The sequence below is a fragment of the Streptomyces sp. NPDC057010 genome, from assembly GCF_042673805.1.
GTDB lineage: Bacteria > Actinomycetota > Actinomycetes > Streptomycetales > Streptomycetaceae > Streptomyces.
Genome location: NZ_JBHUSC010000001.1, coordinates 344154 through 398653, shown reverse-complemented (window position 1 = coordinate 398653; position 54500 = coordinate 344154). Strand labels below are relative to the sequence as shown.

Genomic DNA, 54500 nt, shown 5'->3' with positions numbered 1-54500 from the left:
TCTGCCGGTTGGCGGTCACTTCGAGGCCTGGCACCGCGACCCAGGCCATCAGGAAGGGGTGGGGTTCGGTCCCGGGCTGCCGGTGCAGTCCGTGGCGCAGTACGGGCATCGTGTTCGTCAGGGGGCACAGGCCCAGGTCGCAGTCGAGGGCACCGTCGAGATCGGGGCGGTGCTCTCCGTCCACCGTCCAGCGGCCGGCTTCGTTGCGCAGGTCGAGGGTTCTGGTGGACGCCGCGGTCTCGATGGTGACGTGCAGGCGGGACGTCACGTACGCGTCCCCGGTCTCGAGCGCGTAGGCGACCCAGTACGGCTCGGGGACCAGGCCCACGGCCCGGCCCCGCGCCGTCAGCCGGCCCTCGGCGAGGCCGATCCAGGCGGTCGAGTAGCCCCGGCTCGGCAGGATGTCCCAGGTGCGGACGAGGGTGCGGCTGCTCATGCGGCGAGCCTACCGGGCGGGCCCCCACGGGCCGGGGAGGCCGCCGGGGGCACGCGGGCCGAACCGGCGGGCGGGGGCGGTCACTCGGAGTCGTCGCGGGCGAGGCCGAGGGCCACGTCCTGGAGGATCTCCTCGGTCGACGGTTCCGCGTCGGTCTCGTCGTAGGCGTTGGCGACCGCCTCGAAGGCGAGGATGAAGCCGCTGATCAGGGCGCTCAAGGGGTCGGAGAGCTGGTTCAGGAGCGACAGGCCGACCTCCTCGGGGCCCGCCCAGGCCGGAACGACGAACTCCGAGGGGATCACTTCGCCGAGCAGTTCGGAGACGAAACCGGTCTCCTCTCCACCGCGCAGGGCGGTCAGCGCGGCGATGGCCTTCAGCTTGATCTCGTTCTCGGTCATCCTGCGAGCCTAGGAGCGCGGCGCGCGGACCGCGCTCAGCCCGGCTGCCGTGTCGTCGTGGCGGCCAGCTCGTCCACCACCGCGTCCAGGCATCCCGTACGGCGGTACAGCGCGCGCTGGTGCGCCGCCCCGTCCCCGTGCGCGATGAGCCCGGCGAGCAGCCGCCGGACCTCGTCGAGGTCGCCCGCCGCCTCCAGGCCGGGGGCCGCCCGGCGCAGCAGTGCGGAGGTCAGGGTGCGGGCGGGTACGGTCCGGCCGGTGAGGGGGTCGAGTGCCTCGCCGCGGTGCCCGTAGTGGGCGGCGTAACGGTGTGCCGACCACAGCCGGCCGGCCGGTACCTCGGGCGGTGCGCTGCCGCGGGGGCCCGATTCGGCCAGCACGGTGGCGCAGAGGCCGCGGACCAGCAGGGCCACGAGGACGGTGGTGTCCACGTCCGCGTTGACGTCGGCGATCCGGACCTCGAGGGTCGGGACGTGTTCGGACGGGCGGGCGAACCAGTAGATCATCCGCCGGTCGAGCAGGATCCCGGACCGGACCAGGGCGTCGGCGGTCCGCTCGTAGCCCGCCGGATCCAGCGGCGGTGCGGGGCCCGCGGTCGGCCAGCGTCCGAACTCCACCGACCGCCAGCTGGCGCAGCCGCTGTCCATGCCTCCGGCGAAGGGGGAGTTCGCCGCGAGCGCCTGGACGGCGGGGAGGTAGGGGCGTACCCGGTTGGCGAGTTCGAGGGCGCCGGGCCGGTCCAGGGTGCCGATGTGCACGTGGCAGCCGCACACCATCCCGAGCCTGCCGTCCACCAGGGCCCCGTAGTAGCGGGCCATCCGCTGGTAGCGCGGCCCGTCGGTCACGGGGATCGGCTCCGCGGGCGGGACCACGGCGGTGCCCGCGCCGACCAGCAGGCATCCGGCCTCCCGCGCCGCACGGGAGGCGATGGAGCGCAGGGCGACCAGCTGGGCGCGCAGGTCCGCGGCCGAGCGGGTGGGCGTCGTACAGACCTCCAGCTGGCAGGTGTAGAACTCGGCCTGCGCCTGCGGGCCGAGCCGTTCCGAGATCGCGTCGAGGACCTGCGGTGCGCGCGGTACCGGCGCGCGCGTGGAACGGTCGACGAGGAAGAACTCCTCCTCGACGCCCATGGTGAGGTCCGCGGCGACCGCCGTCATGACGGCCCGCTGCCCTGACCCTGGTGCGCGCCCTCGCCGACCAACACCTGGGCGGGACGCAGGAGCTGGCGCCCGACCCGGTAGCCGCGCCGCAGTACGGCGGTGCAGACGGGCCGGTCCGGCGTGCCGGGGACCACCCGGCCGACGGCTTCGTGGCAGGCGGGGTCGAAGGGGTCGCCGGCCACCGCGAAGCCCTCCAGGCCGAGGGCGCCGAGCTGGGCGTCCAGCGACTCGGCCACGGCCCGCAGTCCGCCGTGGAGCGGTTCCTCCTCGCGCATCCGGTCCACGGCGTCCAGTACGGGGAGCAGCCCGCGCAGGACGTTGGCGACGGCGATCTCGCGGACGGCGAGGCGGTCCCGCCGCACGCGCTTGCGGTAGTTGTCGTACTCCGCCTTGAGGCGCTGGAGGTCGTCGGTGCGCTCGGCGAGCAGCTCCAGGGGCCCGGCGGCCCCGCCTGCGGGTGCGCGGGCGGGGCGGCCGGACTCGGCGCCCGGGCCGGGGCGCTCCGGGCCGGGGTCCCGGGTCGGCTGCCCCGGCTGGAGGGTCAGCGGGGCGTCGGCCCGGCGGCCCCGGACCACGGCCAGGGGCGGCTGTCCGTGCCGCGCGGAGCGGTGCGGCCGGTTCACGACCGCCCTCCCTTCTCGCTGTCGTCGTCGACGATCTCGGCGTCGACGACCTCCTCGCCCGCGCCGGCTCCCGGCCCGGCCGGGCCGCCGTCGCCGGAGGGCGCTCCCGCGCTCCCCGCCTCCGCCCCCGCCCCCGCTTCGCCGGCCCGGGCGTAGAGCGCGGACCCGATCTTCTGGGCGGCCTCGCTCGCGCGCCGGGTCGCGGTGCGGATCCCGGCGGTGTCCTCTCCCTTGAGCTTCTCCTTGAGCTCGGCGACGGCGGCCTCGACCTCCCCCCTGAGGTCGGCGGGGACCTTGTCCCCTTCGTCGCGCAGCAGCTTCTCGGTCTGGTAGACGAGCTGTTCGGCCTGGTTGCGCGTCTCGGCGGCCTCCTTGCGGCGCCGGTCCTCCTCGGCGTACTGCTCCGCCTCGCGCACCATCCGCTCGATGTCGCTCCTGCCGAGCGAGGAGCCGCCGGTGACGGTCATCTTCTGCTCCTTGCCCGTGCCGAGGTCCTTCGCGGTCACGTGCATGATGCCGTTCGCGTCGATGTCGAAGGAGACCTCGATCTGCGGGACACCGCGCGGGGCCGGCGGCAGGCCCGTCAGCTCGAACATGCCGAGCTTCTTGTTGTACGCCGCGATCTCGCGCTCACCCTGGTAGACCTGGATCTGCACCGACGGCTGGTTGTCCTCGGCCGTCGTGAAGATCTCCGACCGCTTGGTCGGGATCGTGGTGTTGCGCTCGATGAGCTTGGTCATGATGCCGCCCTTGGTCTCGATGCCGAGGGACAGCGGGGTCACGTCGAGGAGCAGGACGTCCTTGACCTCACCCTTGAGCACACCGGCCTGCAGGGTCGCGCCGATGGCGACGACCTCGTCCGGGTTGACGCCCCGGTGCGGGTCCTTGCCGGTGAGCGACTTGACCAGGCCGGCGACGGCGGGCATGCGGGTGGAGCCGCCGACGAGGATGACGTGGTCGACGTCGGCGACCTTGATCTTCGCGTCCTTGACGGCCTGGTGGAACGGGGTCTTGCAGCGCTCCAGCAGGTCCGCGGTCAGCTGCTCGAACTGGGCCCGGGTGAGCTTCTCGTCCATGTGGAGCGGGCCGTCGGGGGAGGCCGTGATGTAGGGCAGGTTGACGGTGGTCTCGGTGGCGGAGGACAGTTCGATCTTCGCCTTCTCGGCGGCTTCGCGGAGCCGTTGCCGGGCCATCTTGTCCTGGGAGAGGTCGATCCCGTAGCCGTGTAGGAACTGCCTGACGAGGTGCTCGACGACGCGCTGGTCCCAGTCGTCGCCGCCGAGGTGGGTGTCGCCGTTGGTGGCCTTGACCTCCACCACCCCGTCGCCGATCTCCAGGAGCGACACGTCGAAGGTGCCGCCGCCGAGGTCGAAGACGAGGACGGTCTGGTCCTCCTCCTTGTCGAGGCCGTAGGCCAGGGCGGCGGCCGTGGGCTCGTTGACGATGCGCAGCACCGTGAGCCCGGCGATCTCGCCGGCCTCCTTGGTGGCGGTGCGCTGGGAGTCGTTGAAGTACGCCGGGACGGTGACCACCGCGTCCGTGACGTTCTCGCCGAGGTAGGCCTCCGCGTCGCGCTTGAGCTTCTGGAGCACCCTCGCCGAGATCTCCTGCGCGGTGTACTGCTTCCCGTCGATGGTGCCGTCCTCGGGGAACCGCCAGGCCGGGTCTCCCATGTGCCGCTTGACCGAGCGGGCGGTGCGGTCCACGTTCGTGACGGCCTGCCGCTTGGCCACCTCCCCGACGAGCACGTCGCCGCCCTTGGCGAAGGCGACGACCGAGGGGGTGGTCCTGGCCCCTTCCGCGTTCGGGATGACGGTCGGCTCGCCGCCCTCCAGGACGCTGACCACGGAGTTCGTCGTTCCCAGATCGATACCGACTGACCGGGCCATTTCAGCCTCCAGTCCCGATTCTCTCTGTCTTTCGGGCTGCCCGGGCGGGCGCCGGGCATGCCGGGGCCGGGATCACGGGGGGCCATGAGGGCGGCGGTTTCGAGGGCGCATCACGTCCTCCTCGGTACCGGGTTCCGGCTGGTCAGAGCGGTCACCGTGCGTACACATCTTACAGCGGCTGCGGGTCGGCGGCCGGGCCGCGCCCGCTAGGGCATGGCCACCAGCGCCGTGGTGACCACCAGCGGCGGCCTGGTGCGCTCCGCCGTCCAGGCGCGGCCGCGCACGAGGTCCGGGTCGGCGATGGTGAGCGCCTCGTCCACGGTCGGCCGGTGCTGGTCGACGTGGCCGAAGCCGGAGCGCTCCAGCAGGGCGGGGAGGATCCCGACGGGCCAGGCGTGGTTGTGCACGTCCTGCCAGGTCCCGTCGGTGCGCCGGAGCCGTACGGTCAGCGGGTCGCCCGGCGCGTACTCCTCGCCCGGGGCGCCGATCCGCAGCGAGGCGTAGTCCATCCCGACGCAGGCGGGATCGGTGGTCAGCAGGACGACGGGGGCCCCGGGCCGCAGCAGTCGGCGGATCTCGGCGAACACCCCGAGCACGGTCTCCTCGGTCGGCAGCGAGGCGAGCACGTGGTTGCACATCACGGCGTCGGCGCTGCCGTCCTCCAGGGCCGTCACCCGGCCGTCCTCGACGAGGTGGTACTCCGCGACCGCGGTCCCCGAGGCACGGGCGAGTGCCAGCATTTCGGGGGAGGTGTCCACGCCCAGCACCCGCGCCCCGAGCCGTCGGGCCGCGGCGTCGGCGACCTTGCCGGGGCCGCAGCCGTAGTCCACCAGGACGTCGCCGTCGCCCATCCGGCGGGACAGGGCCCGGAAGACGAACGGATAGCCGAGCAGCCAGTCCGTGGCCGCTTCGACAGCGGCGAAAGCCTGGGCACCCTCACGTCCTGACCAGTCGCTCACGCCCCCACTATCGACCCGCCGCGGGCGCGCGGCGGGCTGCGACACGAGCTACCGTGACGCGCCGAGGGCCCGGTCCCGCCAGCGGACGAAGAGGCTTTCCGGGTCGCCGCTGTAGGACCACGGGATGCGGGTGGCGCGGTTGTCCAGGAGGGTGAAGACCTCCGCCGACTCCGCCTCCATGCCTCCGTGGACCAGACCGTGGGCCAGGTAGTTGAGGTCCGCGACGTCCTGGGCGTAGGGCCGGGTGCGCTTCGCGATCCAGTTCTCCAGCGCCGTCCGCAGGTCCCAGCGGGCCCGCTCGCCGCTCCAGTGGGTGGCCAGGCCTATGGTCGTGCGCCCCTGGGTCTCGCTCTCGTGCCGGTACTGCTCGGCGCGCGCCGCCTGCGGCAGCACCGCGAGCGGGGATCCGGGGGGTGCGTAGACGGCCCCGTCCCAGGCGAAGTTGTAGGCCTCCCCGTGTGATCCGTGCCAGCGGGCGGAGAAGTAGCGCAGCGCCTGGTGGTGTCCCTCGCGGTGGTGGGGGTCCCGGGCCCGCAGTTCCCGCCACCAGTGGCCCATGTTGGGGTCGCCGCCCGCGTACAGCCTGCCGAGCGTGACGAGGGAGACGTAGGGGTGCGGGTCCTCGGGAGCCAGGTCGCAGGCGCGCAGGCAGGTCCGGGCGACCTGGTCCAGGGCGTCGTTCGGGGGCATCGTGCCGCTGCGGGCGGCGGCGAACAGCCGCATGACCTCGGTCTCCGCGCGCAGGACGGCGGCGTCCGGGTTGGCCGGGTCGGCGGCGTGCCAGACGTCCACGGTGCGGCGGTCCGCTGCCGCGTCGGCGAGGAGCCGGATGCGGTGCGCGCGCCGGTCCCAGTCGCCCCGGGGGTGTTGCGCGAGGAGGTCGCGGGCCCCCTCCCAGCGGCCCATGACCATGTCCTGGCGGCATTCCTCGAGACCGCGGTCGCCGAACGCCTGATCGTAGATCGGCGCTCCGGAACGCCGGCGCAGCCAGGCCGCCATGCACACTCCTCGATTCGGTTCTCTTCGATGGGGGACGCGCGCCCCGGGGAATCGGCCGCGTCAGAAGTCGGTGAGGATCCCGTCCCGCCGTCCGTCGGCCGCGAGGCCTCCGGTGGCGGCCGCTCCCCCGTGCAACTCGTCCACGGCGTCGGCCTGTTCGGGGTCCAGCGGCCGCGGCCGGAAGTACGAGACCCCCCGGAGCCGGGAGAGGGTCATCGGGATCAGGCCGAGCGCGAGGGCCCCGAGGCCGATGGCGAGGGCGCTGCCGGTCAGTTCCGGCACCGACATGACGAAGATCCAGATCATGAACAGGGCTCCGCCGAGCGGCCACAGCCCGATGAAGAGGAAGGTGCCCGCGGACCGGAACAGCACCTTGCGGTAGGCGACGACGACCGAGAGGCCGGCGAGGGCGTAGTAGAAGGCGATGTGCAGGCCGATGCCGCTGACGGCGTCCCGTACGAACTGCGCGCCCGAGCCGGCGGTGGCCGAGAGGGTGACGAGCAGGAGGGCGACGGCCGCGACGGTGGCCGTGGCGACGGCGGGCGTCTGCCAGTCGCGGTGGATGCGGCCGAACGCGGCGGGCACGGTGCGGTCGCGGCCCATGGCGAAGAGCGTGCGGGTGGCCTGGAGGAGGCTCGTCTCCAGCGTGGCGATCATGGACAGCATGACGGCGAGGACGAGCAGCCGGCCGCCCCAGCCCGGCCACACGGCGTCGCCGAGCACGGAGAGGAAGTTGTCGGGGTTCTTCCGTACCGCGTCCGCGCCGATGAGCATGTTGGTCGCGACGGTGAAGACGACGAAGACCGCGAAGGAGAGCGCGACGCCGATCAGGCCGCCGAGGCCGAAGGAGCGTCGGCTGGTGCGGGTTTCCTCGTTGAGGTTGCTGGAGACGTCCCAGCCCCAGTAGCTGACGCCCGCGATCAGCGCGCCGGCGACGAAGCCGTGCGAGGCGTCGAAGTGGCCGAAGCCGAACCAGGAGAGCGAGAACTCCGCCGCGTGCCCCTCCTTGGCCAGCGCGGCGACGGCGAAGGCCAGGAGCAGGGCGAGCTGCACGCCGGTGAGGATGCGGCGGGCATAGGGGCCGATGCGGGCGCCCTGTGCCACCACGCCCGCCATGAGCAGGAACCAGCCGGCGCCGACGGCCGTGGCCAGGCCGGTGTCCGCGGCCAGGTCGGGGCTGATGAGCGCCAGCGTGGCGCTGCCGGCCGGGAGGGTGGCGGAGACCAGGAAGGCGGTCGCGGCGACGACGAGCGCCCAGCCGCTGAGGAAGCCGAGGAAGGGGTGCAGGGCGCGCGCCACCCAGGCGTAACTGGCTCCGGCGCTGACGTCGAGGCGGCCCAGGTGGCGGAAGGCCAGCGCGATGCCGATCATCGGCAGCGCGCAGTACAGGAGCACCGCGGGCCCGGCGACGCCGACGGTGGCGATGAGTACGGGGAGGGTCGCGGCGACGGTGTAGGCCGGTCCGCAGCCGGCGACCGCCATGACGACGGAGTCGAACGTCCCGAGGGAGCCGGCGCGCAGGCCGCCTCCGTCGTTGTTGGCCCTCTTGCCCACTGACTGCCCCTTCTGACCACCGCGTACCGGTGCATGATCATGCACACGGCAGAAGCGGGACACAAGGGTTACTCTTCGGTTTCTTTTGGTGAACCTTTCCTTCCAGGCTCAGTTCGCCAGTTTCGACAGGCTGTTGCTTCGGATTTCGTTGCGCTGGCGGATCACGTCGTCGGGGCCAGCCGGGACGGGGAGGGCGGGGAGGCGTGCGGGTGCGCGGGGGCGCCGGCGAGGGCGCTGCCCGCCAGCCAGGTCCGCCAGTCCATGTTCCAGTCACCGAATCCGTTGGCGAAGGGCGGCATCTTCTCCCCGCCGCTGTTGACCACTTCGACGACGTCGCCTTCGCGGACCGTCTCGAAGAACCAGGCGGCGTCCTCGGTGCTCATGCCCGTGCACCCGTGGCTGACGTTCTCCTCACCCTGCGCGTCGACCGACCAGGGTGCGGCGTGGATGTACTCACCGCTCCACGTCACGCGGGTCGCGTAGAGGACGGGCAGGTCGTAGAACTCGCTGGTGCCGCGCTTGATCCCGACGGTGTCCCCGCGCATCCGGACCTTGGGCTCCTTGCGCAGGACGACCTTGATGCCGGAGCGGGTGCGGAATCCGGCCTTCCCGGTGGTGACGGGGATCGTCCTGATGACCCGCCCGTTGCGGCGTACGGTCATCTCGTGGGCGGCGGAGTCGGTGACGGCCTCGATCCGGTCCCCGATGGTGAAATCGACGCCCTCGGACGGTCCTCCGTAGCCCTGCTCCCCGACCTCGACCCCGTCGAGACCGCTGCGCACGCGCACCACCGCGTGGGCGGGCCAGTACGTGCGCGGCCGGTAGTGCAGGGTCGAGTCGTCGACCCAGTGCCAGGCTCCCTCGACGTGCGGCTCCGAGGTCACCTGCAGGGCCTGTTCCACCCGGGCGCGGGCCGGGAGGTCGTCGGCGGGGACCGGCCGGCTGAGGTCGGCCGTGACGATCTCGCCCGCGCCGTACGTCCCGGGGAGGGGCCCGAACTCGGCGGTCAGCCGGCCGCCGTCCGCCGCGGGCGGGGCGGTCCGGAACGCCATGGTCACGCCGACCGGTGTCCCGGCCGCGTCCTGGGCGCCGACCTGCACGGTGTAGGTCTCGCCCGCCCGGAGCGGCTCGGTGTTCAGCCAGTTCCCGCCGTCCGGACCGAGTTCGCCGGCCAGCAGGCGGCCGTGCGCGTCGCTGACGGTCACGTCGGTGAGGCGTCCGGGGTCGGCGAGGGCGATCTCCAGCGGCGCGTCGGCGTCCGTGGGGAGCGCGGCGGCGCGGGCGGCGCGCGCCGCGTCGCCGAGGGGCGGCTCGCGTAGTACGGCCCCGCTCCCCCGGGCGGTGGCCCGCACCCGCTGCTCGTGCCAGCCGGTGCACAGCCCGGGCCGGAAGGTGTGCACGGCGCAGAGCCCCGCCGCACCGGTGTGGCCGCCCTCGTCCAGCGCCCTGCCGACCAGCAGGGTGACGGCCGCGTCCCGCGCACCGGCGGACTCCCCTGCCGCGCCGTCCGCGTCGTGCGCCCGGCCCGGCGCCGCGGCGACCACCAGCATGGCGCCCGTGACGGCGGCCACCACGCCCCACGCCTTGGTCAGTTGCTTGCGTCCTACCTGTGGCATGGCCACACAGCCCTCCCGGATCTCGCACGGCCCGTTGGCAGCATCAAAACGATCGGGAGCCAAAATGATGATCATGAACTCGGCTCTGCGGCCGAACGGGCTCCCCAAGAGAACTCGTTCGGAGCAGAGCAGACGGCCCCCGTGGGAGGCCGGTGCCCGTGAGGTGCCGGGCCGGGGGGCAGGGGGGACGATGGGAGCGTGGAGCCGTCCCTGAGCGACGTCAGCACCCCGGGGCGGGTGGCGGCCGCCGGTGAGGGGGTGAGCCGGGAGGAGCTGGCGCTCGCGGCCCGCAATCACGGGCTGCCGCTGGAGGCCCTGCGCTACGAGGTCACGCCGCCCGGGCTGCACTACGTACTGGTCCACTACGACATCCCCCTCGCGGAAGCCGAAGGCTGGACCCTCTCCGTCGGCGGCCTCGTCCGCACCCCGCTGGCCCTGGACCTGGCGGCCCTGGGCCGGTTCCCCGCCGTCACCACCCGGGTCACCATGGAGTGCGCGGGCAACGGCCGGGCCCTGCTGTCCCCCCGGCCGGTCAGCCAGCCCTGGCTGGTCGAGGCGGTGGGCACCGCCGACTGGACGGGAGTGCCGCTGCGGACCGTCCTGGCCGAGGCCGGGGTGCGGGCGGACGCCGTCGAGGCCGTCTTCACCGGCGCCGACCACGGGGTGGAGCGCGGCGTCGAGCAGGACTACCGGCGCAGCCTGCCGCTGCCGGTCGCCACCGGGGACGAGCCCGGGGTGCTGCTCGCCTACGCGATGAACGGCCGGCCCCTGCCACCGCAGCACGGGTATCCGCTGCGGCTGGTGGTCCCCGGCTGGTACGGCATGGCCCATGTGAAGTGGCTGCGCGACATCACCCTGACCGACGCCCCGTTCACCGGGTTCCAGCAGTCCGTGGCCTACCGGTACCGGCTGCCCGGCGACGATCCGGACGGGCCCGGCGAGCCCGTGACGCGGATCGCGCCACGGGCCCTGATGGTCCCGCCCGGGTTCCCCGACTTCATGTCGCGCACCCGCGTGGTGCGACCGGGTCCCGTACGGCTGGAGGGCCGCGCCTGGTCCGGGCGCGGGCCCGTCACCCGGGTCGAGGTCAGCACGGACGACGGCGCCGGCTGGACCGGGGCCGACCTGACGCCACCCGGCGCGCACCGGTGGGCCTGGCAGTCCTGGACGTGCCGCTGGACGGCAGCTCCCGGCACGCACACCCTCGTGGTGCGGGCCACGGATGCCGACGGGCGCGTCCAGCCCCTCCACCAGCCGTGGAACCGCGGCGGCTTCGGCAACAACCTCGTGCAGCGCGTCCCCGTCCTGTGCTGCCGGGCCGCCGGCCCCCCGTCTGCCGCGTCAGCGTGAACGGCGGGCGGTGAGGGCGGCGTTGGCCTTCATCAGGGCCGGGACGAGGACGTAGACGACGATCGGGATGGCGATCGCGGTCAGGACCAGTGTCTGGAGCACCAGCGGTACGTCCTTCAGGACCGGGCGCAGCAGGGCGAGCACGATCGTGATCGTCGGGTACACGGCGACCCAGGTGATCAGCGCGCGGCGGTGGATGGACGGAACGGCGTGTGCGGACATGAGTACCCCCTGGTGAGCGCGGGCTGGACGGCGAAATCTCCAACCTTCTGGTTGGAGTCTGGCACAGCCCGCGACACAATTCCAACCACACGGTTGGGAATAACGTAGGATGGCCGCATGGCCTGGGACACCGCGCGCACCAAGCAGCTCCTCCTCGACGCAGCCGTCGAGGAGTTCGCCGAACACGGCCCCGAGGGCGCGCGGGTCGCGCGGGTGGCCACCCGCGCCGGGATCAACAAGGAGCGGATCTACCAGTACTTCGGCAGCAAGGAGAAGCTGTTCGTGGCGGTGCTGGAGGCGGAGCTCGCCAAGCTCGCCACCGCCGTCCCCATGACCCCCGAACAGGCCGAGGACCTGGGCGACTACGCGGGCCGCACCTACGACTACCACCGCGAGCACCCGCACTTCCTGCGCCTGCTGGCCTGGGAGGGCCTGATGTGCCAGGACCGCGTCGTCGCCGAGTGCGAGCGCACCGACCACTACGCCGAGAAGATCGCCGCGATCGCCGAGGCCCAGCGCCGCGGCGCGCTCACGGCCGAGGTGCCCCCCGCGCAGCTGCTGCACTCCCTCGTCTCGCTCATCAGCAGCTGGTTCACCCTGCCCCAGCTCGCGCGCATCCTCGTGCCCGAAGCGCTCGACGCCCGCGGTGGCCTCGACCCGCGCCGCGAAGCCCTCGTCGCGACGGCGCGCCGGCTCACGCGCCCCTGAGGGCCGGCGGGTCGCGGTGGCTCAGAGCCGGTCGACGACGGCGCGCAGCGCGTCCATGACGAAGGTGCGCCAGCCCTTGCCCATGATCGTGCGGGCCGCCATCTGCGCCGGGTCGTCCGGATCGAAGCCCTCGTGGACGAGGAAGAGCCGGGTGCCGCGGCCCTCGGGTTCGAGGGTCCACGTGATCGTCCAGTCGGCTGTGCCGCCGGCGGAGGCGTCGGCGTCCCGCCAGCGGACCGACAGCATCCGCTCGGTCTCGTAGGCGAGGACCTCGGCCGCGGTGGTGCCGGAGTAGCCCGTATTGGGGCGCGGCAGTGTGGTCATCGTGTAGCGGTGGCCGACCTCCAGGCGGAAGTCCGACACCATGAGCCACTGGGCGATCAGCTCGGGCTCGGTCAGGGCGCGCCAGACCTTGGCGGGCGGGTGCGGCAGGAACTGGTCGACCCGGACGGTGGTGAGGTCGTCGTCGGGCGCGGGGCCGGAGCGCGGATCCGGGTCCGGGTCCGGGTCCGGGTCCGGGTGGGAGCCTGAGTCGGTGGTCATGTCTCATCGTCGGGCATGCGGTCGAGGAGCCGGCCGAGGTCCTTGAACCGGTCGCGCCAGAACCGCTCGTACGGATGCAGCCAGTCCTGCACCTCGGCGAGCGGCGCGGCCTCCAGGCGGTAGATCCGCTGCCGGCCGGCACGCTCCTCCGAGACCAGCCCGGCCTCCCGCAGCACCTTGAGGTGCTCCGAGAGGCTGGGACGGCGCATGTCGAAGTGGTCGGCGAGGGACTGGACGGGCTGCGGGCCGCGCTCGCGCAGCAGGCGCAGGACTTCGCGGCGGGTGCCGTTGGCGAGCGCGGCGAACACGCGGTCCTCCGCGACACCGGCACTGGCGCCGGCACCGGCACCGGCACCCGTCGTGACCATGGGGCTAGAAGCCTTCCTTCTCCGTGAGCAGCATCAGACCGTTGCCGTCGGGGTCGCGGAAACCGGCCATCCGCCCCCAGGGGGCGTCGTCCGGCCCTTCGACCTCGACACCGGCTGCCGCGAGCCGCGCGCAGTCGGCGTCGACGTCGGCCGTGACGAACATGATCCCCCGGGCGGAGCCGGGCGTGAAATCACCCATCCCCGGGCCGGAGAGGGTGAAGACGGTCTGCGCGCCCTCGGGGGCGACCTGGAGCCAGCGCACGGGGCCGACCCGGCGGTCCGTCCGCAGCTCGAAGCCGAGCACGTCGGTGTAGAAGGCGAGGGCCCGGTCCTGGTCGGCGACGGGGAGGGTGACGAAGGAGGCGTGCGTGATGTTCATGCCACCCACGATAGGTAGGAGATTGCCTACGCGTCAAACGTAGGAGATTTCCTACCTATCACCGTCGGGCACATGCGACCCCGTCGGGGCCCGGGGAGGATGGGAGGGGGACCGCTGCGGCGATGGGAGTGATCATGTTCCAGGAGACGAAGGCGTTCAGCGGCTACTCGGTGGACGACGTCAAGAAGGCAAGGGAGTTCTACGGCGGAACGCTCGGGCTACGGGTCACGGAGGAGAACGGCATGCTGTTCCTCCACCTCGGCGGCGGGGGCAACGTGCTGCTGTACCCCAAGGACGACCACCGGGCCGCGGACTTCACCGTCCTCAACTTCCCGGTGGCCGACGTGGAGAAGAGCGTCGACGAACTCACGGCCCTCGGGGTGACGTTCGAGCGCTATCCCGGCTTCGACGCGGACGCCAAGGGCATCGTCAGGGGCGACGGCGACATGCCCTCCATCGCCTGGTTCAAGGACCCGGCGGGAAACGTGCTGTCCGTACTCAGCGAGTCGCCCTGACCGACCGGGCCGACCGGGCCGACCTGTGACGGCACTCACAGGACTTTCCGCCGTCCGGTGTCGACCGGATCCGGGGTGGCAGGCGTATGCCCCGTGAGAGGGACACATGGATCCGGGAGTGATTTTTGACCGTCGAGGAGTTCGAACAGTTCTATGCGCAGGCGGCGGGACGGCTGACCGGACAGTTGTACGTGATGCTCGGCGACCACCACGAGGCGCAGGACGTGGTGCAGGAGGCGTTCGTCAAGGGGTGGGGCCGGCGGCGGCAGCTGGACCGGGACGGCCGGCCCGAGGCGTGGATCCGTACGGTGGCGTGGCGGCTCGCGGTGAGCCGGTGGCGGGTGCGCCGCCGGACCGCCGACGCCTGGCAGCGCAGTGCTCCTGCGGGTCACGTCGAGGGGCCGGGGCCCGAGGCCGTCGCCCTCGTGGAGGCGCTGCGGCAACTGCCCCTCAAACAGCGCCGGACCATGACCCTGCACTACGTGTGCGATCTGACGGTGGAGCAGATCGCCGCCGAGACCTCCCTGTCCACGAGCACGGTCAAGACCCACCTGTCCCGGGGGCGGGCCGCCCTCTCCCGCCATCTGCAGGACCCCCGCATTGAGGAGGCGCCCGATGCCTGACTCCCACGACCACGATCCGCTGCGGTCGCTGTTCCGGGAGGCCGCCTCCGCCGGACGGTACGGGAGCGGGCTGCCGCCCGTGTCCGTCATCGCCCGGCGCGGTGAACGGGCCCGGCGCCGCCGGATCGCCGGCATCGCCGTCGCCTGCTTCCTCGTCCTCGCCGGATCCGGTACGGCCCTGGCCTCGCTGCTGCCGGCCGACCCGCGCCCGACGCTCCCGGCCACCACCCCCTCTCCCGGGCCGCCGTCCCCCATGCCGACCGCCCCCGCGAGGACGTCGACGGAGCCCGCCGGCCCGGGCGCGTCCGCCACCACCACGACCACCCCCACGCCCCCCGCCACCGGCACGACGCAGCTGCCCCGGTAACGCCTTTCCCCTTTCCCCTCCGCGACACCGGCCCGGACCACGGCCGGCGGTTGCGCACGCCCTCGGCCCGATCAGGAGATCCCCCATGCCCGTTTCCGCCCCCGGCCGGCCGGTCGAGAGGCCGGCCGCGCCGCTGCCCGCGCCCGCAGCCGTGCGCCGGGTGTTCCCCCACCCCGGCCGCGCGGACCGCGAGGTGCTGTGGCTCTACCTGCTGACCCGCCTCGGCATCTGGAGCACGGCGGGGTGCGTCGGCTGGCTGTTCCCCGCCGACGGGCGGACCCGGCAGCCCTCCTCCTTCCTCTCGCCCTGGCGCCAGTGGGACTGGTGGCACTACTTGCACATAGCGAGGGACGGCTACTTCCCTGGCGGGGCCGGGCCCTGGACGGCCGGCTGGGACAACCGGGAGGCCTTCCTCCCCGGATTTCCGCTCACCCTGCGCGCCGTCCACGCGGTCGTGCCCCACTGGGCCGCGGCCGGAGCGCTGATCTCCCTCGTGGCGGGCGCGGTCGCCGTCCTGGCACTGGCCCGGATCGCCCGCCTCCTGACGCCCGATCAGGAGGCGGGCCGGCGCGCCGTGCTGTTCCTCCTGCTCTCGCCGTGCGCCGTGTTCCTCGCCGCCGGCTACACGGAGGCGCTGTTCCTCGCGCTGGCCCTGCCCGCCTGGCTGGCGGCCCGGCGGCAGAACTGGCCGGCGGCCGCGGTCCTGACCTGTCTCGCCTGCTCGGTGCGGGTCACGGGGCTGTTCCTGGCGGCCGCGCTCGCGCTGCACTTCGTCCTCACCGCCCGCGGCCGCCGGGCGTGGCACGCGGCGCCCTGGCTGTGTCTGCCCGTACTCTCCCCGGCCCTCTACAGCTGGTACCTGTACACGTGGACCGGGGACTGGACGGCCTGGAAACACGCCCAGGAACGCGGCTGGTACCGGGAGTTCCACGCGCCGTGGGAAGCCTGGGCCAACACCTGGAAGGCCGCCTTCGGCCACGTCCAGCCCACGGGATACGCGCTGATGTGGCAGGCCGAACTGCTGGCCATGCTGGTCGGCGCCGCCCTCCTGGTCCTGCTCGTACGGCGCCGCCGCCTGCCCGAGGCCCTCTACATCGGCCTCACCCTGTGGGCGCTGGGCACCTCCTACTGGTACACCTCGGTCCCCCGTTCCACCCTGCTGTGGTGGCCGCTGTGGACCGGGCTGGCCGCCTGGAGCCTGCGGCGGCCCGCCGTGCAGAGCGCGTACGTCTGCGTGGCGGCACCCCTCGCCACCACCGTCGCGATCACTTTCCTCACAGGACGGTGGGCGGGCTGACCCTCCCGCCTAGAGTCCGTGGTGTGAACAGACACATATCCTTCGAACGACTGCACAACTTCCGTGACCTGGGCGGCTACACGACCGCGGACGGCCGAGCGGTGCGCTGGGGCCGGCTGTACCGTGCCGATTCCCTGGGCAAGCTGCGCGGCCAGGACTGGGAGCGCTTCCTGGAGCTGGGCGTCGAAGCGGTCATCGATCTGCGCTACCCCTGGGAGATCGACGCGAAGGGGCGGGTCCCCGAGCACCCGTCCCTCACCTACCACAACCTCAGCATCGAGCACCGCCCGTACGACCAGCCGTCGCTGGGCCCGGAGGTCGAGACCGGCCCCTACCTCGCCGAGCGGTACATGGAGGTCGCCCACGACGGCGTCGCCGAACTGCGCACCGCGCTGCGGGTGATCGCGGAGCAGGAGGGCCCGGTGGCCTTCCACTGCGCCTCCGGCAAGGACCGTACGGGGCTGCTCGCGGCGCTGGTCCTGGCCCTGCTCGGGGTACCCGAGGAGGTCATCGTCGAGGACTTCGCGCTCACCGGGCTCGCCACCGAGCGCCTCGTCGCGGACTGGCGGGCGGACCACCCGGAGCGGGGGACGATCTGGCCGGGAACCGGGAGGGCGCCCGCCGAGGTGATGGTCCTGTTCCTCGCGGCGCTGGCCGAGAAGCACGGATCCGTACGGGACTACGCGGCAGAACTGCTCGGCGCGGACGAGGCCTTCGTCGAGGCCCTGCGCCGGCGACTGCTCGAACCGGCCGGGGCGGCGGACACGAACTGACGCGAACCGACCCGACGAGGGGGCGACCGTGCCCCGGCCGCCCCCTCACCCGCGCCGTCTCAGCCGCGGCGCCGTGTCCCGCGGGGGCGCCCGCCGCCGGCCGGGGGTTCGTCCCGCCAGGCCCGGTGCGCGTCGAGCAGTTCGGCACGCTGCTCCGGGTCGGTGTCGCGCAGGACCATCCGCAGGGTGACCAGGTCACGCAGACCCCACGCCAGAGCGGCGGGCGCGCGGCGCCTCCCGCGTACGAGGCGCACGAGCAGACCGAGGACGAAAGGTGCGGCGATCAACGCCAGTTGGGGATTCACGGTGGGTACTCCTCGTACTCCGAAGGTGTCGGTTCCGGCAACGGCCGGCCGGCCCGCGAGTACCAGGGATAGCCTCGGGAGGCGTTCACAGGGGTGATGTGAACCGGAACGCAAGGCCTGGTCGGGAGAGGTGCGGGTGGACGCTGTGCGCAGTGCGGGCCCCGGGGGCGCGCACGAGGAGCTGATCGCCCGGATCCGTTCCGCGCTGGCCGGCCGCAAGCAGAGCGAAGTCGCCCGGGAGGCGGGCATCGGGCCTTCGACGCTGAGCAACATCCTGAACGGGAAGACCGTGCCCACCCCCACGACGCTCGACCTCCTCGCCCACACCCTGGGGGTCACCGGGCCGGCCCTGGTGGAGCTGCGCCGGCTGCGGGCGCGGGCGGACGTGCGCACGCGCCGCATCGACGGCTACCTCACCGCCGCCCGCGACGCCGCGCGCGAGCACCCCTACGCCGGTGTGCTGCCGGGCATCGCGCCGCCCCTCTCGGCCGTCTATCTGAGCCAGCGCGTGCAGCCGTGGGAGCACGTGTCCGAGGCGGGCTCCCTGCCCGCCGACGACCTCCTGGCCGGCGGGAGTTCGTGCGTGGTCCTGGCGGGGCCGGGCGGCGGCAAGTCGAGCCTGCTGCGCACCTGGCTCCGCCGCGGAACCGAGCAGTGGCTGGACGGGCGGGGCGGCGGACGGGTGCCCGTGCTGGTTCCGGCCGCCACCCTGGTCCACGCCCCCCTGGCGGACGCCATCGCCGCTTCCGTGAACCTGGAGCTCGAAGGCCTGGTGGAGAAGCTGCCGGAGGCCTTCTTCGCCACCGAGCCGCAGCCGGGGGCGGGCTGGCTGGTCCTGGTCGACGGGCTCGACGAGGTCACCGACGGGGCCGCCCGGCACAAGGTGCTGCGCCGCCTGGCGCAGATTTCCCGCGGGGAGCATTCCGGCCTGTACCGGTTCGTCGTCGCCACGCGCCCGCTGCCGGGCGGGGAACTCGACCTGCTGGGCACCGAAGTCCCCCGCTACGAACTCCAGCCCTTCGGACCCGCGGACCTGCCGCTCGTCGCCGAGAGCTGGTTCCGGTGCCTGAAGGTTCCGGACCCCGAAGGGACGACGCGGCGGTTCCTGCGGGCGCTGGAGCAGACCCGGCTGGCGGCGCTCGCCCACGTACCGCTGATGACGGCGATGCTCTGCCAACTCCACGCCGCCGCACCGGATCAGCCGCTGCCGGCCGGGCGCGGTCAGGTCTACCGCGCCTTCGTCGAGCTGCTCCACCGCCACCAGTACCGGACCGGCGCGCCGCACCTCCTCCCCCGGCCCGTCGCCGGCCTGCCCGAGGTCCTCGGCCACCTCCCCGATCTCATCGCCCACCTCGCGGCCGCACGCCTCGCCGGCGACACCGCGCCCGCGATCGACTTCCTGTGCGCCCTGCCCGAGGCCCAACGGCCCCCGCAGGTCCCCGAGCCTGAGTGGCGGGCATTCCTGGACACCGCCGCCCGGCGCAGCGGCCTGCTGATGCACCGCGGCGGCGATCTCGTCTTCCTCCACCAGACGCTGCTGGAGCACCTGGCCGCCCGGCACATCATGAAGGACCCGAAGGAGGGCGTCCGGGCCATCCGGCGCGCCTTCCACCAGCGCGGCATGTGCGGGCCGGCCATACCGCTTTCCGCGTATACCACCGGAACGCCGCGGGGAGTCAGGCCGCGCGTGTGGTTCTTCCCGTACTGGCAGCCGCCCGCCGACCTCTCGTACGCCGGCTTCCTCCTCGACGCCGCGCACGAGGCCGGCCTCACCCTGCGCCGGTCGCCGCTCAAGCGACTGGCGAGGCGGGGCGGGCTGCCCGGCTGGGAGTTCATCGCCTCCCTCGCCGCCATGGGAACGCGGCTGCCCGAAGAGGTGGTCGCCTCGGTCGCCGCGTCCCTCCATGCGTACTCGTTCCCCGTACCGGACAACACTCACCGCTGGAAGGCCGCCGAGGCCCTGGCCCGGCTCGGCGATCCCCGGGGCCTCGACCGACTCCACGCCCTCACCGGGCCGTCGGATCGCGGGCACTGGGACTTCGACCGCCTGTGGGCAGCCCAGGCCCTGGTCAGGCACGGCGACCCCCGGGGCCCCGCAGCGCTGGCAGCGCTCTCCCGCGACGCGGGCGCCTTGGACCAGATCCGCACCGAGGCCGCGGCGCTGTCGGCCCGGACCGGCGACCCCCGCGCCGCGGACGTGCTCCATGCGCTCGCCCTCGACCCGAAGATCAGCGACCACTACCGCCTCGAGGCTGCCACGCTGTCCGCCGGGCTCCACGACCCCCGCGCCACAGGCGTGCTCCGTCTACTCGCCCTCGACTCACGGGCCCCCGACCACTACCGCGTCGATGCTGCCGCTCTGTCCGCCCGACTCCGCGCCCCTCACGCCCCGGACCTGCTCCACGCCCTCTCCTTGGACACGACGATCCGCATCCAGCTCCGCGTGAGGGCCGCCGGAGTACTGGCCTCCGCGGGCGACCCCCGCGGGGCGCAGCGGCTCCACGCCCTCGGCCGCGCCCCCGGCACGGCCGGGCCGGCCCGGCTGGCGGCCGGTGAGGCACTGGTGCCGTTCGACAAGGCCCGGGCCGTAGAGGTGTTCCACGTACTCGCCTCGGAGCAGGGCGAGTCGTCGGGCGGGAGCCCCCGTGCCCAGCACCATCGCGTGGATGCGGCGGAGAAGCTGGTGGAGCTCGCGGACCCACGAGGTCCCGGCCTGCTCCTCACCCTCTCCCGCGATCCGGACGTCGGCAGCTTCCCCCGTGTGAGAGCGGCGGCTTCACTGGCCGCGCTGGGCAAGCCCGAGGGCGCCGAGCAACTGCATGCGATGACCGGGTCCCCGGACCTTCCCGTCGCGGCCCGGCTGGAGGCAGCCGTGTCGCTCGCCGGTTCGGGAGATCACCGGGCCGCCCCCGTACTCCACGAACTGGCCCTGCACCCCGGGGTGTCGGACGACCGCCGGGTGGCGGCGGCCCGCGGTCTGGTCGGCCTCGGCGACCCGGGCGCCGCCGGGCTCCTCCGCGCCCTGCTCCCGGTGTTCGATCCGTACGTCTTCGGCGATTACCTGCTGGACGTGCCACGGCTGCTCGCCCAACTCGGAGACGCCTACGCCGCCGAGCTGCTCGCGACCCTGCCGGCGGACCCGCGCCCCCGGACGTACGACACGGCGCAGGTGCGGCGGATCCTGATGCTGCTCCACCGGCACCGCCCGGACCCGGCCTAGAGGAGCCCGTGGTCGCGGGCGTAGATCGCGGCGTGCGTGCGGTCGCGCAGGCCCAGCCGGGACAGGACGCGGGAGATGTGGCGTGCCTGCGGACGGCGTTCGACGCGATGGCGGCCCGGACGGCGAAGGGCTCCCGCGCCACGCCGCCGCCGAGCCGCAGCGTGCCGAGGCCCCCGGCCGGGACCGACACCGTCAACGCGTACTCCCTGTAGCGGCTCCGGCGCGCCGCCGATCCCCCCGCGCGTCCGCGAACCGGCCCCCGGGCCGCTCGCGGGCGCGCATACTCGGAACATGGCTGACACCACCACAGTCGAGGTCGACACCGAAGTCCACGACCGGCTCACCGCGCTCGCCGCGGCCCGTGGCCTGAGCCTGCCCGCCTACCTGGCGGAACTCGTCGCCGCCCAGGAGAACGAGGCCGGGCTGGCGCGCGCCGCCCGCGCCTTCGAGGAGGCGGTCGCGCGGCCCGGATTCCGCGAGGGCTTCGCGCGCGACTTCGGGTAGCCCCGCTCCGCCGCTGGTGAGAGGGGCCGGGGGTCGCGGCACGTACTTCTGAGATCACATTGACGAAAACCTTACGCTTAGGGCAGCCTTACCTTCGCTCGCACTGAGAGGTGTGGGCCCACCACCGCGTCCCCGCCATCGGAGCACCATGTCCACAGCAGATGTCACCTCGATCCGACGAAGACCGGCACAGCCGTCGGATCTGCTCCGGGTTCCGCAGTGGTGCGGCCCCGTCGTGGCCTCCCTCGCCGTGTGCGCGGGATGGGCGGCCAGCATCTGGGTGGCCGTCCATCTGCAGGCCGACTCCACCCTCCACCTGGCGGCGCTCTTCCTCCACCTCGCCTGTCTCGTCGTCGGCTTCGGCGCGGTGCTCGCCATCGACTACTACGGGCTCCTGTGGCTCAGCGGCCGCAAGGCCCTGAGCGAGGTCGTCGGCTTCACGGCGCCCCTGCACGTGCCGGTCTGGGCGGGCCTGGCCGGCCTGATCGCCAGCGGCGCGTTCCTCCACCCCGACCTCTCCTCGCCGCTGACCTGCGTCAAGCTCTGCCTCGTCCTGGCCCTCGCGCTGAACGGCGTCCAGGCCGGCGTGCTGCACCGGCGGCTGGCCGCCCTCGACGGCCGCCCCGCCACCCGTTCCCTCCTCGCGTGGGGCGCCGCGTCCGCGACCGTCTCACAGGTCGCCTGGTGGGGCGCCGTGGCCATCGGGTTCCTCAACAGCCGGAGCTGACCGAACCGGGTCCGCCGCACGACAGGCTGGGGCGGCAAAAGGTACTTATGCTCGAAAAAAGGGACTGTTCAGGCCCCCCGGAGGGCGGCTGTCATGACCGAGCCGAGCGAAGCGGTCCAGGCCGACCGCGCCCTGAAGGCCAAGCACCGCACGATGTGGGCGCTGGGCGACTACCCGTCGGTCGCCTCCCACGTCATCCCGGAGCTGGGCGGCCTGCTGGTACGCGAGTGCGGCGTGCGGCAGGGCGACCGCGTGCTCGACATCGCGGCGGGCTCCGGCAACGCGGCCATTCCTGCCGCCCTGGCCGGAGCCGACGTGGTGGCGTCCGACCTCACCCCCGAGCTGCTGGAAGTCGGACGGCACCTGGCCGCCGTACGGGGCGCCCGGCTGGAGTGGCGGGAGGCGGACGCGGAGGCACTGCCGTTCGCGGACGGCGAGTTCGACACCGTCATGTCGTGCGTCGGCGTCATGTTCGCCCCGCACCACCAGACCGCCGCCGACGAGATGCTCCGCGTCTGCCGCTCCGGCGGCACCGTCGGACTGGTCAACTGGACTCCGGAGGGCTTCATAGGCCGGATGTTCGCCACGATGAAGCCGTACGCACCCCCACCGCCGCCCGGGGCGCAGCCGCCGCCGCTGTGGGGGGACGAGGAGCACGTCCACGAGCTGCTCGGCGACCGCGTCACCGACGTCGACGCCCGCCGGGAGACCGTCCACGTGGACCGGTTCGCGCAGCCGGAGGACTTCCGCGCGTTCTTCAAGGCCTGCTACGGACCGACCATCGCCGTCTACCGCAGCCTCGCCGACACCCCCGAGCGCGCCGCGGCCCTGGACGACGAGCTCGACGCCCTCACCCGCGACCACCTGCGGGACGGCGCGATGGAGTGGGAGTACCTGCTGCTCACCGCCCACCGCCAGGGCTGAGCCGGGGCGGGCTCAGTCCATCACCGGGTGCGCCTCCGGGTGGGCGTCCCACCAGGCCTTGTGGAAGGCGTTGTTGTCCACGTTCGCCAGGTAGGCGCGGGCCGCGGCCCGGTAGAGCAGCCGCGCCTGCCCGGCCGAGACCGCGGAGCGGTTCCAGGCGAGGCGGATCCGGCCGGTGATGGGCGAGCCGGCCAGCGGGCGCATCACCGTACCCTCCGCCGGCGGGGCCGTCGGCTGGCTCAGCGAGATCGCCCGGCCCGCGGCGATGAGGTCGTAGTGCATCTTACGGTCGGTGATCCGGTAGCACAGTGACGGGCTGAACCCGGCCTTCGCGCAGGCGGAGACGAGGGCCTCGGGGCCGCCGTCGTCGTCCTCCACCAGCGTCATCCACGACTCTTCGGCCAGGTCGGCGAGTTCGATGCGGTCGAGCGCGGCGAGGGGGTGCCGCGCCGACAGCCGGATGCAGAACGGCTCCTTCGAGACCAGCGTGCGCGCGAGGGTCCCCTCGGGCAGCGGCACCTCGTGGTCGTTGACCTCTCCGTAGACGATGGCGTCGTAGCGTCCGGCGCCGAGCATCCGGGCGAGCGCGGTGACCGAGTCCTCCAGGTCGACGGCTATCTCCCGGCCGGACATGGACAGGTCGGTCTGGGCGAGCAGCCCGTCGAGCAGGACCAGCAGGATGCATCCCAGCCGCAGCCGGGTACCGGTGGTGATGGCGCGCGCCTCCGCGCCCAGGGCGTCCATCTCGTTGAGCACGCGGCGCGCCTTGGCGAGCACGAACTGGCCGAGCGCCGTGGGCTCCACCCCGCTCCGGCCCCGGACGAACAGCTCGCCGCCCGTGACCCGCTCGATGCGGCGGAGCTGGGCGGACAGTGCGGGCTGGGACACTCCGAGCCGCCGCGCCGCGCCCCCCAGGCTGCCCGCCTCCGCTATCCGGCAGACGGCTTGCAGATGCCTCAACTCCAGCTGCATCCGGGCAGCGTACGCAGCGCGCCGCGACCGCACCATAACCCCGGCCTTATCCCCGCCGGGATGTCCCATTCTCGTCATGTCCACGCTCATACTCGGCCGCGAACGGTCCCTCACTCCCCAACCCCCCACGATCGGAGTGGACGTTGCAGCCCACCAGATGGACGGCGGCCGTGGCAGCGATGGCGCTGACCGCGAGCCTCGCCGGAGCCCTGGCCGGGACGGCATCGGCGGCGCAGCAGGCGCAGCCCGCACCGTCCCCGAAGGACACCCCGGCCGCGCGCGCGGTCGCGGCCGCCGACCAGGCCGTCAACAGCGGTCTCGACTCCCTGGTCAACTCCTCACAGGAGCGCTACGAACGACGCCTGGTCACCCCCTGGCTGAAGGACCTCTACTCGGTGGCGTACGAGCGCAGCTACCGCGGCCTGCCCGTCGTCGGCGGCGACGCGGTCGTGCTCGCGGACGGCGAGGGCAAGGTCCGCGCCCTCCAGTCCGCCTCCTCCGTACGGATCGACGTGGTCACCCGGGCCACGGTCAGCGCCAAGGACGCCGAGTCCGCCTCGCGCACGAAGCTCGCCGCGGTCGACAAGGTCGACAGCAGCCGGCTCGTCGTTCGGCTCAAGGACGACAAGCCGGTCCTGGCCTGGGAGACCGTCCTCACCGGCCGGACCAGGACCGCGCCCAGCAAGCTCCACGTCTTCGTCGACGCCCGCAGCGGCGCGTTCGTCGACAGCTACGACGACGTCGTCGCGGGCAGCGGCAACAGCAAGTGGAACGGCCCGAACCCCCTGACCATCGACACCACCAACTCGGGCTCCACGTACACCCTGCGGGACCCGAACCGCACCGGCCTGAGCTGCGCGGACTACAGCAGCGGCACGGTGTTCACGAAGTCCTCCGACTCCTGGGGCACCGGCAACCCCACGAGCAAGGAGACCGGCTGCGTGGACCTGATGTTCGCCGCGCAGAAGCAGTGGGACATGCTCGGCCAGTGGCTGGGACGCAACGGCGTCAGCGGCAACGGCCGCAGCTTCCCCGGCAAGGTCGGCCTGAGCGACCTCAACGCCTACTGGGACGGCAGCTCGGTCACCATCGGGCACAACAGCGCCAACGAGTGGATCGCCGGCGTGGACGTGGTGGCCCACGAATACGGGCACGCCATCGACACCAACACCCCCGGCGGCACCAGCGGCCAGGAGGCCGGGCTCGGCGAGGCCACCGGCGACATCTTCGGCGCGCTGACCGAGGCGTACATCAACGAGCCGTCCCCGTACGACACTCCGGACTACACGGTCGGCGAGGTCATCAACCTCCAGGGCCAGGGCCCGATCCGCAACATGTACAACCCGCCTGCCGTCAACAACGACCCGGCCTGCTACAGCTCCGCGATACCGGGCACCGAGGTGCACAAGGCCGCCGGCCCGCTCAACCACTGGTTCTACCTGCTCGCCGAGGGCAGCAGCCCGGGCGGCGGCAAGCCGAACAGCCCGACCTGCAACCAGTCCACGGTGACCGGTGTGGGCGTCCAGAACGCCGGCAAGATCTTCTACGGGGGAATGCTGCTCAAGACGAGCAGCATGTCGTACAAGAAGTACCGGACGGCGACGCTCAGTTCGGCGAAGTCGCTGGACGCCACCTGCGACCTCTTCACCAAGACCAAGGCCGCATGGGACGCCATCAGCGTGCCGGCGCAGACCGGTGACCCGACCTGCACCCCGAGCCAGAGCAGCGACTTCTCGCTGGCCCTGAACCCGTCCTCCGGCACCGTCCAGCAGGGCGGTACGGTCACCACCACCGTCGGCACCACCGTCACGACCGGCTCCGCCCAGTCGGTGACGCTGACGGCCTCCGGGCTGCCCGCCGGGGTCAGCGCCTCCTTCAACCCGGCGACCGTACAGTCCGGCCAGTCCTCGACCCTGACCCTGACCGCCACCGCGAACGCGGCGCCCGGCGCCTCCACCGTCGTCGTCAAGGGGCAGGGCGCCACCCTCTCCCACACCGTCGACTACGCGCTCAACGTCGGCGGCACCCAGCCCGGCAACGACCCGCCGGACGTCAGCGTCACCAACGTCCAGGCGCACCTGACCCAGTTGAACACGATCGCCTCCCAGAACGGCGGCAACCGCCGTGCGGGCAGCGCCGGTTACACGCAGTCCCTGGCGTACGTGAAGGGCAAGCTGCAGGCCGCCGGCTACACGGTCACCGAGCAGAACTGCTCCTCCTGCACCTACCCGTCCAACAACCTGATCGCCGACTGGCCGGGCGGTCCCACCGACCAGGTCGTCATGTTCGGGGCGCACCTCGACAGCGTCTCGGCCGGCCCCGGCATCAACGACAACGGCTCGGGCTCCGCGACCCTGCTGGAGAACGCCCTCGTCCTCGCCCAGAAGAACCCCACGATGACGAAGCACGTCCGCTTCGCCTGGTGGACCGACGAGGAACAGGGCCTCAACGGCTCCGAGTTCTATGTGGGTCAGCTCAGCAGCGCCCAGAAGGCCACCATCAAGGGCTACTACAACTTCGACATGGTCGGCTCGCCCAACGGCGGCTACTTCATCAACAACGTCAACTCCACCACCGCCGCCCCGCTGAAGGCGTACTGGACCTCGCTGAACCTCGCGCCCGAGGAGAACACCGAGGGCCAGGGCCGCAGTGACGACTACTCCTTCCAGCAGGCGGGCATCCCCACCTCCGGCTACGCGGCCGGCGCCAGCGCCCGCAAGACCTCGGCGCAGGCCGCGAAGTGGGGCGGCACCGCCAACGCGGCGTACGACTCCTGCTACCACAGCTCCTGTGACACCACGAACAACATCAACGCGACGGTCCTGGACCGCAGCGCGGACGGTGTCGCCTACGCCGTCTGGAAGCAGGCCGTCGGCGGTGAGACGCCCGCGCAGGACTTCTCCCTCGCCACCAGCCCGTCCGCGGGCACCACGGCCCCCGGCGGCTCCACCTCCGCCACCGTCAACACCGCCACCGTGAGCGGCGCCGCCCAGACCGTCGCCCTGTCCGTCTCGGGCGCGCCGGCCGGCGTGACCGCGACCCTCAGCCCGTCCTCGGTCCAGTCCGGCAGCTCCTCCACCCTCTCCGTGCAGGTGGGCGCGAGCACCGTTCCGGGCACCTACACCCTGACCGTCACCGGCCAGGGCACCGTCACCCACAGCACCACCTACACCCTGACCGTCACCGGCAGCGGCGGCTGCACGCCGCGCCAGCTCGTGGCCAACGGCGGCTTCGAGAGCGGCAGCAGCCCGTGGACCGCGACCGCGGGCGTCATCACCAACCAGTCGGGCCAGGTCCCGCACGGCGGGAGCTACATGGCGTGGCTGAACGGGTACGGCTCCGGCCACACGGACAGCGCCTCCCAGTCGCTGGCCATCCCGTCGGGCTGCTCCTCGTACCAGCTCTCGTTCTTCCTCCACATCGACACGGACGAGACGGAGAACGTCGTCTACGACAAGTTCACCGTCTCGGTGGGCGGTCAGACCCTGGAGACCTTCTCCAACCTGAACGCGAACTCCGGCTACGTCCAGAAGACCTACAACCTGGCGCAGTTCGCCGGCCAGACCGTCACCCTGAAGTTCAACGGCGTGGAGGACCAGTCCCTGCAGACCTCCTTCGTCGTGGACGACGTCACCGTCCAGGTGAGCTGACGCCCACCTGACCACCTGAAGTCCGGCCCGGTCCCCGCAGTGCGGGGGCCGGGCCGGTGTCCTTGGTGACAGCGGTCCGGGGTGCGGCGCAGGGGCCCGGTTCACGCGCGGCGGCGTGCCGCGCGCATGGCGCCGACGGTGGCCACGGACCAGCCCGCGACCCACAGGGCGCCGACCGCGAGCGCCACGACCGCGGTGGCCGTGTCGGGGGGTACGGCGCCCAGGCTCGGCGCCACCCCGGCCGCGCGGGCGCCGAATCCGACGACTCCCGCCCCGACCATCACGATGCCCGCCCAGGACACCGCCACCGCGCCCCACCGCAGGAACCGCGGCGCCGACGGGCCCAGGAGCAGCAGGGCCGTGACCGCCATGAGCAGGCCGAGGCCGGCGTTGCCCAGCTGGGCGGCCTGGACGTCGGCGATCCCGGCGTAGGCCTCGGGCGGGGCGGGGAAGCCGGGCATTCCGAGCTCGCCCTTGCGCGCGAGGTCCACCTTGCTGACGGTGTAGGCGAGCGCACCGGCGCAGGCGGTGAGCGCGGCGATCCGCTGGGTTCTCGTTGATCCGGTCATGCGTTCATCCTGATCCGGCCGGGGCGGCGGCGCCTCCCCCGCGCGGACCGGGTTCCTCCCCCGCGCGGGGGAGGAACCCGAACTGCCGCGCCGCCTACGGCATCAGCCGGCAGGCGTTCGCCGGGCGGGCCGTCGGTGACGGCGTGGACGAGCAGTTCGCCGCCCACGAACGCGCCGCGCCAGGAGCCGCCAAAGCCGCCGAGGAGCTCTCGCGGTCGCCGCGGGAGCGGAAAGCGGGTCTGTGCGGGACTGCCTCCCCGACCGGCTGCGGGCGGCGCAACGGGTCTTCGACCGCACCCGCGCTCTTCTCCGCCGCCGAAGAGCTGGTCGACGTACGGGAGGACGTGGGCCGGCACAACGCCGTCGACAAGATCGTGGGGCGGGCGCTGCGCGAGGGGAGGCTCCCGCTGTCCGAGCCGGCCCAGAAGGCGGTGATGGCGGGCGTCCCGGTCCTGGCCGCCGTCTCCGCCCCGGCGGCCGCGGCCGTTCCGGGGTGAGGCGGCCCGCCGCCCGCGGCACGGCGGCCGCGGCACGGCGGCCGGGCCGGACCGGCGGGCCCTACTGCCGCCGTCCCGTCGCCTTTCCGGGCTCGGGGGCGACGAGCGCGGTGAGCCCCGGGTCCAGCTCGGAGCCGTCGACGAGCAGCTTCTCGACCGTACGGGTGGCCGGGTCGATGTCCGCCTCCATGCCCTCCCCGGCGTAGCGGGGATAGCCGGAAGCGCCGGTCTCGCCGGTCGCCTCGACCACGGCCGACCGCAGGGGACGCTCCGGCCGGGGCCCGCCGGGTCGGTTCTTGACGTGTTCGGGGACCAGCAGGATCTCGAAGCGCTGTGGATCGGTGGTCATGTCCCGACGCTGACACCCGCACTGCGGGCGTGCAACCGGGGCCCGCACGCCACAGAGCCCCCCGTCCACGCGGACGGGAGGCTCTGTGACGTGAGGACCGGTGCCCGGTCGGCCGGCCGCGCGGCCGGCGGCGCCCGCCGGCGGGAGGGACGGATGCGGACCCGTGGATCCGCGGAAGAACAAGCCGGGGCCCCACGGGCACTCGCGCAGGCGTCGGGGGCCCCGGCTCGCAGAGGGAATAGTCTCAGCTGCCGGCCGAAACGTTGCCCGACAGGATCGGGATGTTGTCCAGGATGTGCGAGAGGGCCTCGTCACCCTTGGCCTGGGTGGAGTTCTCGGTGCACTGCTGGTTCTGCGGGCTGGACAGGACCTGGACGTCCTGGACACCGATGTTGAGCAGGCCGGCCACGGACTGGACGTTGAGCTTCGCCGGCAGGCCGATGCAGGGCTTGTTCAGGGTGCCCTGGACCAGGCCGAGCTGCGGGCTCAGGTCACCGTGGGTCTTCTGGTTGCCGTAGATCTGCTGCGAACCGTTGCCGTTGATGGTGGTGACGCCCTGGTCGTTGCCGATGGCCATGGCCGGAGCGGCAAGGGCCGCACCCGCGCCGACGATGGAGGCGGTGGCGGCGGCGGTGGCCATCATCTTCTTGATCATTATGGTCCTTCTGTTGCACGAGTGCACGGTGGTAAGCGTCTTGATCAACGGCCGAATCCCCGCCGGGTTCCGCTGCTTCACCCGAACAGCCCTACGCGTGCCGAGTGGAGCGGGCCTCAGGTGCGGGGCGTGGACGCGTGGGTCCAGAACTCCCGCATGATGTCGGGCGGGGTCGGGCCGGCCAGCTCCCGCTGGGTGAGCAGGACGGTGACCGTGCCGGTGGCGGGGACCACGTGGGCGGCGGTGCCGGTGCCGCCGATCCAGCCGTAGCGGCCCGGTACGTTCCACGGGTCGGTGCGGGCGACGTCGACGGAGCCGCCGAACCCCCAGCCCTGGCCCTCCAGGAAGAGCGCGCCCTCCGCACGCTGGGCCGCGGTGAGGTGGTCGGTGGTCATCTGCCGTACGGAGTCCGGCGCGAGCAGCCGCCCGCCTTCGTACGCGCCCTCCGCGAGCAGCATGCGGCCGAACGCGAGGAGGTCGTCGGCGGTGGAGACCAGCCCGCCCGCCCCGGAGGGGAAGGCGGGCAGGGCGCTCCACTGGCCGTCGGGTGCGTCGACGAGTTCCAGGGCTCCGTCGTCCCGGGCGGCCCGGTAGTAGCCGGTGAACCGGTGGAGCTGTCCCCGCGGTACGGCGAACGCGGTGTCCCGCATGCCGAGCGGCTCGAAGACGCGCTCGGCCAGCAGGTCCGGGAGGGACTGCCCGGCGGCGCGGGCGAGGAGGACCCCGAGGATGTCGGAGCAGGTGTTGTACAGCCAGGCCCGGCCCGGCTGGTGGAGGAGCGGGATGCGGGCCAGGACCGCCATCCACGCGTCGGGGTCCTCGACCTGTCCCGGGTGGGGCGGTCCCTGCTTCAGCTCGCTGAACAGCGGGCCCACGGCGGGCAGCGAGAAGTCGGCGGGGAAGCCGTATCCGGCCCGGAAGGTGAGGAGGTCCTCGACGGTGATCGGGCGGTCGGCCGGGACCACGTCGTCGACGGGTGAGGACGGGGTGCGGACGACCACCGGTGCGGCGAGTTCCGGCAGCCAGCGCGCCACCGGGGAGTCGAGGCAGAGCAGGCCGTCCTCGATGAGCATCATCGTGGCCGCGGCGGTCACCGGTTTGGTGACGGAGGCGATCCGGAAGAGGGAGTCGCGTGCCATGGGCGCGGTGCCCGCGGTGTCGAGGGAGCCGACGGCCGCGACCTCGACGTCCTCGCCGCGGGCCACGAGGCCCACCGCGCCGGGCAGCGAGCCGTCGGCGACGTGGGTCTTCAGGAGGCTGTGCAGGTCGCTCATGGTCCACCTTCTCGTGCGTGCGGCGCGCCGGGAGGGAGGGGCCGGCGCGGGTGCCCGTAAGGAAGACTGCCGCCGGGGCGCGCATTCATCGGTCCGACACGACACGACACGGTGTCGGATGCGGTGCGCGCGTGGCCGCTAGGCGGCGGGGACTACCGAGGCCTTTATCGCCGCGGCCCACTCCTCCAGGAGCGCCGCGTGCCGGACGCGCTCGGCGTCCGACAGGCGTCCTTCGGCGCGGGCGAAGAGGCCGCGGATGTCGGCGTTGATCTCGGCGAGGGGACGTTCGGGGGTGTCGCTGTCGGGGACTTGAGGGGTTTCAGGGGTCGATCTCACGTGATCAAGAGTAAGCGGGGGGTGTGACAGCCGTGGCGGGTGTCCGTCATGCGGACGCGCGGGGCGCGGGGCTGCGCCTACCGGTGGGTGAGCCTGCCCCGTTTGAGGCGCAGGACCTCGTCGCAGGCCGCGGCGACCTGCTGGGAGTGGGTGACGACGATGACGCACTTGCCCTCGTCGTGCGCGAGGGTGCGGAAGACCTCGATGATGCCGGCCGCGGTCTCGTGGTCCAGGGCGCCGGTGGGTTCGTCGGCGAAGAGGACGTCCACCTCGCAGGCGAGCGCGCGGGCGATGGCGACGCGCTGCTGCTGGCCGCCGGAGAGCTGGAGGGTGCGGCGGTTCTGGTCGGCCCGGTCGATGCCGAGGAGGTCGAGGAGTTCGACCGCGCGCCGCCGGTGGCCGCCGCCCTTGACCCGGGTGATCTCCATGGCGGAGGTGATGTTCTGCACCGCCGTCATGTACGTCAGGAGGTTCAGGGATTGGAAGACGGTCGCGGCGTGCCGGTTGCGGTACGTGCCGAGGCCCAGCTCCCGTATGTCGCGGCCGTCGAAGCGGACGGTGCCGGAGGTGGGCGTGTCCAGGCCGCTGGCCAGCGACAGCAGGGTGGTCTTGCCGCTGCCCGAGGGGCCGATCACCGCGTACATGCGGCCCGCTTCGAAGGCGTGGTCGATGCCCTTGAGGACCGTGCGCCGGCTGTTTCCGGAGCGGTAGGTGTGGCTCACGTCGGCCAGTTCGAGGATCGCCGCCATGGTCAGTTGCCCTTCGAGAGGATGTCGCGGGGGGTGAGGCGCAGCACGCGGACTCCGGGGAGCAGGGTGGCGAGTGCGGCGATGCCGAGGCCGGTCGCGCCGATCCTGCCGATGTCCGCAGGGCCGACGCGGATGTCCATCCGGTCGATGGGTTCGGCCTTCTCCCCGTCCCCGTCCGGGGACTTCGGCCCGCCCGTTGAGTTGCTCGGGTCCGGTCCCTGCCGGTCGGAGGCGGCCTGGTCCCGGGCCGAGGAGACCTCACCGGCGAGCAGCGTGTCGCCGACGGCCTGGGAGAGGAACCGGCTGCCGGCCGCCGCGAGGCCGATGGCGACGAGGGCGCAGGCCACGACCTCCACCAGGTGCTGGGCGAGCAGCTTCGGCTTCTTCTCGCCGAGCGACATCAGGATGCCGAGCTCGTTGCGTCGCTCGCGCAGGTTCGAGGCCACGATCAGCGCGAGGATCGCAGTGCCGGCCAGGGCGACGAGCCATACGGTGACGGTGGCGAAGGAGGCCGTCTTGGTGATCGGGCCGACCATCGTCTTGTACGCCTTGTCGTTGACGGTCAGCGGGAAGACGCTCAGGTCCGCCCCGGCTGCCTTGGCGTCGGCCTTGAGCCGGTCGAGGTCGGCGGGGCTGCGCAGGGTGAAGGTGGCCGACTTGACGACGCCGCCGTCGGCTCCGGTGTCCTTGCCCAGCAGGCGGCTGCCGCCCTCGGGGGTCACGTAGATCCGGTTGGCGGGGTCCATCATCGCGGGGACGTACCGGCCGGAGTCGGGGGTGCCGCTCCGGTAGATCCCGCCGACCACGAACTCGAACTGCCGCCGGTCCGGTTCCTGGCCCGGGGCGGGCGCGTTGCCGACCCGGAGGCTGATCCGGTCGCCGACCGCGAGGTGGTTCGCGGTGGCGAGGCGTTCCTCGATCACGACCATGTCGCCCGCGCTGTCCGGCTTGATGCCCTTGCCCGAGACCAGCTCGTCGTCGCCGTTACGGAAGGAGGGCAGGGCGTCGAGGTCGCGGATGCCTTCGGCCTTGAAGAAGTCGAGGCCGTCGTCCTTCTGTCCGGCGGGCAGCGGGACCGGCTTGTAGAGCTTCATCCGGTCGGTGGGCGCGGCGCCGGAGTCGGTGCTGTAGTTGCACTGCGCGACGACGGAGGACGCGCAGATCCGGTCGACGAGATCGCGGTGGAGGTCTCCGCCGGGGCCGATGATTCCGGGGCTCGCGCCGTCGTTCTTGGATGCCTTGCCGGAATTGAGCAGGGCGTTCAGATCGAGCTGCATGGTGGCGACGGCGCCCACGCTCTGTTTGGCGCTCTCGGCGGCGCGCGCCGCCGCGGCCCGGATGAGGAATCCGGACAGCACGAGGGTGCAGATCACGAAGAAGAGCCCGGTCAGCATGACCGTCCTGCCCAGCTGGGAGGCCAGCCGCCACCCGGCCCGTTTGAGGAAATTCATCGTTTTCTCATCCTTCCGGTTACTGCTCGAATTCGTTTCGCGGCAGCGGAGAACCACGCTAGATTCCCGGGGATTTGAGCCGCATTTCGCTCGGCGCCGGGCATCGGGCCGGAATCAAACACCCCTCACATGCGTGCTCTGATATCCAGGGACCGACCGATGAGCGGAGGGGCGGGTACGTGCGCGTACTGGTGGTGGAGGACGAGGCGTACATGGCCCGGGTCCTGGAGATCGGGCTGCGCCGCGAGGCCATGACCGTCGACGTGGTGCACGACGGGCGGGCCGCGCTGGAGCGGCTGGCCGTCGACGACTACGACGCGGTGGTACTGGACCGGGACCTGCCCGAGGTGCACGGGGACGAGGTGTGCCGGCGTCTGCGGACCCTCGATCCCGGCTGCCGGATCCTCATGCTCACGGCGGCGGGCCGGCTCGGCGACAAGGTGGCCGGGCTCTCGCTCGGAGCCGACGACTACCTGGCCAAGCCCTTCGACTTCCCGGAGCTGGTGGCCCGGCTGCGGGCGCTGTACCGGCGCAGCCCGATCGCGTACCCGCCCGTCCTGACCTTCGCGGACGTCACCTTCGACACGCACCGACGGCGGGTCGCGCGCGCGGGCACGGAGATCCGGCTGACGCCGAAGGAACTCGCCGTGCTGGAACTCCTGATGCGGGCCGACGGCGGGGTGGTGAGCTCCGGGCAGCTGCTCGAGAAGGCGTGGGACGCGCACACCGACACCCTCACCAACGCCGTGCGCCTGGTGGTGCACACGCTGCGCAGGAAGCTGGGCGAGCCGCAGCTCGTCCGTACCGCGGTGGGCGCCGGCTACCACCTCGGCGAAGCGTGAGCCGGCGGCGCCGGCCGGGCGTGCGTCGACTGGGCATCCGCGGGCGGCTGTTCGCCGGTTTCGCGGGCGCGCTCGCCGTGTGCGCCGGGCTGATGGTGACGATCATCTACGTGGGCATCCGCTACCTGCCCACCTACGACCTGCCCGTGCAGCGGGACCCTGCGGGCACCGCGGCGCCGGCGCACGGAGGCTGGGTAGCCGCACCGCACCTGGGCCAGGCCGCCGAGGGCACCCGGTTCGAGGGCGTCGCCACCACCAAGCTGGTCCGTACGAAGCAGGACGTGTGGGCGGCGGTGCTCGGCATCTCCACCGCCGGGGTGCTGGTCATCACGGCGGTGGGGCTGGGCGCAGGCTGGATCCTGACCCGGCGCCTGCTCGCCCCGCTGCACGAGGTGAGCCGGGCGGCCGCGAAGGCCCGCGACGGCGACCTCGCCTACCGCATCAACGCCGACGGCCCCGAGGACGAACTGCGGCAGCTGGCCGACACCTTCGACGCGATGCTGGAACGGCTGGAGGAGTCCTTCGCCGCGCACCGGCGGTTCGCCGCCAACGCCTCGCACGAGCTGCTCACGCCGCTGGCCACGACCCGGGCGATCCTGCAGGTCGCCGCCGAGGACAGCAGCGGGGAGGAGCTGGCCGAGCTCGCGCCGATGCTGCGCGAGACCAACGAGCGCAACATCGGCCTGGTCAAGGCCCTGCTGGAGCTCGCGGCCGCCGAGCACGTCGAGTTCGACGCCGATCCGGTGGACCTGGCCGCGCTGGTCCGGCAGGTGGCGCGGGAGGCCCGGGCCTCGGCCGCGGAGTGCGGGGTGACCGTACGGACGCGGCCGGGGGCCGGTGCCCTGCTGGCGGGGAACGCGGTGCTGCTGCGCCGGCTGGTGACGAACCTGCTCGACAACGCGACCGGCCACAACCTCCCCGGCGGGGAGGTGCTGCTGGCCGTCCGCCGGGAGGACGGCGGCCTCGTCCTGGAGGTCGAGAACACCGGCCCGCCGGTGGAGGCGACTGCCGTCGGGCGGCTCTTCGAGCCCTTCTACCGGGCGCGGCCGCGGGTCGGGGAGGGGCACGGCCTGGGGCTGGCGATCGTCCGCTCGATCGCGGTGGCCCACCACGGCACGGTGACGGCGCAGGCCCGTGCCGAGGGCGGCCTGAGGGTGCGGGTCCGGTTCCCGGCGGGCCCCGGCCGCGCCGCCGGGACGTTCGGGGCCGCCGCTCCCGGCGCACGAGGCACCCTTACGCTGACCCCATGAAGATCATCGACCTTGAGCCCGGCGACGCACGGCTGACGCAGGACCTGCTGCCCGTGCTGACCGAACTCCGCCCCCACCTCACCGAGGAGCTGTTCCTTGCCATCCTGGCCGAGGGGCAGGGCCAGGGGCTGCGCTTCACCGCCGCGTACGACGCGGACGGTGCGTGCGTGGGCGCGGCCGGCTGGCGCGTCGTCGCCACCACCTCGATGGTGCGCAAGCTGTACGTGGACGACCTGGTCACCTCCGCCCACGCCCGTTCGGGGGGAGTCGGCCACGCACTGCTGGGCCACCTGGAGGAGCACGCCAGGGCCGCCGGGTGCACCGCGCTGACCCTCGACTCCGGCACCCAGCGGACCGACGCCCACCGCTTCTACTTCCGCGAGCGGATGGCCGTGACCGCGTTCAGCTTCGAGAAGCCCCTGACCTGAGCGGGCGGCCGGCCCCCGAGGCCCGGCAGGCAGGCCACTTTCCCGGAATTGGCCTTCCTCGGAGCGCGATTGGCCCGGCTACGTTCGCGGCATGCGCATCCAGATCGTAGACGCCTTCACCACCCGCCCCTTCGCCGGGAACCCTGCCGGGGTCTGTCTGCTCCCGGCCGGGGAATGGCCGGACGACCTGCGGCTCCAGCGGATCGCCGCCGAGGTGAACCACGCGGAGACGGCCTTCGCCCTGCCGCTCCCGGCCGGGGACGAGGCCGACTGGGAGATCCGCTGGTTCACCCCGCTCGTCGAGGCCAGACTGTGCGGCCATGCCACATTGGCCACGGTCCACGCGATGCGCGGGCAGGGGCTGCTGACCGGCCCGGTGCGGTTCCGGAGCCGGTTCAGCGGCATGCTCGCCGCCCGCGCCGAGGAGGACGGGAGCATCACGCTGGACTTCCCGGCCGCTCCCGCCACGGACGTTCCCGTTCCGCAGGGGCTCGCCGAGGCCCTCGGGGCGCGGCCCGAGGCCGCGCTGCGGACGGGTGCGCTGGGTGACCTGCTCACGCTGCTGCCCGACGAGGCCGCCGTCCGGGCCGTCCGGCCCGACCTCGCGGCGCTCGCGGAGCTGACCCGGCGCGAGGGACTGCGCGGGGTCATCGTGACCGCCGCGGCCCCCTCGGCGGACCTGGAGTACGACTTCGTCTCCCGCTTCTTCGCCCCCGCCAACGGCATCCCCGAGGACCCCGTCACCGGCAGCGCCCACACCGCGCTGGCCCCGTACTGGTCGGCGCGGCTGGGCCGCCGCGGGACCCTGACCGGCCTGCAGGCCTCCGCGCGGACGGGGCTGGTCCGGGCGACGCCGGACGGTGACCGCGTGCGCCTGGCCGGGCATGCGGTCACGGTCCTGGAGGGGATCCTGAACGTCTGAGTCGACGGGCCCCGCCCTCGCGGCCGTGACCGAACCGTCGCCGGGTCGAGGCCCGACCGGGCTCGTCGGCGGTTCGGCCGGATTGCTACGTTCCAGGCTCAGCCGACCTTGGGGGAACCGTTCTCATGCCCGTACCTGCCGCATCCCGCCGGGTGCTGTCCGCCGCGGCCGCGGCCGCCGTCCTGCTGGCGGGCCTGGCCGGATGCGCGGGCAAGGACGGCAAGGCCCCGGCGGCAGCCACCGCCCCGCTCCCGGCGTCGCCGTCGGGCACGGCCGGGCAGTCCCCTTCGCCGTCCGCCCCGGTGTCCACGTCCTCTCCCGTGCCCGCGTCCGCGTCGGCCGGCGTTCGGTCCGCCCCGCCCACGACGCGGGCCACGACGCCGCCTCCCGCCCCGACCCGGCTGACGGCCGCGGTCGACACCCGCGGCGGTGCGCTCTCCCTCGTACGCGGCGGGGCGGCGCAGGAGTTCACCGTCACCCTGCGGAACGGGAACTCCGCCTCGTACGGGCACCTGCTGGTCGCCTTCCAGATGGAGATCCTCGTCGGTGAGGCCGGCGAGCTGCCGGCCGGCGGACCGGGGTTCGTGCTGGAGCGCTTCGACCAGGCCTCGGGCAGCTGGCGCGCGGCGGCCCTGCGCGTCGCCAACGACCACATGCCGGCGTCGATGCACACCGGCGGCACCGCGCTCGCCCGCGACGGCGTCCGCGTCGAGCGCTACCGGCTGCGGGCGACCGCGGGCGGGCCGGCGGGCAGCACCCCGCTGATGGTGTCCTTCATCGACACCGACGCCGACCGCGAGGTCGTCTCCCACGTGGTCCTCGCGCACAGCACGCGCTGATCGGGCGCCGACACCGGCTCGCCGAGGGCGCGGGCCGCGGTGCGCCAGGCGGCGGTGACGGCCTCGCGGGCCCGTTCCGTCGCCTCCGGCACCGGGCGCGGGAGGCGGAGCGGAGTGCCGATGTGCACGTGGAGGCCGGGCCTGCGCAGGGGCGCGGTGGCGGCTCCGGCGAGCTGCTTGGCACGGCTGCCCGAGCACAGGCGGCGTGCGCCGGCCTGGCCCACGGGCACGACGGGGGCTCCCGTCGCGGCGGCGAGCCGGGCCAGGCCGCTGCGGAACGGTCCCGGGGCGGACTCCCCCGCGTCGCGGCGTCCCGGCAGCCGGCCCTCTCCGTAGAGCAGCACGCTGCGGCCGGAGGCGAGCGCGACGGCCGCCGCCTCGAGGGAGTCGGCGGCGCGTTCGGTGCCCCGGTGGACGGCGATGTGGCCTTCGCGGCGCAGGGCGGCCCCGAGCAGCGGCACCCGCCACAGCCCGCTGGTGGCCAGGATGACGGGCTCGATCCCGTACCGGCGCAGTGCGGCGACCACGACGGCCGGATCGGCGAGGGAGGTGTGGTTGGCGACGAAGATGCTGCCCGCGGCGGGCCGCGCCGCGGGGTCGGCGGTGACCGTGAGCCGCCCGCAGGCGGGGACGACGGCGGCGGCGATTCGGCTGAGCATGGACTGACCCCGTTCGGGTGGCGCGGCGGTGGTGCGGTCCATCGTCGAGCGGCCGTGGGGCGGGGGCATGAGTAGCGGTACTCACCGCGTGCGCGGCGCCGTGCTCAGGGGGGCCGGCGGGTGCCGCGACTCGGCTTCGCCGAAGGCAGGGGGCGGCGCCGGAGTTGACGGATCCGGGCGCGGCGACCGGCTGCGGAAGTGCGGGCGCGCCGCCGAAGTATGACCGAACGGTCACAGGATCCGGCGGGCGGAACGGAGGGGGCACGGCGGACATCTAGGAGTCCGGTGGGCCCCGGTGCGGGGACCGCCGGACGGATTCGGCAAGACCGGGAGGCCGCCCGCGACCGTGTGACGGTGGCGGCCGCCGGATGTGAAGGGCGAGGCGGGGCTGGGATGAAGGCAGTATCGGTGGCGGGCGGTTCCTCGGAGAGGGAGTCCACTCCCCCTCGGAACGACACGGCAGAAGCGGACCACCCCAACGCCGATACCGCGGCCGGTGCCGATGCCGGTGCCAGTGCCGAGGCCGGAACCGGGGCCGAGGCCGGGACCGATGCCACGGCCGGGGCCGTTACCGAGGCCGGAATCGGTGCCGTTACCGAGGCCGTTACCGAGGCCGGGACCGGGGCCGGGGTCATTACCGAGACCGAGGCCGGGACCGGTGCCGAGGGCGGAATCGGTTCCGGTGCCAGTGCCGTTACCGAGGCCGGTGCCGAGGCCGGGACCGGTGCCGAGGCCGGGACCGGTGCCGAGGCCGGGACCGGGGCCGGGGCCGGGGCCGGGACCGGTGCCGAGGGCGGAACCGGTGCCGGTGCCAGTGCCGTTACCGAGGCCGGTGCCGAGGCCGGGACCGGTGCCGAGGCCGGGACCGGTGCCGGGCCTGGGGCCGGGGCCGAGGCCGGGCCTGGGGCCGGGCCTGGGGCCGGGGCCGAGGCCGGGCCTGGGGCCGGAGCCGAGGGCGGGCCTGGGGCCGGAGCCGAGGGCGGGCCTGGGGCCGGAGCCGAGGGCGGGCCTGGGGCCGGGGCCGAGGCTGGGCCTGGGGCCGGGGCCGAGGGCGGGGCTGGGGCTGGACTTCGGGGGGCGGTCGAGCGCGAGGAAACCGCGGACGCGGAGCCGGTGGAGGCGGACGGCGCCGAGTCGGTGGAGGCAGGCGCTGAGGGCGCGGAGCAGGGCGCGCCCTCAACCACCGTTCCCGCAGGGGCATCTGCGGCGGACGGGCAGGCGAACCCGGACGGCACCGGCCCCTCGCCGACGGCAGCGGAGCCGGTTGCGACGGCCGAGGCCGAGGGCCCCGACGGAGCCCAGCCTACGGACGCCGACGACTCCGAAACCCCGGTACGGACGGCCAACTCCCCCCTCAAGCCCGTGGCCACGGCGGAGAACGAGACCGCATCCGGAGCGACGCACAGCGAGCCCGCCGACACCGCGACGGCACCCGAGCCGCAGGACGACGACTCCGAAACCCCCGTACGGACGGCCAACTCCCCCCTCAAGCCCGGGGACACGGCCGAGAACGAGACCGCCTCCGGAGCAACGCACAGCGAGGCCGCCGACACCGCTACGGCACCCGACCCGCGGGACGCCGACGCTGCCACCCCAGCGACAGCCGAACCGACGGACACAGCCGACGGCGCCGCCCCGGCCGCAACCGAACCGACGGACACAACGGACGCTGCAACCCCGGCGGCAGCCGAACCGACGGACGCAGCCGACGCTGCCACCCCGGCAGCCGCCGAAGCCACGGGCGGGGCACCTGAGGAGCCGGCGGAGGCCGAGCAAGTTGCCGACAGTGCGCGGCCGGAGACCGCTGAAGCTGGTGAGGCGGCGGAGGCCGGCGAGGGTGAGGCGGCGGAGGCCGGCGGGGGTGAGGCGGCCGCCGGCAGCGCATCATCGGCGGGCGGCGCCGGGGAAACGGCCGCCGGCGGGCGGGAGGTGCCCTCCTGGGCGCGGGAAGTCGAGAGCGATTCCGAGCGGACGAGCAAGTTCGTAGCGCTGAAGGATCTGGACGCCTCCCGTCCCTCGGGCCCCCAGGCCCCGGCGGCACCGGCGGCCCCGGAGGCCCCGGAGGCCGGCGCATCCGCACCCCACGGGACCCCCGGCACAGGGGGCGGGACGGCCGGCGGGGCCGCGGCAGCGGTGGGCGCGCCGATGGAGTTGCTCGCCGAGCTCACCAACACCGCGCCCCCGCCCGAGACCCCCCGCCGGACCGTGGTGCGCCGCGTCAAGGTGTGGACGCCGATCCTGCTGCTCCTCGCCGGCGGCGTCGCCGGTGCCCAGCTGCTGCGGCCCCTGCCCGCCCCGCGGTTCGTGGCCGCCGAGACGGTGCACACGCTGCCCGGAGAGTTCGGCGTCCCCTGGCCCGCCAAGGGCCAGGGGGCCGTCCGCATCCCCGGCTCCGGCGACATCGGCACCTTCGGCGAGCAGAAGCCGGTCCCGACGGCCAGCGTCGCCAAGGTGATGACGGCCTACGTGGTCCTCAAGGGGCACCCGCTGCGCAAGGCCGAGCCCGGCCCCGACATCACGGTCGACGCGAAGGCCGTGGCGGACGGCACCGCCGAGCACGAGTCCCGGATCAAGGGGCTGACCGCCGGGACGAAGTTCAGCGAGCAGGACATGCTCAAGATGCTGATGATCCCGTCGGGCAACAACGTGGCCCGTCTGCTGGCCCGTTGGGACACGGGCAGCGACAACGAGACGGCGTTCGTCGAGAAGATGAACGCCGCCGCCAGGGACCTGGGGATGAAGGACACCACCTACACCGACCCCAGCGGCCTCGACGCGGGAACCGTCAGCACCGCGGCCGACCAGCTCAAGCTCGCCGAGGCGGTCATGAAGGACGAGGCGTTCCGCACGGTCGTCGCGTTGCCCAACGCCACGATCAAGGGGGTGCCGGAACCCATCTACAACAACAACGACCTGCTGACCGGCAACGGCCTCAGCATCCGGGGCATCAAGACCGGATCGAGCACCCCCGCCGGCGGCACGCTGATGTGGGCGGCGTACAAGACCGTCGGCGACAAGACCGTCGGCGACCAGACCCCGCTGATCCTGGGCACCCTGATGGACCAGCACGTGGACGGCCCGGACCCGGACGGCGCGAACAGCCTGGTCCTGGTGAAGGCGAACAGCAAGAAGATCATCGAGGCCGTACGGGAGGCACTCGCGGCGGCCCCGGTCGTCCGCAAGGGCCAGACCGTGGGGTACGTGGACGACGGGCTCGGTGGCCGCACCCCGCTCGTGGCCACGAAGGACCTGAACACGGTCGGCGTACCGGGCCAGCAGCTGCGCATCTCGCTCGCAACCGCCGTCGGCGGCAAGGGCGTTCCGCACTCCGCGAAGAGCGGCGCCGAGGTCGGCGTGCTGACGGTGGGCGACGGGGACGGGGCGAGGAGCGTCCCGGTGGCGGTGCTGGGAGACCTGGCCGAGCCCTCGCTCAAGGCCAGGCTCACCCGTCTGGGCTAGAGGCGGCGGGCACGGCCGGCCGGGACTGCTCCCGGCCGGCCGTGCCCGTCTGCCGGTTCAGGCGCCCGGCGGGACCCGGGACGGGCGGCCCGAGCCGCGCGTCAGGGAGTAGCCCAGGAGGCCCGCGAGGGCGGCGAGCACGCCGCCGGCCGCGGTCCACAGCCAGCGGTCCGACCACCAGCCGCCGGACCAGCCGTCCTCCGGCTCGCGCAGCGGTCCGGTGACGGTGGCGGGGACCAGGGGTGCGGAGAGGGAGCCGTCCACGGCGTTGGCTCCGCCGGTCTCCTTCACCGTGGCCTCGACGGCGGCGCGTACGGGCAGGCCGAGGTCCTCCTCGGGGAGGTCGGTGACGGTGAGGCGGACGTAGTAGCTCCCCGGCAGCGGGTCGTTGGCCCAGGGCTCGGCGGCGGCGCGGACCGTGCGCAGGGTGCAGGACAGTTCGACGGAGGCGGCTTCCCTGGCCGCGGCCCGGTTCTGCGTGCCGTAGGTGCAGGCCTGGCGGCGGCGCAGTCCGTCGTAGACGTCGAGCCGCCAGGTCGCGGCGCCGTGCCGGGACGCGGATTCGGGCAGCGTGACCTTGGCGTTGACGGTGAGGCGCTGCTGCGCGTCGACGGGGAGCACCCAGTACAGGTAGTCGCCGGTGGACGCGCCGGCCGTGGCCTGCTGGCCGGGGCGGAACGCGGCGGCGGTCCGGAAGCCGGTGCCCGCCTCGGTCGGGGCGGGCTCACCGCTGCCGGAGCTCTGGCTCGGGCCGGGGGTGGGGCTCGCCGACGGCGCGGCCGCCGCGGCCGTGCCCGACACCGCGAGGGCGGCGGTCGCGGCCAGCAGGGCGGCGGTCAGGGTGCGTACGGTACGCATCAGTTGGTCCTCCAGACGGAGATGCGCCAGCGCGAGATCCAGCCCCACACCAGACCGGCCAGCAGACCGACGAGCGCCAGGGCGGCCAGCAGCCACCAGCCGCGCCCGAGGCCGAAGGCGGCGGCGTCGGAGGCCTCGTCGGGGCCGTCCACCAGCTGGATGGTCAGCTCGACGGGCATGCCCGGGGTGGTCTTGACGGAGGCGGGGGCGGAGAAGGAGTTGCTGACCTGGATGCAGACGGTCTCCGCCGCCGGCTTCGCGTCGCCGTCCGTGTCGCCGGTCTCCGCCTTCGGGTAGCGCAGGCCGGTGGAGAGGACGTCGGTGCGGCCGTCACCGGCCTCCGAGCCGCGTACGATCTCGCGGCCGTGGACGGTCGTGGCGCGCAGCAGGACGCCGTAGTCGTTGTTGACGGCGCGGTCGGCGGCGATGCTCACCGAGGCGCGCAGCTCCTGGCCGGGCAGGACGTCCACCCGGTACCAGCGGTGTTCGCCGAAGGTCTCGCGGTCGCTGTACAGGCCGGGCTTCAGCTGGGGGGCGTTCGCGCACTGCTTGGCGCCCTCGGTGGCCACGGGGTTGACGACGGGGTCGGCGGCCCGGTCGACCAGTTGGCGGACCCTGCTGGAGAGCTGGTCCTTGTGCTGCACCGAGGTGTACGTACCGCCGGTGGCCTCGGCGATGCAGGTGAGCTGGGCGCGGGTCTTGGCGTCCGGGACCAGGCCGAGGGTGTCGATGACGAGGTGGATGCCCTTGGCGGCGATGTCGCGCGCCACCTCGCAGGGGTCGAGCGGGGCGCAGGTGTCCTCGCCGTCGGTGATGAGCACGATCCGCTTGGTGGCGTCGCCGCCGTCGAGGTCCTGGGCGGCGGCGAGGAGGGCGGGGCCGATCGGCGTCCAGCCGGTGGGGGCGAGGGTGGCCACGGCGGTCTTGGCCTCGGTCCGGTTCAACGGCCCGACCGGGTAGAGCTGCTTGGTGTCCTTGCAGCCGAGCGCCTTGTCCTCGCCGGGGTAGGTGGCGCCGAGGGTCCGTATGCCGAGCCGGACCTCGTCGGGGACCGCGTCGATGACCTCGTTGAAGGCCTGCTTCGCGGCGGCCATCCGGGACTGGCCGTCGATGTCGGTGGCCCGCATGGAGCCGCTGACGTCGAGGACGAGGTCGACCTTCGGGGGTTCCTTCGCCGTCGGTCCGTCGGCGGCGGTGGCGCTCGCCGGGAAGAGCCCGACGGCCAGGGCGACGAGCAGGCCGCACGCCCGGGCCGCCAGCCGTTTTGTTGTGATCATCGCCGGATCGTATTGAGGATCGTCCGGCAATCCAAAACGGGGCCGGGGCACCGGCTTTCGGACGCTCTCCGCGCCTCGCCCCCCGGTGCCGGGGGACTTGTGGGGCCGGATATCCCGGTGCGTGGACGAAGGGTGCGATCTAGGGTGCCGGGATGAGTTCCCGTACTTTTCGCATCACCGTCCGCGGTTCCTTCGACGGGCTCACGCCCGGCCAGCGGGCCGAGCTGCTCGCCGCCGCGCCCGAGCACGACATGCTGCACGCCACCTTCACCGCCGAGGGGAACCTGTCGTACGACCTCGCGGCCCGGCCCTTCTTCACCTTCCGCTTCCTGGATTCGGGCGAGGCCGAGGAGGACATCCTCGACGCGACGGCCCGTGCCGAACTGGCGGCGGAGGGCTGGCTGACCGAGCGCGGATACGGCTTCAAGCAGCTCAAGTCGCAGGCCGAGGACCTGTCGCTGGCCCCGCTGGGCAAGCGGCAGCGGCGCGAGCAGGCCGCCAGGACCGCCCGGGGCGACGGCCGTTCATGACGGCTCCCGACCGGGCGCGGCGAAGGTGCCCGCGAGGTGGGCGCGCAGCGCCTGCGGGGTGGGCGGGGAGAGCCGGGCGCCGAGGTGGCCGTCCGGGCGGATGACGAAGGCCGTGGCCCGGCGGGCCGCGTAGAGACGGGCGAACTCGCCGGCGCTGTCGCGGTACGCCGGCGGTCCGTCGGCGGCCGAGGGGGCGTCGGCGGCGAGCAGGGCGCACGCCTCCATCCGGCCTCCGGAGGACTCCCGGGCCGTTTCGGCGAGTTCGTCCAGGCCCTGCCCGTCCCCGTAGAGCAGCAGCAGGTGTCCGCGGTCGCGCAGGAGGTCGTACAGGCGCAGCGGGTAGGCGGTGATCTGCCGGGTGAGGCCGGCGCAGTCGGGTGCCCGGTCGCCGGGCCGGGGTCCCGGGCCCTCGCCGGGCGGGTCGGTGATGGGGCCGCCGCGGTAGCCGACGAGCAGTTGGGCCTCGCGCAGGAGCAGGGTCGCCGGGTCGTCCGGGTCGGCCTGGACTCCCCGGGCGGCGTGGCGCACGGTACGGCCGACGACTTCCTCGCCGACGGGCCGGCGTTCGGCGTCGTAGCTGGCGAGCAGGGCGGGATGCGCGGCGCCCTCGACGGCCAGGGCGAGCTTCCACGCCAGGTTCCAGGCGTCCTGGATGCCGGTGTTCATGCCCTGGGCGCCCGTCGGCGGATGGATGTGCGCCGCGTCCCCGGCGACGAAGACCCGGCCGTCCCCGTACCGGTCGACGATGCGGTGGCTGATGCGGAACACCGAGGCCCACCGGATGTCGGAGGCGGTGGCCGGGCGCGGCGACAGCCGGTCCAGGACCCTCTGGATGTCGGGCAGTTCGGGGGCGCGGCTGCTCTGGAGCCCGTGGGCGACGCCCTCGGGGGCCGTCTCGCCCTGCCGGGCGGTGGAGAGTTCGGGCGGCACCGCCGTCGACACCCGGTAGCGGCCCGGTCCGGGCAGGGGGATGCACACCAGGGTGTCGTCCACGGCGCCGGAGGCGTCGCGGTGCATGGAGCGCACGCCGTACTCGTGCGGGAGGTCCCAGTCGACCCGTACGTCGGCGAGCATGTACGCGTCGGGGAAGGCCCCGCCCTCGAAGCCGAGCCCGAGCCCTTTGCGGACGATGCTGTGCGCGCCGTCGCAGCCGACGAGGAACCGGGTCCGTACCTCCTCCTCCGCTCCGGAGGGGGTACGGACCCGGCTGGTCACGCCGTCGGCGTCCTGGGTGAACGACACCAGCTCGGTGCCGCGTTCGACCTCGGTCCCGAAGCGGGCGAGGAACCCGCCGAGGATGCGCTCGGTCTCGTACTGCGGCAGGGCCGCGAACCCGTAGGGGACCTCGGGCGGCATGACGAGGTCGAGGCGGGGCTGTTCGGCGCCGTTGACGTACGTCAGCTGCCCGCGCAGCGGGACGGCCGCGTCGAGGGCGGCGCGGACCAGCCCCATGCGGTCCCAGATCTCCAGGGTGCGCGGCTGGATGCCCACGGCCTTCGCGAAGGGGAGCGGTGCGGGCAGGCGGTCGACGATCCGGCAGGAGACGCCGTGCCTGCGCAGCTCGGCGGCCGCGGTGAGCCCGACCGGGCCGGCGCCGGCGATCAGTACGTCCGTTGCGTAGCCGTGCGCCATGGGGCGCCTCCTGGCGTGCGGCCCCGTACGGGCCGGTGTCCCTCCATCGTGTCCGCCGTCCCGGCGTGCGGCACCCGCAGCCGGTCCGGGGCCCGGTGGGGGCCGAGCCGCCCTACTCGATGACGAGGTCGACGTCGATGTTGCCGCGGGTGGCGCGGGAGTACGGGCAGACCTCGTGCGCCTGCTTCACCAGCAGGGTGCCGGTCTCGCCCGCGAGGGACTCGGGGAGCTCGACGCGCAGGACGACCCCGAGGCCGAAGCCGGCGCCGTCCTTGCCGATGGAGACCTCCGCGGTGACCGAGACCTCGCTGGTGTCGGCCTTGGCCTGGCGGCCGACGAGGCCGAGGGCGCTGGCGAAGCAGGCGGCGTAGCCGGCGGCGAAGAGCTGCTCGGGGTTGGTGCCCTGTCCGTTGCCGCCGAGCGCCGGGGGCATGGCGAGGGCGAGGTCGAGCTGCCCGTCGGAGCTGACGGTGCGGCCCTCGCGGCCGTTGGCGGTGGCGACAGCGGTGTACAGCGCGTCCATGGGAGGTCCTCTCGCGGAAATGAACCGGTGCGGCGGCCGGTGGTCGACCGCCTCCATCAGTAGAGCACGCAATTCAGTTGTGCGCAATTGAATGCCTCGCAAGTCCATCCCGGGTAGACTGGCCCGCATGACCGAGCAGCCGACCGCCACCCACGCCGACCAGGACTTCCTGCGCCTGGACGGCCAGATCTGCTTCGCGCTGAACGCCGCGAGCCGCGCCTTCGGCGGCCTCTACCGCGTCATCCTCAAGGACCTCGGGCTCACCTACCCGCAGTACCTGGTGATGCTGGTGCTGTGGGAGCACGGCGAGCTGCCGGTCAAGGAGATCGGGCAGCACCTGCGGCTGGACTCCGGAACACTGTCCCCGCTGCTCAAGCGGCTGGAGGCGGCCGGTCTGGTGCGCCGCGAGCGCAGCGCCGAGGACGAGCGCTCCGTACGCGCCCACCTCACCGAGGAGGGTGCCGCGCTGCGCGCCCGGGCGGCGGAGGTGCCGCGCCGGATCGCCACCGCGACCGGCTTCGACCTGACCGAGATCGTGGACCTCCAGGCCCGCCTGAAGCGCCTCACCGCCGCCCTCGACGCCGCCGTTCCGCAGGACGTGGCCTGACGGCCCCGCCACACTGGGACCAGGAGGTACGCGATGGACCCGGTTGCGGCGCTGGACCGGATCGCCTTCCTGCTGGAGCGGTCGCAGGCGCCCACCTACCGGGTGCGGGCCTTCCGGACGGCGGCGGCCGCCCTCGTACGGATGGGTGAGCGCGAGACGGCCGAACGGGCGGGCGCGGGATCCCTGGAGGCCGTGAAGGGCATCGGGCCCAAGACCGCCCAGGTGGTACGGGAGGCCCTCGCCGGGGAGGTACCGGGCTACCTGCGGAAACTGGAGGACGAGGCCGCGGCTCACCCCCAGGGCCCGCCGGCCACGCCCGCCGCCACCGCGCTGCGGGCGGCGCTGCGCGGGGACTGCCACCTCCACTCGGACTGGTCGGACGGCGGCAGCCCGATCGAAGCGATCGGGCGGGCGGCGGCCGAGCTGGGCCACGCGTACGCCGTCCTCACCGACCACTCCCCCAGGCTGACGGTCGCCCGGGGCCTCTCTCCGGAGCGGCTGCGGGAACAGCTGCGGGTGGTGGCCGAGCTCAACGAGACCTGGGCGCCCTTCCGGCTCCTCACCGGCATCGAGTGCGACATCCTCGACGACGGGGAGCTGGACCAGGAACCGGAGCTGCTGGAGCAGCTCGACCTCGTCGTCGGCTCCGTCCATTCGAAGCTGCGGATGGAGTCCCGCGCGATGACCCGGCGCATGGTGGCGGCCGTGTCCAATCCCCTGATGGACGTACTGGGCCACTGCACGGGGCGGCTGGTGACCGGACGGGGCCGCCCCGAGTCGCAGTTCGACGCCGAGGCCGTCTTCGCGGCGTGCGCGGAGGCCGGGACCGCCGTGGAGATCAACAGCCGGCCGGAACGGCTGGACCCGCCCCGGCGGCTGCTGCGCCTGGCGGTGGAGGCCGGGACCCTGTTCTCGATCGACACGGACGCCCACGCCCCGGGCCAGCTGGACTGGCAGATCCTCGGCTGCGTGCGGGCCGCGGAGTGCGGTGTGCCGCGCGAACGCATCGTCAACACCTGGCCGGAGGAACAGCTCCTGACCTGGACCCGCACCCGGCGCGCACCCTGACCTCCTAGCCGCGCATCCGGCCCACCAGCAGGAGGACGTCGGCTCCGGCGACGGCCAGTACGGCCAGGAACGGGAGCCGGCCGGCCGGGTGGCGGGACGCGAGGAGCACCATCACCGCCGTCGCGGCCAGCAGCGTCCGGCCGTACGCCGTCACCGGTCCCGGCGGCCCCACGACGAGCGCCGCGGCCGAGGCGAGGACCAGGAGCCCGGCCAGCGCGGCCGCCCACCGACGGCCGAGCCGCTGCGGCAGGCCCACGACCCCGGTGGCCAGGTCGTCCTCGATGTCGGGCAGCACGTTCGCGAAGTGCGCGCCCGCGCCGAGCAGGGCCGCGGCGGCGGTCAGCCACACCGGCGGCCAGGGCGCGCCGGGCAGGCCGAGCGTGACGAAGGCGGGCAGCAGGCCGAAGGCCAGGGCGTACGGGAGCCAGGAGACGACCGTGCCCTTCAGGCGCAGGTTGTACGCCCAGGCAGCCGCCACACCGGTCAGGTGCGCGGCGCCGGCGAGCAGCCCGCCGGCCAGCGAGAGCGGGACGCAGACCAGCAGGGCCAGGGCCGCCGCGCGGGACACGGCGGCGGGGGAGACCGCACCGGCCACCAGGGGTTTGTCCCGGCGGCCGATCGCCAGGTCGCGCCGCAGGTCGGCCCGGTCGTTGCACCAGCCCACCGAGAGCTGCCCGGCGGCCACCGCGCCCACCACGGCCGCACCTCCTGCCGGACCCCGCCCGGCGGCGGCCGCAAGCGCCGCGGCCAGCAGGGTCACGGCGGCCGCCGGGACCGGGTGGCACGCCGCCATCAGCCCCGCGGCGGCCGAGGCGGGGGCGCGGGCCTGGGCCCGGGCTTGGGCTTGGGCTTGGGCGGATCGTGGCGGCCGTCCGGTCTTCGCGGTTCGCGCGGGCACGGCGTCACGCTACGCGACGCCGCGCCCGGGATGTCTGATTCATAACGATGTGTCAGTTCTTTCCTATGGTGAATCAATGACACGTGTCCTGGCAGTCCGCAGCGTGTTCCCGCCCCACCGCCATCCCCAGTCCGAGATCACCGCGGCGATGGCCCGCTTCCTGCCGCCCGGCCCCGACCGGGCCCTACTGCGCCGGGTCCACGCCTCCGTCCGCGTGGAGCACCGCCATCTCGCGCTCCCGCTGGAGCGGTACGGGCCGTCGAACGACTTCGGCACGACGAACGCGCTCTTCGTCGAGCGGGCGCTGGAGCTCGGCGCCCGGGCCCTCGACCTGGTCCTGGCCGACGGCGGCCTGCCGGCGCGGGAGCCGGCCCTCGTCATGTCGACCACGGTGACCGGGCTCGCGACCCCCTCGCTGGAGGCCCGCCTCGCCGACCGCGCCGGCCTGCGCCCGGACGTGAAGCGGGTGCCGCTCTTCGGACTCGGCTGCGCGGCCGGGGCGGCCGGTGTCGGCCACGTCCACGACTACCTGACCGGCCGGCCCGGCCACGCGGCGCTGCTCCTGTCGACCGAGCTCTGTTCGCTCACCCTCCAGCCCACGGACACCTCGATGGCGAACCTGGTGGCCGGGGCCCTCTTCGGTGACGGCGCGGGCGCCCTGCTGGCGGTGGGCCGCGACCACCCCCTGCACGACACCGGATCCGGACCCGAGGTGGTGGCCGCGCGCAGCCGCCTCTACCCGGGCACCGCACACCTGCTGGGCTGGGACATCGGCCACTGGGGCCTGCGCATGCTCCTCGGCCGGGAACTCCCCGACCTGGTCCGGCTGCACGTGGCCGAGGAGGTCGAGACCTTCCTGGCCGCCCACGACCTCAAGCCCGCGGACGTCGACGCCTGGATCTGCCATCCGGGCGGTCCGAAGATCCTCGACGCGCTCGCGGACGCGCTGGGGCTGTCCGAGCCGGCCTTCGCGGCGAGCCGGCGCTCGCTGGCGGCCGTCGGCAACCTCTCCTCTGCCTCGGTCCTGCACATCCTGGGCGGCATCCAGACAGCGGGGCCGCCGCCGCCCGGGTCGGTCGGGCTGATGCTCGGCTTCGGGCCGGGCTTCGCCTCCGAACTCGTCCTGCTCCGCTGGTGACCGACGACTGGTGATCGCATGCCCCTGTCAGTGCCCGTTTCCCTGTCCGTGCCCCTCTCGGGACCCGAAGCCATGCCCGCCTCCATGACCTGGTACCTGCTGCTGATCGGCCTCGTCACGGTCGAACGGCTCGCCGAGCTGGTCACGGCCCGCCGCCACCGCGCGTGGAGCCTGGCCCAGGGCGGCCGCGAATACGGCCGCGGCCACTACCCGGCCATGGTCGCCCTGCACACCGCGCTGCTGGTGGGCTGCGTGGTCGAACCCTGGGCCGCCGGAAGGCCGTTCGTACCGGCGCTCGGCTGGCCGGCCCTCGGTCTGGTCGTGGCGGCCCAGGCCCTGCGCTGGTGGTGCATCGCCAGCCTCGGCCCCCGCTGGAACACCCGGGTGCTCATCGTGCCCGGCCTGCCGCTGGTGCAGCGGGGACCGTACCGGCTGCTGCGCCACCCCAACTACGCGGCGGTCGTCGTGGAGGGGCTCGCGCTGCCGCTGGTGCACACCGCCTGGCTGACCGCGCTCGGCTTCACCGTGCTCAACCTGGCGCTGCTGCGCGTGCGGATCGGCTGCGAGGAGGCCGCGCTGACGGACGGCGGGCGCCTGCGCGGGCCCGCCTCCGTGCACGTGTCGGGCTCCCGCTCGTGATCGACCTGCTGATCGCGGGCGGCGGCCCGGCCGGGCTGGCCACCGCCGTCCACGGCGCCCTGGCCGGGCTGGAGGTCGTGGTCGTCGAGCCCCGGCCCACCCCGATCGACAAGGCCTGCGGGGAGGGCCTGATGCCGGGTGCGGTACGGCGCCTGCGGGAGCTCGGCGTGCCCGTGGCCGGGCAGCCCTTCCACGGCATCCGCTACGTCGACGGGGTGGACGGGCGGCACGCGGAGGGGCTGTTCCGCTCCGGCCCGGGCCTAGGCTCCCGGCGGACCGGGCTCCAGGCCGCGCTCGCCGGGCGCGCCGCGCAGCTGGGCGTACGGGTGGTCCGCCGGCGCGTCGAGGAGGTCCGCCAGGACGAGCAGCGCGTCCACGCCGCCGGTCTGACCGCGCGTTACCTCGTCGCCGCGGACGGCCTGCACTCCCCCGTGCGGCGTGCCCTCGGCCTGTCGCTGCCGCCCCCGCGCGGCCGGCCGGCGCGCTACGGCCTGCGCCGCCACTACGCCGTCGAGCCGTGGAGCGACCTGGTCGAGGTCCACTGGTCGGCCCGCTGCGAGGCCTACGTGACCCCGCTCGGGCCCGACCGGATCGGCGTGGCCGTCCTGACCGCGGACCGCGCCCCCTTCGACGTACAGCTCGCCCGCTTCCCGCTGCTGGCGGCCCGGCTGCCCGCGTCCCCGGGCGCGGCGGTGCGCGGGGCCGGGCCGCTGCGGCAGGGGGCCCGCGTACGGGTGGCGGGGCGGGTGCTGTTCGTCGGGGACGCGGCGGGGTACGTGGACGCGCTGACCGGGGAGGGCCTGACGCTGGCCCTGACGGCGGCCGGCGAGCTGGTGCGCTGCGTGCGGGCGGGCCGGCCGGAATCGTACGAGCGGGCCTGGCGCGAGCTGTCGCGCGGCTACCGCACGCTCACCGCCTCCCTGCTGTGGGCGCGCCACCGGCCCGCGCTCGCGCGGCGGATCGTGCCCCTGGCCGCCGGGCTGCCGCGGGTGTTCACGGGGGCGGTGAACCTCCTCGCCGGACCATGACCGGAACGCGGCCCGGGTAGGGCCGCAGCACGCAGCGGCCCCCCGCGCCCTGGGCGCGGGGGGCCGCTCGGGTCGTGGCGGCGTCAGGCCGAGTCCTCCTGACGGTTCCTCAGCGCCAAGCCCGCGAGGACCGCGCCGGCCGCGGCGCACAGCACCGCGAGCGCACCGGCCCAGGCCCGCGAACCGCCCATCGCCCCGGCCAGGGGGGCGAAGCCCACCGCGCCGCCGAGCACGTGCAGGGCGACGACACCGACGGCCATCGCCGCCCCGGCCCGCCACGCCATCGCGGTGTCCCGGACCGCCAGCAGCGCGCCGAACCCCAGGCACAAGACGGCGGCGAGGAGGGGCAGGAGGCCGGCGGGCGTCGCGGCCGGTACGACCGTCAGGTTCCGGGGCAGGTGCAGGGCGCCGCTGACCAGCAGGGCCAGCACCACGGACCAGCGCAGGAGGTGCCGCAGCAGGGGCGTCCCGGCCCGGTCCGCCTCGGGGCGGTACTCGGCGCGGTCCTCGGCGCGCACGCGCGGTGTCGCCGCGTACGGGGCGTCGTACAGCTCCATGTAGGGAGGGACGTACCGCTTCTCGTCCATCTCGGGCTCCTCCGCCGTCGGGCTTTCGTCGTCCTGTTGTCCCGTCCGGTGTTCCTGCGGGTGTTCCTGCCGCTGTTCCTCGGTGCCCAGGATGGTCACCAGCAGGGCCACGTCCTCGATGGGCCGCCCGACGGCGGCGGCGCGCAGGGTGATGTCCGCCTCGACCACCTCGTGCGGAGGCTCGCCCAGGAGGGCGACCATCCGCTGCACTTCGTGCACGGGCCGGGTCACGGCCGCCGCACGCAGCGCCTCGTGGCCGGGATTGGGCAGCTGGCCGGACTCCTTGAGGAGGCTCACCAGGGCGGTGACCTCTTCGAGCGGGCGGCAGGTGGCCGCCTCCTCCAGCAGGGTGTGTACGGGGCGGGTGCCCGGGGCGCCCGGTGCGGGGGTGTCGGGGGTGTCGGGGGTCCCTTGGCGGTCCACGTGATTCTTCGCCGCGCGGGTGATGGGGTCATTCATGAAAAGCTCCGTTCGCCGACACGCGGGTCTACACATCGCGGGCCGGTCATCGTGCGTCATGGGAAGCGCACGCTTTGTTACATTTAGGGCCAATTCCGTCCACTGCGCCATTCGGGGCGGGCAAACGGGGGCCGCCCGGGGCGCCACGGCGAAAGGGCGTCAACCGTGCCCGACATGCGCGAATTCCGGCGCCGGTGCGTACTGCCGCTGCCCGTCGTCCTGCTGCTCGTGGCGGGGGCCGCAGCGCCGACCCGGCCCGTCGTGGACACCGACGCGGGCCGGGTGCGCGGGCGGACCCACGGCGCGTACAGCACCTTCGAGGGGATCCCGTACGCCGCTCCCCCGGTCGGCGCACGGCGCTGGCGGCTCCCCGAGCCGGCGCCCCGCTGGGAGGGCGTGCGCGAGGCCGGCGCCCCCCGCGCCCACTGCGTGCAGCTGCCCCCGATCGGGCCGGGCGGGCCGAGCGGTTCGGAGGACTGCCTCCACCTCAACGTCACCGCGCCCTCGGCCGGCGTCGGCCGGAGCGGGGCACGGCCGGTGATGGTCTGGTTCCACGGCGGCGGCTTCGTCAACGGCTCGGGCGACCAGTACCGGCCCGAGCGGCTGGCCGTCGACGGGGACGCCGTGGTCGTGACCGTCAACTACCGGCTGGGGGTCTTCGGCCTGTTCGGCCATCCGGAGCTCGGCGGAGCCCCCGACTTCGCGCTCGCCGACCAGCAGGCGGCGCTGCGCTGGGTCCGGGCCAACGCCCGTCGCTTCGGCGGCGATCCGCGCGACGTGACCGTGTTCGGGGAGTCGGCCGGCGCCCTCAGCGTGTGCGCGCACCTCGTCTCCCCGGCCTCGGCGGGCCTCTTCCAGCGGGCGATCGTGCAGAGCGGCTCGTGCTCGACCACCATGCCGCCCCGGTCCCTGCTGCCCGGACGCGGCGCCTACGAGCCCTTCGCGCCGCAGGCGCGCACCGTCGCGGACGGCGTCGCGGCGGCGGCCCGGCTCGGCTGCGCGGACACCGGCGGCGCGCTGGACTGCCTGCGCCGGCTGGACGCGCGGACGCTGGCCACACCGGAGCTGACGCAGACCTTCTCCACCGTCTCCTACGGCAACGCCCTGCTCCCGCTGGATCCCCGGCGGGCGCTGGAGACCGGGCGGTTCCACCGGGTACCGGTCATGCAGGGCACCACCCGCGACGAGATGCGGATCTTCGTCGGGCAGACGCTGGCGCAGGACCCGATCCGCGACGAGGCCGCCTATCGGGCCCGGCTGGAGCGTTCCTTCGACGCCGACACCGCGCGGGCCGTCGAAGCCGCCTACCCCGCGCCCCGCTACCCCACTCCGGCGGCGGCGTGGTCGGCCGCGCTGTCCGACGCCTCGTTCACCTGCCCGACGCTGCGGGACAACGAGGCGCTGGCCCGGCACGTGCCGACGTACGCCTACCTGTTCAGCGACGGCGACGCGCCCAACTTCACCGGTCTGCCGCCGGTGCCGGGGCTGCCGTACGGTGCCTCGCACGGCTTCGAGCTGCCCTACCTGTTCGCGCTGGCTCCCCTGACGGATGCTCAGCGCGGGCTCGCGGACCGGATGGCGGGCTACTGGACGCGCTTCGCCCGCACCGGTGTTCCGGGGGCCGGCGCCCCGGACTGGCCGCGCTACGGGGCGCCCGGCTCGGTGCTGTCCCTGGCGCCGGGGCCGGGCGGGGTGCGGCCGGTGGACGCGCGGGCCGCACACCACTGCGCGCTCTGGGACGCGCGGTGGCCCGCGCCGGGGGTCACCACTTCTCGGTGACGATCACCGAGCCGTCCGTGGTTCGCATCGTCACCGTGCCCTGGTCCCCGTAGACCTCGTGCCGCCATGCGGCGAAGAGCCCGGCCAGCCGGCGGGCGTCGTCGCCGCGGCCCTTGC

General features: G+C 73.9%; 55 protein-coding genes and 2 pseudogenes (2 of these 57 cut by a window edge). 27 read left to right on the top strand and 30 right to left on the bottom strand.

The features are described 5' to 3' along the window. The 9 genes from ACFTXQ_RS01830 to ACFTXQ_RS01790 all read right to left on the bottom strand — a co-directional run. A protein-coding gene (locus ACFTXQ_RS01830) for a putative glycolipid-binding domain-containing protein (protein ID WP_382634841.1) crosses the window boundary here: on the bottom strand, positions 1 to 436 show its 5' portion. The gene continues 137 nt to the left of window position 1, outside the view; 436 of the gene's 573 nt are visible here — the first part of the coding sequence; its start codon is at positions 434 to 436; its stop codon lies off the left edge, out of view. Between the two features lie 80 nt (positions 437 to 516). Further along, complete coding sequence (locus ACFTXQ_RS01825) at positions 517 to 834, bottom strand: hypothetical protein (protein WP_382634838.1); 318 nt, start codon at positions 832 to 834, stop codon at positions 517 to 519. Between the two features lie 35 nt (positions 835 to 869). Then, positions 870 to 1991: a glutamate--cysteine ligase gene (locus tag ACFTXQ_RS01820; RefSeq protein WP_382634835.1), complete on the bottom strand. Its 1122-nt coding sequence runs from the start codon at positions 1989 to 1991 to the stop codon at positions 870 to 872. Further along, complete coding sequence (gene grpE, locus ACFTXQ_RS01815; RefSeq protein WP_382634832.1) at positions 1988 to 2617, bottom strand: nucleotide exchange factor GrpE; 630 nt, start codon at positions 2615 to 2617, stop codon at positions 1988 to 1990. The genes ACFTXQ_RS01820 and grpE overlap by 4 nt, the downstream gene beginning before the upstream one ends. Further along, a complete protein-coding gene (gene dnaK, locus ACFTXQ_RS01810) occupies positions 2614 to 4506 on the bottom strand; it encodes a molecular chaperone DnaK (RefSeq protein WP_382634831.1) in 1893 nt (630 codons plus the stop codon). Before dnaK ends, grpE begins: the two co-directional genes overlap by 4 nt. 206 nt (positions 4507 to 4712) lie before the next feature. Continuing rightward, positions 4713 to 5465: a class I SAM-dependent methyltransferase gene (locus ACFTXQ_RS01805; protein ID WP_382634828.1), complete on the bottom strand. Its 753-nt coding sequence runs from the start codon at positions 5463 to 5465 to the stop codon at positions 4713 to 4715. Positions 5466 to 5513: 48 nt separating this feature from the next. Further along, positions 5514 to 6464: a hypothetical protein gene (locus tag ACFTXQ_RS01800; protein ID WP_382634825.1), complete on the bottom strand. Its 951-nt coding sequence runs from the start codon at positions 6462 to 6464 to the stop codon at positions 5514 to 5516. A 60-nt stretch (positions 6465 to 6524) separates the two neighbouring features. Continuing rightward, the gene (locus ACFTXQ_RS01795) at positions 6525 to 8018 is read right to left on the bottom strand and encodes an APC family permease (protein ID WP_382634823.1); all 1494 of its coding nucleotides are present in this window, start codon (positions 8016 to 8018) and stop codon (positions 6525 to 6527) included. 161 nt (positions 8019 to 8179) lie between these two features. Next, a complete protein-coding gene (locus tag ACFTXQ_RS01790; RefSeq protein ID WP_382634820.1) occupies positions 8180 to 9634 on the bottom strand; it encodes an Ig-like domain-containing protein in 1455 nt (484 codons plus the stop codon). A 198-nt stretch (positions 9635 to 9832) separates the two neighbouring features. Between ACFTXQ_RS01790 and ACFTXQ_RS01785 the strand changes: the two genes are divergently transcribed. Beyond that, a complete protein-coding gene (locus ACFTXQ_RS01785; protein WP_382634818.1) occupies positions 9833 to 10984 on the top strand; it encodes a sulfite oxidase in 1152 nt (383 codons plus the stop codon). On the opposite strand, the gene ACFTXQ_RS01780 is transcribed toward ACFTXQ_RS01785, so the two are convergent. Continuing rightward, entirely contained in the window at positions 10976 to 11206 is a 231-nt protein-coding gene (locus ACFTXQ_RS01780) for a hypothetical protein (RefSeq protein ID WP_382634815.1), read from the bottom strand. The two genes, ACFTXQ_RS01785 and ACFTXQ_RS01780, sit on opposite strands and share 9 nt — an antisense overlap. A 117-nt stretch (positions 11207 to 11323) precedes the next feature. Between ACFTXQ_RS01780 and ACFTXQ_RS01775 the strand changes: the two genes are divergently transcribed. Then, entirely contained in the window at positions 11324 to 11914 is a 591-nt protein-coding gene (locus ACFTXQ_RS01775) for a TetR family transcriptional regulator (RefSeq protein WP_382634813.1), read from the top strand. A 21-nt stretch (positions 11915 to 11935) separates the two neighbouring features. Here the strand turns inward: ACFTXQ_RS01775 and ACFTXQ_RS01770 are convergent, their stop codons facing one another. From ACFTXQ_RS01770 to ACFTXQ_RS01760, 3 genes are read right to left on the bottom strand one after another with little or no spacing between them, the layout of a single operon-like run. Continuing rightward, entirely contained in the window at positions 11936 to 12457 is a 522-nt protein-coding gene (locus ACFTXQ_RS01770; protein ID WP_382634810.1) for an SRPBCC domain-containing protein, read from the bottom strand. Further along, complete coding sequence (locus tag ACFTXQ_RS01765; protein ID WP_382634807.1) at positions 12454 to 12825, bottom strand: ArsR/SmtB family transcription factor; 372 nt, start codon at positions 12823 to 12825, stop codon at positions 12454 to 12456. Before ACFTXQ_RS01765 ends, ACFTXQ_RS01770 begins: the two co-directional genes overlap by 4 nt. 4 nt (positions 12826 to 12829) lie before the next feature. Continuing rightward, entirely contained in the window at positions 12830 to 13204 is a 375-nt protein-coding gene (locus tag ACFTXQ_RS01760; protein WP_382634805.1) for a VOC family protein, read from the bottom strand. A 134-nt stretch (positions 13205 to 13338) separates the two neighbouring features. On the opposite strand from ACFTXQ_RS01760, the gene ACFTXQ_RS01755 reads away from it, so the two are divergent. The 5 genes from ACFTXQ_RS01755 (at position 13339) to ACFTXQ_RS01735 (ending at position 16779) form a co-directional block, all read left to right on the top strand. After that, entirely contained in the window at positions 13339 to 13719 is a 381-nt protein-coding gene (locus ACFTXQ_RS01755; protein ID WP_382634804.1) for a VOC family protein, read from the top strand. 125 nt (positions 13720 to 13844) lie between these two features. Beyond that, positions 13845 to 14342, top strand: a complete 498-nt coding sequence (locus ACFTXQ_RS01750; protein WP_382634802.1) for a SigE family RNA polymerase sigma factor — start codon at positions 13845 to 13847, stop codon at positions 14340 to 14342. Further along, the gene (locus tag ACFTXQ_RS01745) at positions 14335 to 14709 is read left to right on the top strand and encodes a hypothetical protein (RefSeq protein ID WP_382634799.1); all 375 of its coding nucleotides are present in this window, start codon (positions 14335 to 14337) and stop codon (positions 14707 to 14709) included. The genes ACFTXQ_RS01750 and ACFTXQ_RS01745 overlap by 8 nt, the downstream gene beginning before the upstream one ends. Positions 14710 to 14794: 85 nt before the next feature. Beyond that, a complete protein-coding gene (locus ACFTXQ_RS01740; protein WP_382634796.1) occupies positions 14795 to 16006 on the top strand; it encodes a mannosyltransferase family protein in 1212 nt (403 codons plus the stop codon). Between the two features lie 23 nt (positions 16007 to 16029). Continuing rightward, entirely contained in the window at positions 16030 to 16779 is a 750-nt protein-coding gene (locus tag ACFTXQ_RS01735) for a tyrosine-protein phosphatase (protein ID WP_382634794.1), read from the top strand. Between the two features lie 59 nt (positions 16780 to 16838). Here the strand turns inward: ACFTXQ_RS01735 and ACFTXQ_RS01730 are convergent, their stop codons facing one another. Continuing rightward, the gene (locus tag ACFTXQ_RS01730) at positions 16839 to 17084 is read right to left on the bottom strand and encodes a hypothetical protein (protein WP_382634792.1); all 246 of its coding nucleotides are present in this window, start codon (positions 17082 to 17084) and stop codon (positions 16839 to 16841) included. A gap of 136 nt (positions 17085 to 17220) precedes the next feature. Between ACFTXQ_RS01730 and ACFTXQ_RS01725 the strand changes: the two genes are divergently transcribed. The 5 genes from ACFTXQ_RS01725 (at position 17221) to ACFTXQ_RS01705 (ending at position 22459) form a co-directional block, all read left to right on the top strand. Further along, on the top strand, positions 17221 to 20304 hold the full coding sequence (locus ACFTXQ_RS01725) for a helix-turn-helix domain-containing protein (protein ID WP_382634790.1): 3084 nt from the start codon (positions 17221 to 17223) through the stop codon (positions 20302 to 20304). Positions 20305 to 20336: 32 nt separating this feature from the next. Further along, a complete protein-coding gene (locus ACFTXQ_RS01720) occupies positions 20337 to 20516 on the top strand; it encodes a hypothetical protein (protein ID WP_382634787.1) in 180 nt (59 codons plus the stop codon). 79 nt (positions 20517 to 20595) lie between these two features. Continuing rightward, on the top strand, positions 20596 to 20808 hold the full coding sequence (locus ACFTXQ_RS01715; RefSeq protein WP_382634785.1) for an antitoxin MazE7: 213 nt from the start codon (positions 20596 to 20598) through the stop codon (positions 20806 to 20808). Positions 20809 to 20956: 148 nt separating this feature from the next. Next, positions 20957 to 21535: a hypothetical protein gene (locus tag ACFTXQ_RS01710; protein ID WP_382634782.1), complete on the top strand. Its 579-nt coding sequence runs from the start codon at positions 20957 to 20959 to the stop codon at positions 21533 to 21535. A gap of 93 nt (positions 21536 to 21628) precedes the next feature. Further along, the gene (locus ACFTXQ_RS01705) at positions 21629 to 22459 is read left to right on the top strand and encodes a class I SAM-dependent methyltransferase (protein ID WP_382634779.1); all 831 of its coding nucleotides are present in this window, start codon (positions 21629 to 21631) and stop codon (positions 22457 to 22459) included. 12 nt (positions 22460 to 22471) lie between these two features. Here the strand turns inward: ACFTXQ_RS01705 and ACFTXQ_RS01700 are convergent, their stop codons facing one another. Next, positions 22472 to 23431 carry a LysR family transcriptional regulator gene (locus ACFTXQ_RS01700; protein WP_382634776.1) on the bottom strand — a complete coding sequence of 320 codons (960 nt, stop codon included), beginning with the start codon at positions 23429 to 23431 and terminating at the stop codon, positions 22472 to 22474. A gap of 179 nt (positions 23432 to 23610) precedes the next feature. Here ACFTXQ_RS01700 and ACFTXQ_RS01695 point away from each other — a divergent pair, with 179 nt between their 5' ends. After that, positions 23611 to 27081, top strand: coding sequence for a M28 family peptidase (locus ACFTXQ_RS01695; RefSeq protein ID WP_382635106.1), 3471 nt, complete (start codon positions 23611 to 23613; stop codon positions 27079 to 27081). A 101-nt stretch (positions 27082 to 27182) separates the two neighbouring features. Here the strand turns inward: ACFTXQ_RS01695 and ACFTXQ_RS01690 are convergent, their stop codons facing one another. Continuing rightward, positions 27183 to 27650, bottom strand: coding sequence for a hypothetical protein (locus ACFTXQ_RS01690; RefSeq protein ID WP_382634774.1), 468 nt, complete (start codon positions 27648 to 27650; stop codon positions 27183 to 27185). 253 nt (positions 27651 to 27903) lie between these two features. Between ACFTXQ_RS01690 and ACFTXQ_RS01685 the strand changes: the two are divergent. Next, positions 27904 to 28138 (top strand): annotated as a pseudogene (locus ACFTXQ_RS01685) (formate dehydrogenase accessory sulfurtransferase FdhD); the annotation flags it as partial. Between the two features lie 70 nt (positions 28139 to 28208). Here ACFTXQ_RS01685 and ACFTXQ_RS01680 read toward each other — a convergent pair. The 6 genes from ACFTXQ_RS01680 to ACFTXQ_RS01655 all read right to left on the bottom strand — a co-directional run bounded on the left by ACFTXQ_RS01680 (position 28209) and on the right by ACFTXQ_RS01655 (position 32961). Beyond that, positions 28209 to 28496 carry a hypothetical protein gene (locus ACFTXQ_RS01680; RefSeq protein WP_382634772.1) on the bottom strand — a complete coding sequence of 96 codons (288 nt, stop codon included), beginning with the start codon at positions 28494 to 28496 and terminating at the stop codon, positions 28209 to 28211. 244 nt (positions 28497 to 28740) lie between these two features. After that, on the bottom strand, positions 28741 to 29151 hold the full coding sequence (locus ACFTXQ_RS01675; RefSeq protein WP_382634769.1) for a rodlin: 411 nt from the start codon (positions 29149 to 29151) through the stop codon (positions 28741 to 28743). A 116-nt stretch (positions 29152 to 29267) separates the two neighbouring features. Further along, positions 29268 to 30425 (bottom strand): serine hydrolase domain-containing protein, encoded by a 1158-nt coding sequence (locus ACFTXQ_RS01670; protein ID WP_382634767.1) that lies wholly within the window; start codon positions 30423 to 30425, stop codon positions 29268 to 29270. A 138-nt stretch (positions 30426 to 30563) separates the two neighbouring features. Continuing rightward, positions 30564 to 30761: a hypothetical protein gene (locus ACFTXQ_RS01665; RefSeq protein ID WP_382634764.1), complete on the bottom strand. Its 198-nt coding sequence runs from the start codon at positions 30759 to 30761 to the stop codon at positions 30564 to 30566. A gap of 77 nt (positions 30762 to 30838) precedes the next feature. Further along, entirely contained in the window at positions 30839 to 31510 is a 672-nt protein-coding gene (locus ACFTXQ_RS01660; RefSeq protein ID WP_382634761.1) for an ABC transporter ATP-binding protein, read from the bottom strand. Positions 31511 to 31512: 2 nt separating this feature from the next. After that, positions 31513 to 32961 (bottom strand): ABC transporter permease, encoded by a 1449-nt coding sequence (locus ACFTXQ_RS01655; RefSeq protein ID WP_382634758.1) that lies wholly within the window; start codon positions 32959 to 32961, stop codon positions 31513 to 31515. Positions 32962 to 33140: 179 nt separating this feature from the next. Here ACFTXQ_RS01655 and ACFTXQ_RS01650 point away from each other — a divergent pair, with 179 nt between their 5' ends. The 5 genes from ACFTXQ_RS01650 (at position 33141) to ACFTXQ_RS01630 (ending at position 37242) form a co-directional block, all read left to right on the top strand. Continuing rightward, on the top strand, positions 33141 to 33803 hold the full coding sequence (locus ACFTXQ_RS01650; protein WP_382634755.1) for a response regulator transcription factor: 663 nt from the start codon (positions 33141 to 33143) through the stop codon (positions 33801 to 33803). Positions 33804 to 33823: 20 nt separating this feature from the next. Continuing rightward, positions 33824 to 35053 carry a sensor histidine kinase gene (locus ACFTXQ_RS01645; protein ID WP_382634752.1) on the top strand — a complete coding sequence of 410 codons (1230 nt, stop codon included), beginning with the start codon at positions 33824 to 33826 and terminating at the stop codon, positions 35051 to 35053. Beyond that, positions 35050 to 35481 (top strand): GNAT family N-acetyltransferase, encoded by a 432-nt coding sequence (locus ACFTXQ_RS01640; RefSeq protein ID WP_382634749.1) that lies wholly within the window; start codon positions 35050 to 35052, stop codon positions 35479 to 35481. Before ACFTXQ_RS01645 ends, ACFTXQ_RS01640 begins: the two co-directional genes overlap by 4 nt. Before the next feature lie 91 nt (positions 35482 to 35572). Then, positions 35573 to 36403 carry a PhzF family phenazine biosynthesis protein gene (locus ACFTXQ_RS01635; protein WP_382634746.1) on the top strand — a complete coding sequence of 277 codons (831 nt, stop codon included), beginning with the start codon at positions 35573 to 35575 and terminating at the stop codon, positions 36401 to 36403. Positions 36404 to 36528: 125 nt separating this feature from the next. Then, positions 36529 to 37242: a hypothetical protein gene (locus ACFTXQ_RS01630; protein ID WP_382634745.1), complete on the top strand. Its 714-nt coding sequence runs from the start codon at positions 36529 to 36531 to the stop codon at positions 37240 to 37242. 8 nt (positions 37243 to 37250) lie between these two features. Here ACFTXQ_RS01630 and ACFTXQ_RS01625 read toward each other — a convergent pair. After that, positions 37251 to 37901: pseudogene (locus ACFTXQ_RS01625) on the bottom strand (lysophospholipid acyltransferase family protein); the annotation flags it as partial. A gap of 1113 nt (positions 37902 to 39014) precedes the next feature. On the opposite strand from ACFTXQ_RS01625, the gene ACFTXQ_RS01620 reads away from it, so the two are divergent. Further along, positions 39015 to 41360, top strand: coding sequence for a serine hydrolase (locus ACFTXQ_RS01620; RefSeq protein ID WP_382634743.1), 2346 nt, complete (start codon positions 39015 to 39017; stop codon positions 41358 to 41360). A 57-nt stretch (positions 41361 to 41417) separates the two neighbouring features. Here the strand turns inward: ACFTXQ_RS01620 and ACFTXQ_RS01615 are convergent, their stop codons facing one another. Together ACFTXQ_RS01615 and ACFTXQ_RS01610 are read right to left on the bottom strand one after the other, a co-directional pair. Then, positions 41418 to 42218 carry a hypothetical protein gene (locus ACFTXQ_RS01615; protein WP_382634742.1) on the bottom strand — a complete coding sequence of 267 codons (801 nt, stop codon included), beginning with the start codon at positions 42216 to 42218 and terminating at the stop codon, positions 41418 to 41420. Continuing rightward, entirely contained in the window at positions 42218 to 43495 is a 1278-nt protein-coding gene (locus ACFTXQ_RS01610; RefSeq protein ID WP_382634739.1) for a VWA domain-containing protein, read from the bottom strand. Before ACFTXQ_RS01610 ends, ACFTXQ_RS01615 begins: the two co-directional genes overlap by 1 nt. A gap of 152 nt (positions 43496 to 43647) precedes the next feature. Between ACFTXQ_RS01610 and ACFTXQ_RS01605 the strand changes: the two genes are divergently transcribed. Then, the gene (locus tag ACFTXQ_RS01605; RefSeq protein WP_382634737.1) at positions 43648 to 44025 is read left to right on the top strand and encodes a DUF6204 family protein; all 378 of its coding nucleotides are present in this window, start codon (positions 43648 to 43650) and stop codon (positions 44023 to 44025) included. On the opposite strand, the gene ACFTXQ_RS01600 is transcribed toward ACFTXQ_RS01605, so the two are convergent. Beyond that, a complete protein-coding gene (locus ACFTXQ_RS01600) occupies positions 44020 to 45657 on the bottom strand; it encodes an FAD-dependent monooxygenase (protein WP_382634734.1) in 1638 nt (545 codons plus the stop codon). The two genes, ACFTXQ_RS01605 and ACFTXQ_RS01600, sit on opposite strands and share 6 nt — an antisense overlap. Positions 45658 to 45769: 112 nt before the next feature. Then, entirely contained in the window at positions 45770 to 46180 is a 411-nt protein-coding gene (locus tag ACFTXQ_RS01595; RefSeq protein WP_328929362.1) for an organic hydroperoxide resistance protein, read from the bottom strand. Between the two features lie 127 nt (positions 46181 to 46307). Between ACFTXQ_RS01595 and ACFTXQ_RS01590 the strand changes: the two genes are divergently transcribed. Both ACFTXQ_RS01590 and ACFTXQ_RS01585 read left to right on the top strand, forming a co-directional pair. Beyond that, positions 46308 to 46787, top strand: a complete 480-nt coding sequence (locus ACFTXQ_RS01590; protein WP_382634730.1) for a MarR family winged helix-turn-helix transcriptional regulator — start codon at positions 46308 to 46310, stop codon at positions 46785 to 46787. 33 nt (positions 46788 to 46820) lie between these two features. After that, a complete protein-coding gene (locus tag ACFTXQ_RS01585; RefSeq protein ID WP_382634728.1) occupies positions 46821 to 47855 on the top strand; it encodes a PHP domain-containing protein in 1035 nt (344 codons plus the stop codon). A 4-nt stretch (positions 47856 to 47859) separates the two neighbouring features. Here the strand turns inward: ACFTXQ_RS01585 and ACFTXQ_RS01580 are convergent, their stop codons facing one another. After that, entirely contained in the window at positions 47860 to 48753 is an 894-nt protein-coding gene (locus tag ACFTXQ_RS01580; RefSeq protein WP_382634725.1) for a UbiA family prenyltransferase, read from the bottom strand. A gap of 76 nt (positions 48754 to 48829) precedes the next feature. Between ACFTXQ_RS01580 and ACFTXQ_RS01575 the strand changes: the two genes are divergently transcribed. From ACFTXQ_RS01575 to ACFTXQ_RS01565, 3 genes are all read left to right on the top strand, one after another. After that, a complete protein-coding gene (locus tag ACFTXQ_RS01575) occupies positions 48830 to 49891 on the top strand; it encodes a type III polyketide synthase (RefSeq protein ID WP_382634722.1) in 1062 nt (353 codons plus the stop codon). A gap of 84 nt (positions 49892 to 49975) precedes the next feature. Next, positions 49976 to 50530: an isoprenylcysteine carboxyl methyltransferase family protein gene (locus ACFTXQ_RS01570; protein ID WP_382635104.1), complete on the top strand. Its 555-nt coding sequence runs from the start codon at positions 49976 to 49978 to the stop codon at positions 50528 to 50530. Beyond that, entirely contained in the window at positions 50527 to 51558 is a 1032-nt protein-coding gene (locus tag ACFTXQ_RS01565; RefSeq protein WP_382634719.1) for an NAD(P)/FAD-dependent oxidoreductase, read from the top strand. Before ACFTXQ_RS01570 ends, ACFTXQ_RS01565 begins: the two co-directional genes overlap by 4 nt. A gap of 83 nt (positions 51559 to 51641) precedes the next feature. Here ACFTXQ_RS01565 and ACFTXQ_RS01560 read toward each other — a convergent pair whose 3' ends face one another. After that, positions 51642 to 52604: a hypothetical protein gene (locus ACFTXQ_RS01560; RefSeq protein ID WP_382634717.1), complete on the bottom strand. Its 963-nt coding sequence runs from the start codon at positions 52602 to 52604 to the stop codon at positions 51642 to 51644. Positions 52605 to 52778: 174 nt separating this feature from the next. Here ACFTXQ_RS01560 and ACFTXQ_RS01555 point away from each other — a divergent pair, with 174 nt between their 5' ends. Further along, positions 52779 to 54383 carry a carboxylesterase/lipase family protein gene (locus ACFTXQ_RS01555; protein WP_382634714.1) on the top strand — a complete coding sequence of 535 codons (1605 nt, stop codon included), beginning with the start codon at positions 52779 to 52781 and terminating at the stop codon, positions 54381 to 54383. Here ACFTXQ_RS01555 and ACFTXQ_RS01550 read toward each other — a convergent pair. After that, positions 54367 to 54500: the final stretch of a hypothetical protein gene (locus ACFTXQ_RS01550; RefSeq protein ID WP_382634711.1), read on the bottom strand. 628 nt of this gene lie beyond the right edge of the window; only the last 134 of its 762 coding nucleotides appear in the window; the start codon falls outside the window, past its right edge — the gene reads right to left on this strand; it ends in the stop codon at positions 54367 to 54369. The two genes, ACFTXQ_RS01555 and ACFTXQ_RS01550, sit on opposite strands and share 17 nt — an antisense overlap.

Bases quoted from the DNA above. Each gene is read 5' to 3' on its own strand.
- ACFTXQ_RS01825 (WP_382634838.1), bottom strand. From the start codon at position 834: ATGACCGAGAACGAGATCAAGCTGAAGGCCATCGCCGCGCTGACCGCC.
- ACFTXQ_RS01820 (WP_382634835.1), bottom strand. From the start codon at position 1,991: ATGACGGCGGTCGCCGCGGACCTCACCATGGGCGTCGAGGAGGAGTTC.
- dnaK (WP_382634831.1), bottom strand. From the start codon at position 4,506: ATGGCCCGGTCAGTCGGTATCGATCTGGGAACGACGAACTCCGTGGTC.
- ACFTXQ_RS01800 (WP_382634825.1), bottom strand. From the start codon at position 6,464: ATGGCGGCCTGGCTGCGCCGGCGTTCCGGAGCGCCGATCTACGATCAG.
- ACFTXQ_RS01790 (WP_382634820.1), bottom strand. From the start codon at position 9,634: ATGCCACAGGTAGGACGCAAGCAACTGACCAAGGCGTGGGGCGTGGTG.
- ACFTXQ_RS01780 (WP_382634815.1), bottom strand. From the start codon at position 11,206: ATGTCCGCACACGCCGTTCCGTCCATCCACCGCCGCGCGCTGATCACC.
- ACFTXQ_RS01775 (WP_382634813.1), top strand. From the start codon at position 11,324: ATGGCCTGGGACACCGCGCGCACCAAGCAGCTCCTCCTCGACGCAGCC.
- ACFTXQ_RS01770 (WP_382634810.1), bottom strand. From the start codon at position 12,457: ATGACCACCGACTCAGGCTCCCACCCGGACCCGGACCCGGACCCGGAC.
- ACFTXQ_RS01765 (WP_382634807.1), bottom strand. From the start codon at position 12,825: ATGGTCACGACGGGTGCCGGTGCCGGTGCCGGCGCCAGTGCCGGTGTC.
- ACFTXQ_RS01760 (WP_382634805.1), bottom strand. From the start codon at position 13,204: ATGAACATCACGCACGCCTCCTTCGTCACCCTCCCCGTCGCCGACCAG.
- ACFTXQ_RS01755 (WP_382634804.1), top strand. From the start codon at position 13,339: ATGTTCCAGGAGACGAAGGCGTTCAGCGGCTACTCGGTGGACGACGTC.
- ACFTXQ_RS01745 (WP_382634799.1), top strand. From the start codon at position 14,335: ATGCCTGACTCCCACGACCACGATCCGCTGCGGTCGCTGTTCCGGGAG.
- ACFTXQ_RS01740 (WP_382634796.1), top strand. From the start codon at position 14,795: ATGCCCGTTTCCGCCCCCGGCCGGCCGGTCGAGAGGCCGGCCGCGCCG.
- ACFTXQ_RS01715 (WP_382634785.1), top strand. From the start codon at position 20,596: ATGGCTGACACCACCACAGTCGAGGTCGACACCGAAGTCCACGACCGG.
- ACFTXQ_RS01710 (WP_382634782.1), top strand. From the start codon at position 20,957: ATGTCCACAGCAGATGTCACCTCGATCCGACGAAGACCGGCACAGCCG.
- ACFTXQ_RS01705 (WP_382634779.1), top strand. From the start codon at position 21,629: ATGACCGAGCCGAGCGAAGCGGTCCAGGCCGACCGCGCCCTGAAGGCC.
- ACFTXQ_RS01700 (WP_382634776.1), bottom strand. From the start codon at position 23,431: ATGCAGCTGGAGTTGAGGCATCTGCAAGCCGTCTGCCGGATAGCGGAG.
- ACFTXQ_RS01695 (WP_382635106.1), top strand. From the start codon at position 23,611: ATGGCGCTGACCGCGAGCCTCGCCGGAGCCCTGGCCGGGACGGCATCG.
- ACFTXQ_RS01690 (WP_382634774.1), bottom strand. From the start codon at position 27,650: ATGACCGGATCAACGAGAACCCAGCGGATCGCCGCGCTCACCGCCTGC.
- ACFTXQ_RS01680 (WP_382634772.1), bottom strand. From the start codon at position 28,496: ATGACCACCGATCCACAGCGCTTCGAGATCCTGCTGGTCCCCGAACAC.
- ACFTXQ_RS01675 (WP_382634769.1), bottom strand. From the start codon at position 29,151: ATGATCAAGAAGATGATGGCCACCGCCGCCGCCACCGCCTCCATCGTC.
- ACFTXQ_RS01670 (WP_382634767.1), bottom strand. From the start codon at position 30,425: ATGAGCGACCTGCACAGCCTCCTGAAGACCCACGTCGCCGACGGCTCG.
- ACFTXQ_RS01660 (WP_382634761.1), bottom strand. From the start codon at position 31,510: ATGGCGGCGATCCTCGAACTGGCCGACGTGAGCCACACCTACCGCTCC.
- ACFTXQ_RS01655 (WP_382634758.1), bottom strand. From the start codon at position 32,961: ATGAATTTCCTCAAACGGGCCGGGTGGCGGCTGGCCTCCCAGCTGGGC.
- ACFTXQ_RS01640 (WP_382634749.1), top strand. From the start codon at position 35,050: ATGAAGATCATCGACCTTGAGCCCGGCGACGCACGGCTGACGCAGGAC.
- ACFTXQ_RS01635 (WP_382634746.1), top strand. From the start codon at position 35,573: ATGCGCATCCAGATCGTAGACGCCTTCACCACCCGCCCCTTCGCCGGG.
- ACFTXQ_RS01630 (WP_382634745.1), top strand. From the start codon at position 36,529: ATGCCCGTACCTGCCGCATCCCGCCGGGTGCTGTCCGCCGCGGCCGCG.
- ACFTXQ_RS01615 (WP_382634742.1), bottom strand. From the start codon at position 42,218: ATGCGTACCGTACGCACCCTGACCGCCGCCCTGCTGGCCGCGACCGCC.
- ACFTXQ_RS01610 (WP_382634739.1), bottom strand. From the start codon at position 43,495: ATGATCACAACAAAACGGCTGGCGGCCCGGGCGTGCGGCCTGCTCGTC.
- ACFTXQ_RS01605 (WP_382634737.1), top strand. From the start codon at position 43,648: ATGAGTTCCCGTACTTTTCGCATCACCGTCCGCGGTTCCTTCGACGGG.
- ACFTXQ_RS01600 (WP_382634734.1), bottom strand. From the start codon at position 45,657: ATGGCGCACGGCTACGCAACGGACGTACTGATCGCCGGCGCCGGCCCG.
- ACFTXQ_RS01595 (WP_328929362.1), bottom strand. From the start codon at position 46,180: ATGGACGCGCTGTACACCGCTGTCGCCACCGCCAACGGCCGCGAGGGC.
- ACFTXQ_RS01590 (WP_382634730.1), top strand. From the start codon at position 46,308: ATGACCGAGCAGCCGACCGCCACCCACGCCGACCAGGACTTCCTGCGC.
- ACFTXQ_RS01585 (WP_382634728.1), top strand. From the start codon at position 46,821: ATGGACCCGGTTGCGGCGCTGGACCGGATCGCCTTCCTGCTGGAGCGG.
- ACFTXQ_RS01575 (WP_382634722.1), top strand. From the start codon at position 48,830: ATGACACGTGTCCTGGCAGTCCGCAGCGTGTTCCCGCCCCACCGCCAT.
- ACFTXQ_RS01570 (WP_382635104.1), top strand. From the start codon at position 49,976: ATGACCTGGTACCTGCTGCTGATCGGCCTCGTCACGGTCGAACGGCTC.
- ACFTXQ_RS01560 (WP_382634717.1), bottom strand. From the start codon at position 52,604: ATGAATGACCCCATCACCCGCGCGGCGAAGAATCACGTGGACCGCCAA.
- ACFTXQ_RS01555 (WP_382634714.1), top strand. From the start codon at position 52,779: ATGCGCGAATTCCGGCGCCGGTGCGTACTGCCGCTGCCCGTCGTCCTG.